Annotated in this window: 57 protein-coding genes and 1 pseudogene (1 of these 58 cut by a window edge); 27 read left to right on the top strand and 31 right to left on the bottom strand. The window is 71.3% G+C overall.

What is annotated here, in order from left to right; genetic code table 11:
- The first annotated feature begins 77 nt into the window (after nt 1–77).
- Together Aco03nite_RS54630 and dacB are read left to right on the top strand one after the other, a co-directional pair.
- Nucleotides 78–605, top strand: coding sequence for a D-alanyl-D-alanine carboxypeptidase (locus Aco03nite_RS54630; RefSeq protein WP_373872568.1), 528 nt, complete (start codon nt 78–80; stop codon nt 603–605).
- On the top strand, nt 550–1,722 hold the full coding sequence (gene dacB, locus Aco03nite_RS04170; RefSeq protein WP_275415815.1) for a D-alanyl-D-alanine carboxypeptidase/D-alanyl-D-alanine endopeptidase: 1,173 nt from the start codon (nt 550–552) through the stop codon (nt 1,720–1,722). Before Aco03nite_RS54630 ends, dacB begins: the two co-directional genes overlap by 56 nt.
- 15 nt (nt 1,723–1,737) lie before the next feature.
- Here the strand turns inward: dacB and Aco03nite_RS04175 are convergent, their stop codons facing one another.
- Nucleotides 1,738–2,256 carry a PadR family transcriptional regulator gene (locus Aco03nite_RS04175; protein ID WP_203793245.1) on the bottom strand — a complete coding sequence of 173 codons (519 nt, stop codon included), beginning with the start codon at nt 2,254–2,256 and terminating at the stop codon, nt 1,738–1,740.
- 49 nt (nt 2,257–2,305) lie between these two features.
- Here Aco03nite_RS04175 and Aco03nite_RS04180 point away from each other — a divergent pair, with 49 nt between their 5' ends.
- The gene (locus tag Aco03nite_RS04180; RefSeq protein ID WP_203793246.1) at nt 2,306–3,535 is read left to right on the top strand and encodes an MATE family efflux transporter; all 1,230 of its coding nucleotides are present in this window, start codon (nt 2,306–2,308) and stop codon (nt 3,533–3,535) included.
- On the opposite strand, the gene Aco03nite_RS04185 is transcribed toward Aco03nite_RS04180, so the two are convergent.
- The 9 genes from Aco03nite_RS04185 to Aco03nite_RS04225 all read right to left on the bottom strand — a co-directional run bounded on the left by Aco03nite_RS04185 (nt 3,532) and on the right by Aco03nite_RS04225 (nt 13,329).
- A complete protein-coding gene (locus Aco03nite_RS04185; RefSeq protein WP_203793247.1) occupies nt 3,532–4,185 on the bottom strand; it encodes an HNH endonuclease family protein in 654 nt (217 codons plus the stop codon). The two genes, Aco03nite_RS04180 and Aco03nite_RS04185, sit on opposite strands and share 4 nt — an antisense overlap.
- Before the next feature lie 298 nt (nt 4,186–4,483).
- Nucleotides 4,484–5,710, bottom strand: coding sequence for an ROK family protein (locus Aco03nite_RS04190; RefSeq protein ID WP_203793248.1), 1,227 nt, complete (start codon nt 5,708–5,710; stop codon nt 4,484–4,486).
- The gene (locus Aco03nite_RS04195; protein ID WP_203793249.1) at nt 5,707–6,501 is read right to left on the bottom strand and encodes a copper homeostasis protein CutC; all 795 of its coding nucleotides are present in this window, start codon (nt 6,499–6,501) and stop codon (nt 5,707–5,709) included. Before Aco03nite_RS04195 ends, Aco03nite_RS04190 begins: the two co-directional genes overlap by 4 nt.
- Nucleotides 6,498–7,931, bottom strand: coding sequence for a M81 family metallopeptidase (locus Aco03nite_RS04200; RefSeq protein WP_203793250.1), 1,434 nt, complete (start codon nt 7,929–7,931; stop codon nt 6,498–6,500). Before Aco03nite_RS04200 ends, Aco03nite_RS04195 begins: the two co-directional genes overlap by 4 nt.
- Nucleotides 7,928–8,761: a carbohydrate ABC transporter permease gene (locus Aco03nite_RS04205; protein ID WP_203793251.1), complete on the bottom strand. Its 834-nt coding sequence runs from the start codon at nt 8,759–8,761 to the stop codon at nt 7,928–7,930. The genes Aco03nite_RS04200 and Aco03nite_RS04205 overlap by 4 nt, the downstream gene beginning before the upstream one ends.
- Nucleotides 8,751–9,626, bottom strand: a complete 876-nt coding sequence (locus Aco03nite_RS04210) for a carbohydrate ABC transporter permease (protein WP_203793252.1) — start codon at nt 9,624–9,626, stop codon at nt 8,751–8,753. Before Aco03nite_RS04210 ends, Aco03nite_RS04205 begins: the two co-directional genes overlap by 11 nt.
- Nucleotides 9,623–10,930, bottom strand: a complete 1,308-nt coding sequence (locus tag Aco03nite_RS04215; protein WP_203793253.1) for an alpha-L-fucosidase — start codon at nt 10,928–10,930, stop codon at nt 9,623–9,625. The genes Aco03nite_RS04210 and Aco03nite_RS04215 overlap by 4 nt, the downstream gene beginning before the upstream one ends.
- Complete coding sequence (locus Aco03nite_RS04220) at nt 10,822–12,069, bottom strand: ABC transporter substrate-binding protein (protein WP_203793254.1); 1,248 nt, start codon at nt 12,067–12,069, stop codon at nt 10,822–10,824. Before Aco03nite_RS04220 ends, Aco03nite_RS04215 begins: the two co-directional genes overlap by 109 nt.
- 99 nt (nt 12,070–12,168) lie before the next feature.
- Nucleotides 12,169–13,329 (bottom strand): ROK family transcriptional regulator, encoded by a 1,161-nt coding sequence (locus tag Aco03nite_RS04225; RefSeq protein ID WP_203793255.1) that lies wholly within the window; start codon nt 13,327–13,329, stop codon nt 12,169–12,171.
- Between the two features lie 25 nt (nt 13,330–13,354).
- On the opposite strand from Aco03nite_RS04225, the gene Aco03nite_RS04230 reads away from it, so the two are divergent.
- Nucleotides 13,355–14,320 (top strand): aldo/keto reductase, encoded by a 966-nt coding sequence (locus tag Aco03nite_RS04230; protein WP_203793256.1) that lies wholly within the window; start codon nt 13,355–13,357, stop codon nt 14,318–14,320.
- Here the strand turns inward: Aco03nite_RS04230 and Aco03nite_RS04235 are convergent.
- The 5 genes from Aco03nite_RS04235 to Aco03nite_RS04255 form a co-directional block, all read right to left on the bottom strand.
- Nucleotides 14,317–14,595, bottom strand: a complete 279-nt coding sequence (locus Aco03nite_RS04235) for a hypothetical protein (RefSeq protein ID WP_203793257.1) — start codon at nt 14,593–14,595, stop codon at nt 14,317–14,319. The genes Aco03nite_RS04230 and Aco03nite_RS04235 overlap by 4 nt on opposite strands.
- On the bottom strand, nt 14,592–15,332 hold the full coding sequence (locus Aco03nite_RS04240; protein ID WP_203793258.1) for a hypothetical protein: 741 nt from the start codon (nt 15,330–15,332) through the stop codon (nt 14,592–14,594). The genes Aco03nite_RS04235 and Aco03nite_RS04240 overlap by 4 nt, the downstream gene beginning before the upstream one ends.
- Nucleotides 15,332–15,670 (bottom strand): hypothetical protein, encoded by a 339-nt coding sequence (locus tag Aco03nite_RS04245; protein ID WP_203793259.1) that lies wholly within the window; start codon nt 15,668–15,670, stop codon nt 15,332–15,334. The genes Aco03nite_RS04240 and Aco03nite_RS04245 overlap by 1 nt, the downstream gene beginning before the upstream one ends.
- Nucleotides 15,671–15,687: 17 nt before the next feature.
- Entirely contained in the window at nt 15,688–15,981 is a 294-nt protein-coding gene (locus Aco03nite_RS04250; RefSeq protein ID WP_203793260.1) for a hypothetical protein, read from the bottom strand.
- 90 nt (nt 15,982–16,071) lie between these two features.
- Nucleotides 16,072–16,548, bottom strand: coding sequence for a diguanylate cyclase domain-containing protein (locus tag Aco03nite_RS04255; RefSeq protein WP_203793261.1), 477 nt, complete (start codon nt 16,546–16,548; stop codon nt 16,072–16,074).
- 53 nt (nt 16,549–16,601) lie between these two features.
- Between Aco03nite_RS04255 and Aco03nite_RS04260 the strand changes: the two genes are divergently transcribed.
- Nucleotides 16,602–17,783 (top strand): acyl-CoA dehydrogenase family protein, encoded by a 1,182-nt coding sequence (locus Aco03nite_RS04260; RefSeq protein WP_203793262.1) that lies wholly within the window; start codon nt 16,602–16,604, stop codon nt 17,781–17,783.
- A gap of 109 nt (nt 17,784–17,892) precedes the next feature.
- Here Aco03nite_RS04260 and Aco03nite_RS04265 read toward each other — a convergent pair whose 3' ends face one another.
- The 11 genes from Aco03nite_RS04265 to Aco03nite_RS04315 form a co-directional block, all read right to left on the bottom strand.
- A complete protein-coding gene (locus Aco03nite_RS04265) occupies nt 17,893–18,549 on the bottom strand; it encodes a GNAT family N-acetyltransferase (RefSeq protein WP_203793263.1) in 657 nt (218 codons plus the stop codon).
- A 17-nt stretch (nt 18,550–18,566) separates the two neighbouring features.
- Entirely contained in the window at nt 18,567–21,674 is a 3,108-nt protein-coding gene (locus tag Aco03nite_RS04270; RefSeq protein ID WP_239144905.1) for a putative bifunctional diguanylate cyclase/phosphodiesterase, read from the bottom strand.
- Between the two features lie 93 nt (nt 21,675–21,767).
- A complete protein-coding gene (locus Aco03nite_RS04275) occupies nt 21,768–22,676 on the bottom strand; it encodes a 5'-3' exonuclease (protein ID WP_203793265.1) in 909 nt (302 codons plus the stop codon).
- Nucleotides 22,677–22,712: 36 nt separating this feature from the next.
- Complete coding sequence (locus tag Aco03nite_RS04280; protein ID WP_203793266.1) at nt 22,713–23,183, bottom strand: anthrone oxygenase family protein; 471 nt, start codon at nt 23,181–23,183, stop codon at nt 22,713–22,715.
- 102 nt (nt 23,184–23,285) lie between these two features.
- Entirely contained in the window at nt 23,286–24,416 is a 1,131-nt protein-coding gene (gene metK / locus Aco03nite_RS04285) for a methionine adenosyltransferase (RefSeq protein ID WP_203793267.1), read from the bottom strand.
- Between the two features lie 22 nt (nt 24,417–24,438).
- Nucleotides 24,439–25,932, bottom strand: coding sequence for a multicopper oxidase family protein (locus tag Aco03nite_RS04290; RefSeq protein ID WP_203793268.1), 1,494 nt, complete (start codon nt 25,930–25,932; stop codon nt 24,439–24,441).
- Nucleotides 25,929–26,711, bottom strand: coding sequence for a thioesterase II family protein (locus Aco03nite_RS04295; RefSeq protein WP_203793269.1), 783 nt, complete (start codon nt 26,709–26,711; stop codon nt 25,929–25,931). The genes Aco03nite_RS04290 and Aco03nite_RS04295 overlap by 4 nt, the downstream gene beginning before the upstream one ends.
- A gap of 10 nt (nt 26,712–26,721) precedes the next feature.
- Nucleotides 26,722–27,522 (bottom strand): alpha/beta fold hydrolase, encoded by an 801-nt coding sequence (locus tag Aco03nite_RS04300; protein WP_203793270.1) that lies wholly within the window; start codon nt 27,520–27,522, stop codon nt 26,722–26,724.
- A complete protein-coding gene (locus tag Aco03nite_RS04305; RefSeq protein WP_203793271.1) occupies nt 27,519–28,010 on the bottom strand; it encodes an SRPBCC family protein in 492 nt (163 codons plus the stop codon). The genes Aco03nite_RS04300 and Aco03nite_RS04305 overlap by 4 nt, the downstream gene beginning before the upstream one ends.
- Before the next feature lie 16 nt (nt 28,011–28,026).
- Nucleotides 28,027–29,529 carry a flavin-containing monooxygenase gene (locus Aco03nite_RS04310; RefSeq protein WP_203793272.1) on the bottom strand — a complete coding sequence of 501 codons (1,503 nt, stop codon included), beginning with the start codon at nt 29,527–29,529 and terminating at the stop codon, nt 28,027–28,029.
- 9 nt (nt 29,530–29,538) lie between these two features.
- Nucleotides 29,539–30,423, bottom strand: a complete 885-nt coding sequence (locus Aco03nite_RS04315) for a class I SAM-dependent methyltransferase (RefSeq protein WP_203793273.1) — start codon at nt 30,421–30,423, stop codon at nt 29,539–29,541.
- A 162-nt stretch (nt 30,424–30,585) separates the two neighbouring features.
- Between Aco03nite_RS04315 and Aco03nite_RS04320 the strand changes: the two genes are divergently transcribed.
- From Aco03nite_RS04320 to Aco03nite_RS04335, 4 genes are all read left to right on the top strand, one after another.
- A complete protein-coding gene (locus Aco03nite_RS04320) occupies nt 30,586–30,840 on the top strand; it encodes a hypothetical protein (RefSeq protein WP_092541252.1) in 255 nt (84 codons plus the stop codon).
- Nucleotides 30,841–30,842: 2 nt separating this feature from the next.
- Complete coding sequence (locus tag Aco03nite_RS04325; protein WP_203793274.1) at nt 30,843–31,829, top strand: 3-oxoacyl-ACP synthase III family protein; 987 nt, start codon at nt 30,843–30,845, stop codon at nt 31,827–31,829.
- Nucleotides 31,826–32,566 carry a 3-oxoacyl-ACP reductase family protein gene (locus Aco03nite_RS04330; RefSeq protein ID WP_203793275.1) on the top strand — a complete coding sequence of 247 codons (741 nt, stop codon included), beginning with the start codon at nt 31,826–31,828 and terminating at the stop codon, nt 32,564–32,566. Before Aco03nite_RS04325 ends, Aco03nite_RS04330 begins: the two co-directional genes overlap by 4 nt.
- Nucleotides 32,567–32,665: 99 nt before the next feature.
- The gene (locus Aco03nite_RS04335) at nt 32,666–33,817 is read left to right on the top strand and encodes an ATP-binding protein (protein WP_203793276.1); all 1,152 of its coding nucleotides are present in this window, start codon (nt 32,666–32,668) and stop codon (nt 33,815–33,817) included.
- Nucleotides 33,818–33,877: 60 nt separating this feature from the next.
- Here Aco03nite_RS04335 and Aco03nite_RS04340 read toward each other — a convergent pair whose 3' ends face one another.
- Nucleotides 33,878–37,228, bottom strand: coding sequence for an ATP-binding protein (locus Aco03nite_RS04340; RefSeq protein WP_203793277.1), 3,351 nt, complete (start codon nt 37,226–37,228; stop codon nt 33,878–33,880).
- A 268-nt stretch (nt 37,229–37,496) separates the two neighbouring features.
- Here Aco03nite_RS04340 and Aco03nite_RS04345 point away from each other — a divergent pair, with 268 nt between their 5' ends.
- The 14 genes from Aco03nite_RS04345 (at nt 37,497) to Aco03nite_RS04410 (ending at nt 49,395) form a co-directional block, all read left to right on the top strand.
- Nucleotides 37,497–38,720 carry an aminotransferase class I/II-fold pyridoxal phosphate-dependent enzyme gene (locus Aco03nite_RS04345; RefSeq protein ID WP_203793278.1) on the top strand — a complete coding sequence of 408 codons (1,224 nt, stop codon included), beginning with the start codon at nt 37,497–37,499 and terminating at the stop codon, nt 38,718–38,720.
- On the top strand, nt 38,717–39,946 hold the full coding sequence (locus tag Aco03nite_RS04350) for a beta-ketoacyl-[acyl-carrier-protein] synthase family protein (protein WP_203793279.1): 1,230 nt from the start codon (nt 38,717–38,719) through the stop codon (nt 39,944–39,946). The genes Aco03nite_RS04345 and Aco03nite_RS04350 overlap by 4 nt, the downstream gene beginning before the upstream one ends.
- Nucleotides 39,943–40,713: a MaoC family dehydratase gene (locus tag Aco03nite_RS04355; RefSeq protein WP_203793280.1), complete on the top strand. Its 771-nt coding sequence runs from the start codon at nt 39,943–39,945 to the stop codon at nt 40,711–40,713. The genes Aco03nite_RS04350 and Aco03nite_RS04355 overlap by 4 nt, the downstream gene beginning before the upstream one ends.
- A complete protein-coding gene (locus Aco03nite_RS04360) occupies nt 40,706–42,187 on the top strand; it encodes an AMP-binding protein (RefSeq protein ID WP_203793281.1) in 1,482 nt (493 codons plus the stop codon). The genes Aco03nite_RS04355 and Aco03nite_RS04360 overlap by 8 nt, the downstream gene beginning before the upstream one ends.
- The gene (locus Aco03nite_RS04365; protein WP_203793282.1) at nt 42,184–42,447 is read left to right on the top strand and encodes a phosphopantetheine-binding protein; all 264 of its coding nucleotides are present in this window, start codon (nt 42,184–42,186) and stop codon (nt 42,445–42,447) included. Before Aco03nite_RS04360 ends, Aco03nite_RS04365 begins: the two co-directional genes overlap by 4 nt.
- Nucleotides 42,448–42,451: 4 nt before the next feature.
- A complete protein-coding gene (locus Aco03nite_RS04370) occupies nt 42,452–43,447 on the top strand; it encodes a hypothetical protein (RefSeq protein WP_203793283.1) in 996 nt (331 codons plus the stop codon).
- Nucleotides 43,440–44,246, top strand: a complete 807-nt coding sequence (gene trpA, locus Aco03nite_RS04375) for a tryptophan synthase subunit alpha (protein WP_203793284.1) — start codon at nt 43,440–43,442, stop codon at nt 44,244–44,246. The genes Aco03nite_RS04370 and trpA overlap by 8 nt, the downstream gene beginning before the upstream one ends.
- Nucleotides 44,243–44,617, top strand: a complete 375-nt coding sequence (locus Aco03nite_RS04380) for an ectoine synthase (protein ID WP_203793285.1) — start codon at nt 44,243–44,245, stop codon at nt 44,615–44,617. Before trpA ends, Aco03nite_RS04380 begins: the two co-directional genes overlap by 4 nt.
- Before the next feature lie 21 nt (nt 44,618–44,638).
- Complete coding sequence (locus Aco03nite_RS04385; protein WP_203793286.1) at nt 44,639–45,778, top strand: acyl-CoA dehydrogenase family protein; 1,140 nt, start codon at nt 44,639–44,641, stop codon at nt 45,776–45,778.
- On the top strand, nt 45,775–46,470 hold the full coding sequence (locus Aco03nite_RS04390; protein ID WP_203793287.1) for a phosphoribosylanthranilate isomerase: 696 nt from the start codon (nt 45,775–45,777) through the stop codon (nt 46,468–46,470). The genes Aco03nite_RS04385 and Aco03nite_RS04390 overlap by 4 nt, the downstream gene beginning before the upstream one ends.
- Before the next feature lie 3 nt (nt 46,471–46,473).
- On the top strand, nt 46,474–47,160 hold the full coding sequence (locus tag Aco03nite_RS04395; RefSeq protein ID WP_203793288.1) for a beta/alpha barrel domain-containing protein: 687 nt from the start codon (nt 46,474–46,476) through the stop codon (nt 47,158–47,160).
- A gap of 130 nt (nt 47,161–47,290) precedes the next feature.
- A complete protein-coding gene (locus tag Aco03nite_RS04400) occupies nt 47,291–47,947 on the top strand; it encodes a hemerythrin domain-containing protein (protein ID WP_203793289.1) in 657 nt (218 codons plus the stop codon).
- Nucleotides 47,948–47,983: 36 nt separating this feature from the next.
- Entirely contained in the window at nt 47,984–48,787 is an 804-nt protein-coding gene (locus Aco03nite_RS04405) for an ATP-binding cassette domain-containing protein (protein WP_203793290.1), read from the top strand.
- Between the two features lie 23 nt (nt 48,788–48,810).
- Complete coding sequence (locus Aco03nite_RS04410) at nt 48,811–49,395, top strand: anthrone oxygenase family protein (protein ID WP_203793291.1); 585 nt, start codon at nt 48,811–48,813, stop codon at nt 49,393–49,395.
- Here the strand turns inward: Aco03nite_RS04410 and Aco03nite_RS04415 are convergent.
- Nucleotides 49,353–50,033, bottom strand: a complete 681-nt coding sequence (locus tag Aco03nite_RS04415) for a 4'-phosphopantetheinyl transferase family protein (protein WP_203793292.1) — start codon at nt 50,031–50,033, stop codon at nt 49,353–49,355. The two genes, Aco03nite_RS04410 and Aco03nite_RS04415, sit on opposite strands and share 43 nt — an antisense overlap.
- Complete coding sequence (locus Aco03nite_RS04420) at nt 50,030–50,515, bottom strand: anthrone oxygenase family protein (protein WP_203793293.1); 486 nt, start codon at nt 50,513–50,515, stop codon at nt 50,030–50,032. The genes Aco03nite_RS04415 and Aco03nite_RS04420 overlap by 4 nt, the downstream gene beginning before the upstream one ends.
- Before the next feature lie 136 nt (nt 50,516–50,651).
- Here Aco03nite_RS04420 and Aco03nite_RS04425 point away from each other — a divergent pair.
- Both Aco03nite_RS04425 and Aco03nite_RS04430 read left to right on the top strand, forming a co-directional pair.
- Nucleotides 50,652–51,575: pseudogene (locus Aco03nite_RS04425) on the top strand (AraC family transcriptional regulator); the annotation flags it as partial.
- 237 nt (nt 51,576–51,812) lie between these two features.
- Nucleotides 51,813–52,196 carry an HPF/RaiA family ribosome-associated protein gene (locus tag Aco03nite_RS04430; RefSeq protein WP_203793295.1) on the top strand — a complete coding sequence of 128 codons (384 nt, stop codon included), beginning with the start codon at nt 51,813–51,815 and terminating at the stop codon, nt 52,194–52,196.
- A 53-nt stretch (nt 52,197–52,249) separates the two neighbouring features.
- Here the strand turns inward: Aco03nite_RS04430 and Aco03nite_RS04435 are convergent, their stop codons facing one another.
- Together Aco03nite_RS04435 and Aco03nite_RS04440 are read right to left on the bottom strand one after the other, a co-directional pair.
- Nucleotides 52,250–52,813, bottom strand: a complete 564-nt coding sequence (locus tag Aco03nite_RS04435; RefSeq protein WP_203793296.1) for a hypothetical protein — start codon at nt 52,811–52,813, stop codon at nt 52,250–52,252.
- Nucleotides 52,806–53,447, bottom strand: coding sequence for a class I SAM-dependent methyltransferase (locus Aco03nite_RS04440; RefSeq protein WP_203793297.1), 642 nt, complete (start codon nt 53,445–53,447; stop codon nt 52,806–52,808). Before Aco03nite_RS04440 ends, Aco03nite_RS04435 begins: the two co-directional genes overlap by 8 nt.
- Before the next feature lie 75 nt (nt 53,448–53,522).
- Between Aco03nite_RS04440 and Aco03nite_RS04445 the strand changes: the two genes are divergently transcribed.
- Together Aco03nite_RS04445 and Aco03nite_RS04450 are read left to right on the top strand one after the other, a co-directional pair.
- Nucleotides 53,523–54,662 carry an acyl-CoA dehydrogenase family protein gene (locus tag Aco03nite_RS04445; protein WP_203793298.1) on the top strand — a complete coding sequence of 380 codons (1,140 nt, stop codon included), beginning with the start codon at nt 53,523–53,525 and terminating at the stop codon, nt 54,660–54,662.
- Nucleotides 54,663–54,695: 33 nt separating this feature from the next.
- On the top strand, nt 54,696–54,805 hold the 5' end (the start) of the coding sequence (locus Aco03nite_RS04450) for an Lrp/AsnC family transcriptional regulator (protein WP_203793299.1). It continues 346 nt past the right edge of the window; the window shows 110 of its 456 coding nt (coding positions 1–110); the start codon lies at nt 54,696–54,698; its stop codon lies off the right edge, out of view.

Raw genomic sequence — 54,805 nt, forward strand, 5'->3', positions numbered from 1 at the left:
CCGGGCGCGAACCGGCGTTCGCGAGGGCCAGGCACGAACCGGCGTTCGCGAGGGCCGGGCGTGAGTTGGCGTTCGTGATGGCCGAGCATGGGTCGCCGTTCGTGGGGGCCGGGTCTGAGGCGGTGTTCGCGCGAGCGAAGCACGAAGCTGCGCTTGCAGGGGCCGGGCGTGGGCCGAAACTTGCGGGGGTCGGGCGTGGGCCGACGTTCTCAGGAGTCGGGTGCGGGGCTGCGCTTGGGAGGGGCGGGCGTGGGCCGGGGTTCGCGGGAGCCGGGTGCGGGGCAGAGCCCACTGGGGCCGGGCGTGGGCCGGCGTCCGCGAGGGTTGGGCGTGGGCCGGGGTCTGTAAGGGCTGGGCTTGAAGCTGGGCTCGAGACTGGGCTTGGGGGTGCGCTGGATCGGGTTCTGGGGAGTGGGGGGCTTGCGGGGGCCACGGTTGCGGTGGATGTCCGGGACGCTGGGAGTGGGGGTGTCCTTTATCAGCGGAACCCTCGGCTTCGGGTGGTGCCTGCCTCCAATCAGAAGTTGTTCACCGCGGCTGCTGCTCTGGATGTTCTCGGGAGCGACTATCGGTTTCGGACTTTCGGTTCGGGTGTCTGGGGGTGATCTCTACCTGCAAGGGCGTGGGGATCCGACGATGACCTATCAGCGGTATGACCAGCTTGCCGGGCTTGTGGCCCGAGGTGGGACCACGCGGTTCGCCGGGCGGCTGATCGCTGACGACTCCTGGTTCGATCGGGTTCCGCTCGGGCTGGACTGGTCCTGGGAAGACGAGTCCTATGACTACACGGCTCCCGTCTCGGGGCTCACCTTCGCCGCTGGGCCGCGGTTCGGGACGGGGGCCGTAGAGATCCGGTACCGCGGGGTTGCCGGGCGGCGGCCCGTCGTCACCGTGTGGCCTCCTACGGACAGCGTGCGTGTGGTCAACCGGGCCGTCACCGGTGGGGCGGGGGACTCGGTCGACGCCGTTCGGGTGCACGGCACCGCCGACGTCACCGTGAGTGGTGCGGTGGCGGCGGGGCGCTCGGGGACGGCGATGGTGTCGGTGCCCGACCCCACGGCCACGGCTGCCGGTATCTTCCGCGCGGCGTTGCGGCGACACGGCGTGACCATTGACGGGCGTACCCGCAAAGGGGTGGTCCCCGCGGAGGCCCGCAACGTGGCCGCTCTCGTCTCGCCGCCGCTGTCCGAGATCGTTCGTCCATTTCTGAAGTTCTCCCACAACGGGCACGCCGAAATCCTGGTCAAAGCCATGTCCCGGGTCGCGGCCCCGGGAAAACCCGGCAGCTGGCCGACCGGTTTGGCGGCGGCTACCGCGGCGCTCGCGCGGCTCGGTGTCGACACCCGGCTGCTCACCATGGGTGACGGTTCCGGGTTGAGCCGGCGCAACTGGGTGACCGTCCGTCAGGTGACCACGCTGTTGCGGGCGGTGCGCGGACGGGCCTGGTTCCCGGCGTTCCGGACGGCCCTGCCGGTCGCCGGTGACCCGGATCCGATGGTCGGCGGCACGCTGCGTAACCGGATGCGGGGCACTCCGGCCGCGGGGGCCGTGCTGGCCAAGACCGGCACGCTGACCGGGGTGGACGCCCTCTCCGGCTACGTCACCGCCGCCGACGGCCGCGCGCTGGTCTTCGCGGTGATCATCAACGGGTCGGTCACCGGCGCCGCCGGGATCCTGGACCGCGTCGCCGTCACCCTGGCGTCGAGCGGGCCGGCCACCTGAAAGGGATCGAAAAGGTCAAAGTCCGGCGATGGTACGGGTGAGCCAGTCCCGTTCCGCCCGGCTGGTGGCCCGCGCGATCTCGAACATGCCCTGCCGGAACGGGTCGTCGACGTCGGCCGCGCGGAGTCGTTCGCCGCCCCGGCTGAAGAAGGTGGCGGGCGCGTCGAGGAACGCGAGCCGTCGCCGCAGCACCGCCGCCTGCTCGCCGGGTGACGGCAGGTGGCGCAGGAACGCGAGGACGGTGAACCACCGGTTCCGGTCGGTGATCTCCACCTCGGTCGGTTCGCGCAGCCGGCGCAGGAGTTCGGCCCGCCCGCCGTCGGTGAGGGACAGGGTCTGCCGGGGTGCCGCGGCGGCGCCGGGTTCGGTGCGCCGTTCGAGGAGCCCGGCCGTCTCCAGCCGGGTGATCGCGGGGTAGAGGGCGCCGTCGCTGACCGCCCGCACGTGCCCGGTGAGGGCGCGGATGCGTTCTTTCAGCTCATATCCGTGCAGCGGTTCCTCGTAGAGAAATCCCTGGATCGCCAGCGCCAGCATGCCGGTAGCCTATTGCCTCGATGAGAGGTACATCGAAAAGAGGTATACGGTGTTGCTGAAACTCGCCCTGCCCAACTACCTGGCCCTGCTCTCCGGGGTGATCGCCGGCGTCATCGACGTGGCCTGGATCGCCCGCCTCGGTTCCGCCCCGGCCGCCGCGGTCGCCGTCGCCACCAGCGTCGAGAACGTGCTGCTCGGACTGGTCCTGCTGATCCACGGCGGGCTGACGGTGGTGATCGCCGGACGATCCGGCGCCGCGGCGGCGACCGCGATCCGGGCCGGCTGGATCCTCTACGCCCTGCTCACCCCGGCCGTCGTCGCCGCCGGCCTGCTGCTGCGCGAACCACTCGCCGCTCTGCTGCTGCCCGACCCGCACGCGGCGGACCTGGCCGTCGACTTCCTGACGATCCTGTTCCCGGGACTCGTCGTGTTCTACGCGCAGTCGGTCGTCGACGGGATCTTCGCGGGCCACGGCGACACCCGCACCCCGATGCGCCTCGCCCTGACCGCCAACGGGCTGCTGCTGGTCCTCGACCCGATCCTGATCTACGGCGCCGGACTGGGCGTGACCGGCGCTGCCCTGGCCACCCTGATCGGCCGGACGATCGCGCTGCTCACCGGGCTGACCCTGCTGCGCCGGCGCGGACTCCGGGGCGCCGGCCCGGCGTCGGTGCGGGAGGTCGCGGCCGCCGGAACGCCGATCGCCGGGGACTTCCTGCTGCGCATGGGCGGGGCGCTGGCGGTGGTCGCGGTGGTCGGCCGGTTCGGGGTCACCCAGATCGCCGCGTACGGGATCGGCGTCAAAGTGTTGTACCTGGCCACGATGGGGTTCTACGCGTTACGCAACGCCACCACGATCCTGGCCGCGCGTACCGGCGGAGAAAGGGGCTTGGCACGCCGGGCAGTGACCGCCGCGCTCGTCGCCGGGACCGGATCCGCGCTGCTCTTCGCCATCCTGGCCGATCCGCTGATGCGACTGTTCACCACCGACCCGCCGGTCGTCGCGGCGGGCGTGAGCTTCCTGCGTGCCATCGGCGGTTACCTGGTGCCGATCGCGGTGGTGATCGTCCTCGGCGGATACCTGACCGGCACCGGCCGTGGCTCCCGGCTGATGATGATCACGCTCGCCGGGATGATCACGCAGACCGCCCTGGCCTGGCTTCTTTCACACCATTTCGGCCTGTACGGGGTGTGGCTGGCGATGGCCGCGGCAGCGCTGATCCAACTGGTGGCGGTACTCCCGGCCGCTCGGAGCAGCCGGGAATACGCCGCGTACTAGCTGCTGCAGGTGTTGAGGGACGTCTGCAGGGCGGTCTTCTCGGACGACTGGAGGTTCAGCGCCCAGTAGTACTTCACCGCGATCCACATCTTGGCGTACGTGCACCGGTACGAGGTGACCGACGGCTGCCACGTCGACGGGTCCTGGTCGCTCTTCGACTGGTTCACGTTGTCGGTGACCGCGATCAGCTGCGGGCGGGTCAGGTCGTTGGCGAAACTCTGCCGCTTGCTGGTGGTCCAGGCGCTGGCGCCGGAACGCCACGCCTCGGCCAGCGGCACCACGTGATCGATGTCGACGTCACTGGCGGCGGTCCAGGTCGCACCGTCGTACGGCGAGTACCAGGAACCGGAGGTGGCGGCACATGCCGAACTCGTCACCACGTTCGTCCCGTCCCGCTTCAGGACGGTCTCGCGGGTGTTGCAGGTCCCGCTGATGGTGATCCAGTGCGGGAAGAGATCGCGGTCGTACGTTCCGGCGTTGGCCTCGGCGGCCACCGTCAGCGAGTTCAGGTACGTCTGGGCGGTCGCCTTCGACGGGATGCCGGTCGGCGCGGCCTGGGCCGGGGAAGCCAGCAGGCCGAGCGCGAGAACACCGGCGGAGAGCCCGGCCACGAGAGCGCGGGGAGTGAGGGATCGGGGGAAGAGGCGCATCAACGGCTCCTTGTAGGTCGTCCGATTCGGACATCACAGATCTACGGGAATCGAACGTCTCAAGATGATGATCGCCGTGAATTTCTCGTGTCCGAACAAACAAGAACAAACCCACGCCGGAAACAGCCCGTTCACAACCCGGCGGGGCGGCGTTCCGGCTGCGAATGGACGACGGAACGCCTGGTCGGCGCGGGGAGAAAGGGGCGCCGGGCCAGGGGCGGCGGAGTGCTGGGCCTGAGGAGGGCAAAGGAGTGAGAGGCGGCGGGGCGGCGGGCCAGGGGAATGGCGCGGGTGAGGGTCAGTGGGATGTCGGGGTCGCGGCGTGGGCGGCCAGGACCGCGCCCCAGGCTCCGGCCCAGATGCCGAGTTCGGCCGGGACGATCGGGGGGAGCTGGTGGAAGGTCGCGTTCTGGGCGGTCTTGCGCACCACCGGGTCGAGGATCCAGGTGCGGGATTCGGCCAGGCCACCGCCGATCACGATCAGGCCCGGGTCGATGAGGGCGACGATCCCGAGCAGGCTGTGACTCAGGGTGGTGGTCACCTCGTCGAGCAGGGTGATAGCCGCCGGGTCACCCGCGGACGCGGCCTCGACCACCGCCCGGGCGCCCTCGGCACTCGTCTCAACCACCGCCCGGGCACCCTGGGTGCCCGCCTCGACCACGGCCTGGGCGCCTTCGGCATTCGCCTCGACCACGGCATGGGCGTCCTCGGTGCCCGTCCTGGCAGCGGCTGGGGCGCTTTCGGCTCTCGACGAGGAGTCGGGACCTGGGCCGGGAGCGGTGGCATCAAGGCTGGGGGCGGTGGTGGGTGGGGAAGTGGTGGTGGGTGGGGAGGGGCGGGCGGCTCGGGACTCGGACCAGCGGGTGGCCAGTTGGGTGCCGCCGATGGCGGATTCCAGGCAACCCCGTTGGCCGCAGCTGCACAGGCGGCCCTGGCCGGAGGCCATGTGGCCCACCTCGCCGGCCGCGCCGTGGGCGCCGCGGCGTAGTTCGCCGTCGACTATGTGGGCGCCGGCGATTCCGGTTCCCAGGGCCAGGACGAACAGGTCGTCACTTTCCCGGCCCGCGCCCAGGGCCGCCTCGGCGGCGGCGGCCGCGTTGCCGTCGTGGACTGCCACCGCGGGGATGCCGAGGGCGGCGGAGAGTTCGTGGGCCGGGTTCAGGCCGGTCAGCCAGGGGACGTTGGTGCTGGCCAGAACGGTTCCGGTGGTCTCGTCGAGGAGTCCGGGCACGGTGGTGCCGAGGGCCACGGGACGGTCCGGGCCGAGGAAGACGCGGATCGACGCTGCCAGGGCGGGAAGGCTGCGCGGGGTGACGATGCGATGCGACCGGACCAGGGCGAACCCGTCCCCGTCCACGCGTGCCAGGAGCAGTTTGCTGGACGTTCCGCCGTAGTCGATACCGAGCAGCGTCCGGCCGGCCACCGGATCAGGGCCGGCCGAGGACCGCGTTGTCCGTTGGTGGCCGGCGTGCGGTGGGGCCGGGAGGTCGTGGGTGCCGGGGGCCGAGTGGCCGAGGGGGGTCATGGGCGGGATCCGGCTGTTCGTAGGGCCTCGATCAGCCGTAGGGCGGTCCGCTCGTCGGTGGTCTCGCGGCCCGCGTCCGGGCCGGTGGCGGCGCTGCCCAGGGTCAGGGTGCCGCTGTCCGGGACGACCGTCTTGGCGGAGGCGTGCACGGCCGGGACACCGGTGGCCAGCAGGGCCGGGATCAGGGCGGGGCTGACACCGCCGCCGGCCTGGATCTCCACCCGGCCGGACGCGGCGGTCACCAGGTGGCGCAGGCCGGGCAGGCCGTCGGCGACCACGGTCGGGCACCCGGCGGTCAGGATCCGGCGGACACCCAGGCCGATCAGCTCCTCGATGCCCCGGATCGGGTCGGCCAGCAGGTCGAACGCGCGATGGAAGGTGACCTCGGCACCGTCGGCGGCGGCCACCACCCGGTCCACCAGCGCCGAGTCGATGTGGCCGTCACGCAGACCACCGATCACCACCCCGGCGGCGCCCGCCGCGACGGCGTGCCGCACGTCGCGGACCGTGGTGGCGACCTCGGCCGGCGTGTACTCGAACCCGCCCGGCCGCGGCCTGACCAGGACGTGCACCGGCACGCCACCCGGCCGGGTGGCGGTGGCAGCGTCAGGAAGACGGACGTCGGAGGAGGAAGAAGGGGAACGGGCGGCGACGGCGGCTTCGATCAGGCCCAGGGACGGCGTCACACCACCCAGCGGGAGGGCGCTGCACAGTTCGAGGCGGTCGGCGGCCAGGCGGTTGGCGACGTCGATGCCGTGCTCGTCCTGGACGGCCAGTTCGAAAGTGGTCATGACAGCATCGTCGCCGTCAGGTCGGGGGTTGCGGGGAAAACGTCGAACGGGAACATCGGGCGGTTGATCCGGTGGTGGCCGAGGCGCTCCAGGTCCTGGTCCACCGGGCCGGGGGTCAGGGCCAGGGTCCAGCCGGTCGCGATGTCGTACAGGGTGGGCTCCAGGTATCCGATCTTGGTGATGATGATGTCGGCGGCGGCCGGATCCAGGCCGATCGCCGAGAAGTCGCCGGTCCGGTGGTACGCCTTGCGGAACTCGGTGACGATCACGTGCAGCCCACCCACCTTGATCACCGCGATGCGCCCGGCGTCGGGATCGCCGTGATGCAGCCCGTGCAGGACCCCGGTGATCTGCACCGGTCCGCTGACCCGGGAGTCGACCCGGGCCCCGGCGGTCACCGACACCGCGTCGCCGACCCGGTGACCGAAGAGCACCTCGACGGCAGCCTCGTCGAAAATCGACGCCACGTAGACGACATGCCCGGCAAAGCGATCGGAGGACGCGAGCAACCGGTGCAACACCCAGGTGACGTCCCCACTACCACCCGCGCCCGGATTGTCCCCCGAGTCGCTGATCAGATACGGACGGGTGGACGAGGCGAGCGCCCGGGATATCGCCTCGTCGAGAGTCCCCGGCGGCCCGACGAAATCGAACGAGGCCCGCGCGGACCACAACCGCCGGGCCAGCTCGGACGCCGAGGCGGCGACCACCTCCGGCGAGTCCCCGGTGACGATCACGGTGGCATGGCACCGCGGCTCGTCCGCCCAGGCGTACCCGATCCAGATCGACGCGTCGGTGACGCCCGCCCTGGCCTCGACCGCCGACAGCGACCCGTAGAGGCTCCTCGCGGGTTCGACCCGCGTCGAGGTCTTCTCACCCGGCAGCAGGATCGGCACCCGCACCCAGGCCCGATGCGGGCGCTTGCCGGAGGCGAGGTACGCGACCAGGTTGCGGGCGGCGCGTTCGCGGGTCTCCCCGGCGTCCTCGTGCGGCGCGAGCCGGTAGCAGGTGGGCAGTTCGACGGCGCGGGCGAACCGTTCCGACACGTTGCCGTGCAGGTCCATCGGGGCGGAGACCAGCACGTCCGGCCCGATCACGGCGCGGATCGCGGTGATCAGGTCACCCTCGGCGTCGTCCATGCCGTCGACGCTCATCGCCCCGTGGATGTCGAAGTACAGCCCGTCGATCGGCCCGGCGTTTCGTAGCCCGTCCAGGATGCGCTGCTTGAAGTCGTCGTACACCTCGCGCAGCACTTTCCCGCCGGGGATGGACCGGGCGTGGAGGATCCCGATCCACTCGGCCGCCGGGTCCAGGAAGTCGTATCGCGACAGGACCGCTGATCCGGAGAGAACGGAGAAGTCCCGGTAACCGGCCCGATGAGCGGCGTACGCGCTGGATTCGATGTGCATTCCGGCGATCGCGATTCTCATCGTCCCCCCAGGCCTGACGTGGCGATTCCCTTGACCAGATGTCGTTGCAGTGCGATCACCAGGATCGTCGTCGGGATCATCGAGATCACCGAGGCGGCCATCTGCAGATCCCACCGGGTGCCGGTCTGGCTGGAGAAGCTCGCCAGCCCGATCGGCAGGGTGCCGAGTGTGGCGTAGTCGTTGACCGCGATCAGTGGCCACAGATAGCTGTTCCAGTAGTTCAGGAAGGTGAAGACGGCCAGCACCGCGAGCGCCGGCCCGGCCAACGGCAGCACGATCCGGGTGAACGCGCGGACCGGCCCGGCGCCGTCCACCCGGGCCGCTTCCTCCAGTTCGTAGGGAATGCCCCGGAAGAACTGCCGCATCAGGAACGTGCCGAACGCGGTGAACGCCCACGGAAAGATCAGCGCCGGGTACGAGTCGACCCAGCCGAACCACTGCATCACCACGAACATCGGGATGACCAGCACCTCCTGCGGCACCATCAGGGTGCCGAGGAACAGCACGAACACCACGTCCCGCCCGCGCCAGCGCAGCCGGGCGAACGCGTAACCGGCGGTCGCCGACACGAACAACACCACCAGCACACCGGCTGAGGACACCAGAAAGGAATTGATGATGTACGTGGTGAACGGTGCGAACGTGAAGACCTCGGCGAAATTGCCCCACCGCACCTCGGAACCGATCAGTGCCGGCGGCGCGAGCAGCACCTCGCGGGACGGTTTCAGCGCCGAGAAGAAGGCGTACACCAAAGGGGTGATGAATAGGAGAGCGGCGACCACCGCCGTGCCGTGCGCGACGAACGATCGCCACCGGCCGCTAGTGCTCATAATGCACCCACCTCCGCTGCGCCCGGAACTGCAGCGCGGTGATGCCGATGATCAAAACGAACAGCAGCCACGCGGCGGCCGAGGCCAGTCCCAGGTCCTGGAACTTGAATCCGGTGTCGTAGATGAACATGACCAGCGGAATGGTGCTGTTGCCCGGTCCACCACCGGTGAGCAGTTGCGGCTGGGCGAAGACCTGCAGCGATCCGATGATCGTCATGACCGCGGCGAAGAAGATCGCCGGGGAGATCAGCGGCAGCGTCACCCGCCACAGCAGGTGCCGGCCCTGCGCGCCGTCCATCCGGGCCGCCTCCAGCACCGACGTGGGCAGCTGTTCCAGCGCGGCGGTCAGGACCAGCATGTTATAGCCCATGCCGGCCCACACGCTCATCACGACGATCGCGATCATCGCCCAGTTCCGGTCGGCCAGGAAACTCGGCAGGGTGATCCCGAACCACTCGCCGGCCAGGCCGTTGAGCAGGCCTTCCGGTTGCAGCACCAGCTTCCAGACCAGCGCGTTCGCGACCATCGGGGTGACCACCGGGATGAAGAACAGCACCCGGAAGACGGCCCGGCCGCGCAGCCGCGGGCCCAGCAGCAGGGCCAGGACCAGGGCTACGGTCAGGTTGGCCGGCACGTAGAGGACCGTGAAGAGGATCGAATTGCGCAGCGCCGGCCAGAAATCCGGTGACTCGGTGAGCAGCGTCCGGTAATTGCCCAGGCCGGTGAACTCGCGATCGCCGAAGATCGGCCAGTCGAACAGGCTCATGATCACGGCCAGTGCGACCGGCAGCGCGGTGAACACGCTCAGACCGGCCAGCGCGGGACTGATGAAACCGAGCGCGTGCCAGCGTTCCCGGTTTTTCATAGGTACAGCTCGATGACGGGTAGCGCCACATCCGGTTTCCGCACCGGGAGGCTGAGGGTCAGCGTGCCCGGCTCCGGGGCGGCCGGATTCAGGTTGAACGCCTGCTGACCAGCGGGGATCTCGGAGAAGCGGATCTCCGAGCCGTCGTTCAGCAGCCTGGCGAACCGCACCCTGCCCGCGAGCCCCGGCAGGTGCAACAGGCCGAACGGCCAGTCGAAAAGATGGGCATAAAGACGATCACCCCGTTGCGTGTACGTCACACCCGACGGTGCCGTGAACTCCGGCGGGCCGGCGCCGTGGATCGCGGGGGAGTGCCGGCGCATCCACTCGCCGACCTCCGCCAACAGTGCCGCGTCCGTCGGAGCGATCTCGCCGCGACCGGTCGGGCCCACGTTGAGCAGCAGGTTTCCACCGAGAGCCACGGAGCCCGCCAGCATGCGTACGAGCAGATCGGCGGTTTTGACGTTGAGGTTGTCACGGTGATAACCCCAGCTGCCGTTGACGGTCTGGCACGCCTCCCAGAGCCCGGGAAACGGACGGACCGGCTGATACTGCTCGGGGGTGACCAGGTCGCCGGGGATGCCGAGCCGGTCGTTGACGATCATGCCGGGCTGGAGTTCGCGGCACATCGCCATCAGGGTCTCCGCGTCCCAGTCCCCGGGGGTCGTGCCACCACTGCCGGGCTCGTCGGTGAAGTCGAAGAACAGGTAGTCGATCTGCCCGTATGCGGTGAGCAGTTCTTTTACTTGCGCGTGAAGGTAAGGCCGGTAGGCACCGATGTCCCTTTTTTCGGAATTTTTGCGCATCGGGTGGTGCTTGTCGATCGGATAATCCGGGTGATGCCAGTCGAGCAGCGAATAGTAGAGGCCGACCTTGAGCCCCTCTTCCCTCATCGCGGCGACGTATTCCGCGACCAGATCCCGCGACGATTTGAAATCAGTAGTCGCGGTATCCCACAGGCAGAAACCCTCGTGATGCTTGGCGGTCAGAACGGCATACCGCTGACCCGCCTCCTTGGCCGCTCTCGCGATCGCTCGGGCATCGAACAGATCCGGGTCGAAGAACTCGGCATACCGGGCGTATTCAGCAGCCGGAATCTCCTCGTAGTTCTGCACCCATTCGTGCCGGGCCGCCACGCTGTACAACCCGAAGTGCACGAACAGCCCGAACCGATCGTGCGCGAACCACTCCGCCGTCATTTGCCGAACTTCGTCTGCAGGTTGCCGAGCGCGTCCGCCATCGATCCCTGGCCGGTGTAGACGGTGACCAGTTCGTTCGGCATCGCGGTGGCGACCTGGGTCCATTCGGCGGTGACCCGCTGCGCCGAGGCGCCCTGGAACCCGGCCCGGAAAGCCGCGGTCAGCATCTCCCGTTTGCCGTCCGGCAGCGACGCGAAATAGCCCTCCTGGCTGCCGGTCTGCGCCGGATGGTTGCCCTGCTTCGCGATCAGATCCTCGCCCGCCCTACCGGCCAGCGCGCCGAGCACCTTGAGCGCGGCGTCCTTGTCCTCGCAGTTCTTGGCGATGCCGTAGCCGGAGCCGAGCGCCACCCCGAACGGCCCGGCAGTGCCGGACGGCAGCCGGACCGCGCCACCGTCGAACGGCAGTTCGTCGGCGGTGTAGGTGGCGGCCTGCCAGGTCCCGTCGATGATCATCGCGGCTTTTCCGTTCTGGAACTGGGTGACCTCCCAGCCGGTCTCCGACGCCGACGGCACCGCCTCGGACACCTTCTGCCCGGTGACCAGATCGCCGTACCAGGTGGCGGCGTCCACGAACGCCGGATCGGTCAGCGCCAGTTTTCCGCTCTCGTTGACAGGCTGCTTTCCGGCCCGGGCCATCGGCAGCGACAACCACTGGAATTCGTCGAGCGAGACGGCGAAGCCCTTGACCCCGGTCTTCTCGGTGATCGTCTTCGCGGCGGTCTCGAAGTCCGCGATGGTCCAGCTGTTGGTGGGCGGCGTGACTCCGGCCTTCGTGAACAGATCGGCGTTGTAGAAAAGGAACATGGTCGCCGTGTCGTACGGCAATCCGTAGAGCTTTCCGTCGTTCTCCATCACACTCAGCGCGCCCGGGTTGTAGTCGGCCCGGGAGATCCCCATGGTGGTCAGATCGGCGTCGGTGAGCGGCTCGAACGCGGCGGTGTAGTCGGTGAGGCGCTGCCCGTTCATGGCGGTGACGCAGGCGAGTTTGCCGGAGGCCATGTTGGCGTTCAGTTTGGTGAAGAAATCGGCCCACGGGGCGGTCCGCAGCTCGATGGTGATGTCCGCACCGACGGCGGCCTGCGCGACGGCCATCTGCTCTTTCAGTTTCTGCTCGGACTCGGTGTCGCCGGACCACATGTTCCAGACGACTGTGGTCTTTCCGTCCGAGGAGCCGCCGGACGAGCAGGCGCCGACGCCGAGAGTCATCACGAGTGCGGTGAGAGCCGATCCCCATTTACGCATGGCCATCCCTCTTCCAACGGTCCTTCGTGGACGAGGAGATCGTAAGCGCGTAACAGGTATTGCTACAAGAATCGAAGTTAGTTCGATTCTTGTATTCGATTATCGAAGTAAGCGGACCTTCTCGTCGATCTGCTGCGGATCCAGCAGCTCGTCGATCACCAGGGCGGCCACACCCCGCGCCCCGATGTCCGGCCCGGCCGACGACGCCCCGATCTCCAGCCCCTCCGTCGACACCGGCAGGCACTGGTCGTAGACGGCCGACCGCACCGCCGCCACGAACACGTCACTCGACGACAGGCTCCCGGCCAGCACCAGCCGCTCCGGGTTGAAGAACCCGACGAGCGTCGCCAGCACCACCCCGGTCCGCTGCCCCGCCTCCCGCAGCAGCCGCGACGCCAGCGGATGCGCGTCCCGGGCCAGCCGCACCACGTCCGCCACGTCCGACACCGCCTCGCCGGCCGCCTGCAACGCCAGCACCATCGACCGGCCGCCGGCCACCGTGTCCAGGCACCCGGTCCGCCCGCACGAACATAGCCCGCCGTCGTCGGTGACCCGGGTGTGGCTGACGTCCCCGGCGATCCCGCGCGAGCCCCGGTGCAGCGTGCCGGAGGCGATGATCCCGGTGCCGATGCTCGCCCCCACCTTCACCAGGATCAGATGCGCGGCGGTACGCCCGGTCGCCACGAACTCGCCCACCGCCATCGCGTTCGCGTCGTTCTCGGTCCGCACCGGCACCCCGGAGATCCCGGCCAGGATCGCCGCCGGATCCACCCCGTTCCAGCCCGGCATCCGCGACGGCGACACCACCCGCCGGTCCACCGTCCGCACCGGCCCCGGCACCGCCAGCCCGATCCCGGCCAGCTCCCGCCCCGGATTCATCGCACTGAGCTGCTGAAACACCGTCCGCAACACCGACTCCGGGGAGATCCCGATGTCCACCACGATGTCCCGCCCGGAAACCCGCGTGCCCGCCAGGTCGTACACCCGCAGGGTCGCGTGCCGGGCGCCCAGATCAACACCGGCGATCAACCGGTTGTCGTACGCCAGACCGAGCCGCCGTGGCCGCCGCCCGCCCTGCGACGGGCCCTGACCCGACTCGGTCAGATAGCCGTGCCGGATCAGCTCGTCGATCCGCAGCGCCACCGTGGACGGCGCCAGCCCGGTCAGCCGGGACAGCTCCGCACGGGACGCCGCCCGCCCGTCCCGGACCAGGGAGAAGATGCCGCCGGCGGAGGTCAGATCGGCATGGGGCGCACGCATGGGGCACAACGATAGGGTGCGGGACATGGAATATGTGCGGCTGGGCGGGACAGGACTCAAGGTCTCCCGGATCTGTCTCGGGATGATGACCTACGGTTCGACGACGTGGCGGGACTGGGTGATCGACGAGCAGGCCGCCACCCCGATCGTGCGGCAGGCCGTCGACCAGGGCATCACCTTCTTCGATACGGCCGACATGTACTCGGTCGGTGCCAGCGAGGAGATCACCGGGCGGCTCCTGCGGTCCCACTTCGCGAACCGCGACGACTACGTGCTCGCGACCAAGGTCTTCTTCCCGATGGCCGGCGGCCCCAACGACGGCGGCCTGTCCCGCAAACACATCATGGCCTCGATCGACGCGTCGCTGCGCCGGCTCGGCACCGACCACGTCGACCTCTACCAGATCCACCGCTTCGACCGGGCCACCCCGATCGAGGAGACCATGGAGGCGCTGCACGACGTGGTGAAGGCCGGCAAGGCCCGCTACATCGGCGCGTCGAGCATGTACACGTGGCAGTTCGCGAAGATGCAGTACACCGCTGCACTCAACGGCTGGACGAGGTTCGTGTCGATGCAGCCGCAGTACAACCTCACCTACCGCGAGGAGGAACGGGAGATGCTGCCGTTCTGCCTCGACTCCGGCGTCGGCGTCATCCCGTGGAGCCCGCTGGCCCGCGGCGTCCTGGCCCGGGGCCGCGCCGCCGAGTCGGTCCGCGCGAAGACCGACCAGATGATGGCCCGCCTGTCCAACGAGGAGGACTTCGCCGTCGCCGACGTGGTAGCCGACGTGGCCAAGTCCCGCGACACGTCCCCGGCCCGGGTCGCCCTGTCCTGGCTGCTCTCGAAGCAGGCCGTGACCGCCCCCATCATCGGAGCCTCCAAGCAGTCCCACATCGACGACGCGGTGGCCGCGGTCGACCTGAAACTCACCGACGCCGAGATCGCCACGCTGGAGGCCCCGTACCGCCCGCACAACGTAATCGGTTTCTAGAACGCCCGGTCCGGTTCCTGGTCCAGCCGCCGGATGACGGCCTCCGCCCGGAGAGCCTGCTCGTCGCGTTCCCCGGGGCCCGGGACCGAGCACCACCGGCGGTAGGCATCCACCACATCCGCGGTCGCCTCGGCGTACGCCGCCGAGGCGACCGCTTCGGTCAGCCCGACCCGGCCTCCCAGAACGTCACCCGCCAGTTCCCGAAGCCGGGGATCGTCTGCTTCACGCTGAAGGTGCAGGAGCAACCGCTCGACGATCTGCTCACGTCCGTTCATCGCGCTTCTCCGGGATGTGCGTACGGGGCGCCCGGTAACTGCTCGACCATGACGTTGACGTCCGCGGCAGCCGATTGAATCGTTCCTGAGATACCGTTCACCAGCGCTGATGCTGTCGCGATGAGTTTCCGCGCGTCGTTGGTGAGTTCGATGATCCGATGCGCCTCGTATGCTGCGATGGCCCAGCCGGTGACGAATCCGACACCGGTCTCGATCGCCGCTGTCCCGGCGGAGGCCGCGATCACGGCGATCGCCGCGCTGTCCATCAGGTCCTTGAGGATCCCGGACACGCCCTCCTGAAGTCGATAGGTGCCTTCGGCGGCCGTCTCGTAGGCTTCCGCGAGTCGCATCAGTGGTCCGTACTGCTCGCTGAGGGCTGATCCCAGATCGCTGAAGTACACAAAAGCAGCGTCGGCGGCGTTTCCGTCCCAGTCGCCGTCCAACTCCAGATTGCCTTTGGTGACGTTGCTGCCGATGTCCTGAAATGCCGCAGCCAGGTTGCGCAGGGCTCCGGCGGATCGCCACACCGATTCCCAGTCACCGCTCAGTGCCATCGCGGCGTCGCCGAAAACATCCTGGCCTGTCGTCTGTTTGACCAGCTCGTTGATCATGTGTGAGAGGCTCAGCCAGTCCAGTGCCACAGTGATGTTGCTGAACGGCTGCCCGAGGATGTCGGTGCTGTGTGGTTCGGGAGTCATCAGTCGCTGCGCGGGCTCGGCGAAATCGCTGTACGGCATCAGACGACACCCGCGATCGGTCGTTGCACCTCGGGGTAAGCCGCATCCAGATCGGCGGCGGCCTGCTGAGTCTCCTCCTGGTAGGCGGTGGAGGCGGCGCTGACACCACCGCGGGAACCGTCGAGGAGAGCCGACACCTTCGTCAGCATCGCGGCCAGCCGCTGTTGAACCGCGATGTGTTCGTAGACGAGCGGGTTGATGATCCCGCCCTCGACGGGCGAGATCTCCGGTATCCACTGGCCGGCGTAGCGCTGACAGGTCTGGGAGTCCTCTTGAGCCCTGCTCAGTAGTGCGGCGTAGCCGTCGAGGCCGGGTGGATGTACTCGTAGCGTGGACATCGAGCCTCCCCGTCAGGTCAGGAGATCAGGGCGTTGATGCCGTACAGCGCTGTGTCGCCGAGCAGGACCAGGGCGCACGCCGTGGCCAGTCGGATGGAGGCAGCCCGTGGGACTCGGGTGGTCATGCTCAGAACGGCGAACACGACGCCGGCCAGGTTGATCGGTGCGCCGACGAGCACCGGCACCCAGGCGTTGCCGGCCTCGCTGCCGGAAGCCACCAGGGCCATCCCGCCGATCGGCGCGATCGCGAAGAATATCGCGGCGAGACCGATGTACCAGCGCATCTGATCGGTCGGGTCGTCCAGGCTCACGTGTCCTCCAACGACTGAGGCAGTCGACGGAGAGTATCGACCTGACACGATATCTGGTTCAATGCTGTCAGACTTGCGACTTTGCGCTGATCAGGCTGCCCGGCCGGTCTCCGAGGGAGCAGGTGGGGCGTCCTGCCAGATGGCCCAGCGGGTGTCGGGGCCCTGGGATTTCGCCTTCTGCATGGCCCGGGTGGCTCGGTCCAGCAAGGCGTCGTGGGACAGGCCGGCCGGTGGGGTCGCTGCCACGCCGATCGCCGCGGCCAGGGTCACCAGGCGGCCGTCGAGCAGGATCGGGCCCAGGGACGCGGCCAATCGGCCGGCCACCTCGTACGCCGCGTCCGGGGTGTTGATCTCGGGCAGGAGCAGCGCGAACCCGGAGGCGGAGAGCCGGACCTGGTGGGACGACGGCGGCGCGCAGCGGCGCAGCACCTGCGTGAACGCGGCGCGGAGACGGGCGTCGACGTCGCCGTTCAGGTCGACTACGACGATCGCTGTCGGGGAGCGGCGTGCGGACCTGGTGAAACGGGTCCGGAGGCAGCGCGTTCGGAGGGGGTCGGCAAGCCACACGAGGCTGTTGATCGGGTGTCCGGCGGGCTAGTTGAGGAACATAGGATCGGCGGATGGCCGTACCGCAGAACCACGACGCGGCGATCAGCGTCGCCCATCAGCTCGCCGACCTGCTCGAAGCGGGGGCGATCCAGCGTGACCGGGACGGGGCCGACGTCGTCCCGCACGAGGCGGTGGGGGCGCTCGACGCGTCGGGGCTGCTCGGGATCACCGTCTCCGCAGACGATGGTGGGCCGGGGCTGGGGCCCCGCACCCTGGCTGAGGTGACCCGGATTCTGGCCATGGCGGATCCGGCGATCGCTCAGATTCCGCAGGGGCATTTCCTGATGGTCGACGCGATCACCGTGCACGGTGGGGCCGAGGCCCGGAAGCGGATCCTCGGGGACGTGCTGGCCGGCAGACGGCTGGGGAACGGGCTTGCCGAGCGCGGTGGGAGACACGCGCAGGACTTGCGGACGCGGATCACCGAGGGCCGGCTGGACGGCGTCAAGTACTATACGACGGGTGCCCTGACCAGCGCCTGGATCGCGGTCAGCGCGCTCGACGAGGACGGCCGGGTGGTCCTCGCCGTGGTGCCGCGGGACGCGGACGGGATCACCGTCGACACCGACTGGGACATGATCGGGCAGCGGGCGACCATCTCCGGCACCGCCACGTTCACCGGGGTTCCGGTCGAGCCGGGGCTGCGGATCGACTGGTCGAGCGCCTTCGAGGTGCCGCAGCAGCTCGGCGCGCGGGCTCAGCTGGTGCACACCGCGATCGAGGTGGGCATCGCCGGCGCCGCGCTGCGCGACGCCCGCCGCTACCTGCGTGACAAGGCCCGGCCGTCGACCGAGGCGGTGCGCCGGGGCGCCACGGTGGCCACCGACGATCCGCACGTCAGGCATCGGTACGGGCGTCTCGCCACCCGGGTCCGCGCTGCTGAGGCACTGCTCGACGGGTCCGCGCGTACCCAGGCGGAAGTGGGGTTGATCCCGGCCGACGCGGACGCGGCGGCGCGTGGCTCACTCGCGGTGGCCGCGGCGAAGGCGTTCGGCACCGAGGTCGCGCTGGAGGTGTCGTCGGAGCTGTTCACCCTGTGCGGCACCAGCTCGGCGGCCGCGAAGTACGACCTGGACCGGCACTGGCGCAACGCGCGCACGCACAGCGTGCACGACCCGGTCGACTACAAATACGCCCACATCGCCGCGTTCGAACTGGCCGGCGAACAACCCCCCAACCACGGACAACTTTGACGTACGCCTACCGGAACGGTCCCGTGGCCACCCGCGAGGTGGTCCCGGGACCGGGTGTCCCCGCGACCGCCGGGCCGATGGCGATGGTCCGGCTTCAAGAAAACCGGGCTCAGATCCGGTACGCCCCGAACACGACGTCGGCGTTGTGGGTGAACCCGAGCCGCCCGTACAACCGGATGGCGTTGTCGTTGTCGTGCACCGCGTGCAGGAACGGCAGCTCGCCGCGGGCCAGGATGCCGGACGCCACCGCCAGGGTGAGCCGGGCGGCGAGCCCCTTGCCACGCCACTCCGGGTCGGTGCAGACGGCGCTCACCTCGGTCCACCCGGGCATCCGGAACCGCTCGCCGGCCATCGCGACCAGCTTGCCGCCGGAGTCGCGGATGCCGAGGTAACGCCCCAGGTCGACGGTGCGCTTGAGGAACGGGCCGGGCTTGGCGCGGGCCACCAGCTCCAGCATCTCGGGCACGTCCTTCTCGGTGAGGACGACCGTGTCCGGGTCGTCCACCCCGGACATGCTCTGGCCGATCATCTGGACTCCGGGTGTCACCGACTCCGTCCGCCACCCGGCGAGCGGGATGACGGACGGGCCGGTGACGATCGCGAAGTCGGTGATGGTGGCCAGGTCCCGCCAGGCGGACGGGTCGGCCGGGTCACTGAGGGCGGCGAACGGGGCGATCTCGGGCAGGTATCGGGCGGCGTTGCCCGCGGCCTCGGCGAAACACGCCTGCGGCCCGGAGAGGGCGGCCCACACGGGGTTGGTCAGCACACCCTGGACACTGCCCGTTACCGGCCGTCAGCGCCAGTAGATATCGGTCGAACCACTCGGCCGTTCGTCTGTCGGGTTTCGTCACGGTCGGTGGCGGGATACGGCTCGTACTGCTCGGCCATGGCCGGCACGTCGCCGGGCCACAGCGGCTTGGCGAAGTGGTATCCCTGCCCGTACCGGCAGCCCATCGCGTCCAGAGCCGCCCGCTGGCCGGCCTCCTCGATACCCTCGGCCACCACGGCCAGGTCGAGGTTGTGCGACAGGGTGACGATCGCGTCGACGAGCGCGTGCTGCTGACGGCTGTGCAGGATGTCGTCGATGAACGACTTGTCCAGCTTCAGCACGTCGACCGGCATCTGCCGCAGGTAGCTCAGCGACGAGTAACCCGTACCGAAGTCGTCGATCGCGATCCGCACACCGATCTCGCGCAGCGCCTTCAACTCGGCGAGCACCCGGTCGGCGTCCTTGAGCACCAGGCTCTCGGTGATCTCCAGCAGCAGCCACTCCGGCCGGGCGCCACTCGCGGCCAGCGCGTCGCGCACCTGATCGGCGAAACCGGCGGCCCGGAACTGGCGTACCGACACGTTGACACTGACGTACCGCAGCGTGGTGTCCAGGTGTTCGGTCTTCCACTGCGCGAACTGGCGCAGCGCCTCCCGCAGCACCCAGTTGCCGATGCCGACGATCGCGCCGCTCTCCTCGGCCGCCTCCACGAAGTGGTACGGGCCGAGCAGCCCGCGCACCGGGTGCTGCCAGCGGACCAGCGCCTCCACGCCGGTGATCTTCTGGTCGATCAGCTCCACGATCGGCTGGAACTGGAGCACGAACTGCTCCTGCTCGATCGCCTCGTACAGCGCCGTGCGCATCTCCAGGCGCTGCATCATCGCGGTGTGCAGGTCGCTCTGGTACCGCTGCCAGCCACCCTTGCCGTTGCCCTTGGCCAGGTAGAGCGCCAGGTCGGCGTGCCGCAGCAGCTCGGTGGCGTTGCCGGCGTCCCGGTTGGTGGCGACCCCGACACTGGACCGGGCGCTGACCACGTGCGTGCCACCGGTGCCGTCCGGCACCTCGACCGGTCCGGCCAGAGCCTCCACCAGCGCGGCGGCCACCCGCTCGGCGGCGTCCACCGAGTCGCTCTGCTCGACCAGGACGGCGAACTCGTCGCCACCCATCCGGGCCGCGGTGCTGCCGGCACCGATGATCTCGGTGATCCGCTCCGCCACGTGCAGCAGCAGCTGGTCGCCGACCGCGTGCCCGAGGGTGTCGTTGACCTCCTTGAAGTCGTCCAGGTCGACGAAGAGCACACCCAGGGTGGCGCCGTCGCGCTGCGCCACGCTGAACGCCTGCTCCAGCCGGTCCCGGAACAGCACCCGGTTGGCCAGCCCGGTCAGCGCGTCGTGGAACGCCTGGTGGGTCAGGTCCTTCTCCAGGCCACGCCGCTCGGTCACGTCCCGCAACGTCATGACCAGCCCGGCCACCGTCGGGTCGGCCCGTAGGTCGCGCAGATCGCACTCGATCTCCACGGTACGGCCGCCGGTCCGGACCGCGGTCAGCTCGATGTCGTCCATGTCGCCGGCCCCGGCACGCACCCGCGCCAGAACCTCGCGCAGCGCCGAGTGCGAACTCTCGGCGATCAACGAGGACAGCTCGGTGCCGGTGGGGTCGGTCCCGAACAGCGGCTCCGCGGACGGGGTCGCGTACCGGATGGTGCCGTTGGGGTTGACGATGAAGATCACGTCGGCGGCGCTCTGGATCAGCGTCCGGAACCAGGCCTCACCCTCGGCGCGGCTGACCTCGGCGGTCAGCGCGATCCGCTCCAGGACCACGACGATCTGCTGTCCCAGAGCCTCGAACGCCGGGGTCAGCAGGCGCAGCACCCGGTCCGGGGCGCCGATCGCCAGCCGCAGTGCCCGATCGCCGGACAACGCGTGGGTGGCGTACAGGACGTTCAGGTAGCCGCCGGACCGCAGGCCCTCCGGCAGCTGGGAAGTGGGGATCACGCGGATCGCCGACTCGACCGAACCGTGCGCCTGCACGGGCTCCGGGAGGTGCAGGTGGAAGGCCTGGCCGGGCGGCATCAGACGGGCCACGCCGGCCTCGACCGCCTTGAACACCTCACGCTCGGTGCTGGCGGCGAACAGACCCGCGCTGGCCTCGCGCAGCGCCCGCTCCAGGCTGCTGGCCTGCCGCTGCGACCGGGCCAGGTCCGCGACCCGGACCAGGACCATCAGGAACATGGTCGCCGCGGCGGCCGCGATCACCGGGGCGTCGACCACGCCACCGCGCTCGATCTCCACCTCCCGGCCCTGCATGTACTCCAGGGCCAGGACGGCCGGCGCGGTCAGGGCGGCCGAACTCAGCCAGAACAGCCGCTGGCTGTCGATGCCGGTGTCGACGCCGGTGACCGGCTCGGACAGCTCCCGCATCTCCGGGCGCAGTGCGGCGAAACCCATCGCCGAGTAGAAGACGACCCAGCCCAGGTCGACCGGGCCACCCAGGTTCCAGGCCTGGCTCAGCTGCGACTGGCCGTAGAAGACGTCGGACACCAGCAGGCCGACCAGCGCCACCCCGAGTGGGCCGACCGCGCCCAGGTTCTTGCCCGAGCCGGTGAACATCCGCAGGATCACGGCCAGCACCAGCACGTCACCGAGCGGGTAGCCGATCGAGACCAGCTTCTCGATCATCGACAGGTGGTCGGCCCGGGTGAACGGGGCGATCCAGTACACCCAGGCCAGCAGGCCCAGGCCGACCGTCGGCACCAGCGCGTCCAGCAGCGCCGCCCGGTTCGCGCCGCCGCCGTTACGGGCCCGCACCAGCATCAGCAGGCCGGCCGTCAGCAGCGGGTAGACCGCCAGGTAGAAGAAGTCCGCCAGGCCCGGGAAACCGGGCTGGCCACCCCGCGCCAGCACCAGGTTGTACCAGCTGTCACCGGTGGTGAAACACGCGATGCCCAGGCTGATCAGAACCCACGGCAGTTTGCGGCGGGGCTTGTGCATCCACACCCCGGCAAGCACCGCGAGTGCGGCGGAATATCCCAGGGCCGCCCAGCTGTACAGGTGGGCGTCCGGGAAGGCGTAGTAGACGCTGGTGATGACCAGCGTCCACACGCCGAAGCACGCGCGAACCACTCGCGTCGACAATGCGTACTCCGTTCGCCGGGCGGACTGACTCCGGGTGGCTGAATCGGTACCACCGCCGACGAACTGAGCAGTTGTGACCCGCTACACCGCCATGGCGTCGACGAGCCGCCGGGCGGACCCCGCCAGGTTCCACCGTTCGGCCAGGGCCAGCAGGGTCTCGGCGTCCTTCGGGGCGTCCGGCAGCACCGGGTCGAACTCCGGCAACGGGACGTCCAGCGCCACCTTGCACACCGGCAGGGCACGGGCCAGGTAGTCGCGGGAGGCGTCCAGTTTCGTCCGGACACCCGGCGCGAACCCGGCGTCCGGGTCGTCCAGCGCGGCCAGGATCTGCTCGACCCCGCCGTACCGCTCGATCAGGCGGGCCGCGGTCTTCTCACCCACCCCGGCCACCCCCGGCAGGCCGTCACTGGCGTCGCCGCGCATCGCCGCGAAATCCGCGTACCAGCGGGCCTCTACCCCGTACTTGGCCATCACCAGCGCCTCGTCGGCGTCCTCCAGCTTCGCCACGCCACGCCCGCAGTACAGCAACCTGGTCCGCCGGGCGTCGTCGACCAGCTGGAACAGGTCACGGTCACCGGAGACCACCTCGACCGGGGCCGGCTGGGTCGCGGCGAGCGTGCCCAGCACGTCGTCGGCCTCGAACCCGCTCACCCCGAACGCCGGGATGCCGATCGCGGTCAGCACCTCCAGCAGCACCGGCACCTGCTTCTCCAGCGACGCCGGCACCTCCTCGACGTCGCCGTGCGCCACCCGGTGCTGCTTGTACGACGGGACCAGTTTCACCCGCCAGTCCGGGCGCCAGTCCGCGTCCAGCGCGCAGACCAGCCGGTCCGGCCGCCGGGTGCGGATCAACTGGGCCAGCATGTCCAGAAAGCCGCGGATCGCGTTGACCGGCTCACCGGCCTCGGTCCGGGCCGCCTTCTCCGGAATCCCGTGGAAGGCGCGGAAGTACAGGCTGGGTGCGTCAACTGCCAGCAGTGGTCGGCTCACCGTCGCTACTTTAGTGCGCGGTGGTGCGGGGTGGGGTCAGGGCTTGTGGTGCAGGGCCCGGGCCAGGCAGGCGAAGGCGGCGGTGGTGATCGCGGTGCGGCCCAGGTTCGCGGTGGACCAGCGTTTCTCGAAGGCCGAGCGGGAACCGCCCGCGTCCAGGCGGCGGTTCAGTGGGACGTGGTACCGGGAGGTCAGCGCCAGGACCGCGCCGTAGCCGATGGTTCCGGCCAGGGCCCAGCCGGCCGCCTTGCGGTTGCCGGCCCGCCAGTGCAGGACGGCGGCGGTGGCCGGCAGGGCCAGGGAGCCGACGTAGGTGGCGGCGAAGACCGGGTTCTCGATGGCCCTGTTGATGTGGCGCATCGAGGACACGAACGTCTCGTCGTCGGCTTTCGCCAGCCCCGGCATGACGGCGACGTCGAACGCGTAGAACAGGCCGGCCATCAGCCCGGTCGACACGGTCGCGGCTCCGAGGGCGGCGTCGGCTCGGCGGTCCGTGGTTGCGGACATGGTGACCTCCCGGTGATCGTGATGTCGAAAAGAGTCAAGCACGTATGTATTCGCCCGATCCATACGTGAGAGCGTCAGGCGGATACGCGGGCGTCCAAACCGTCACTCGGCCAGACGGCGCAGGTCCGCGGCGCGGCCGGTGTCCTCCCACGTGAAGTCACGACCGAAATGTCCGTAGGCGGCGGTGCGCTGGTAGATCGGCCGCAGCAGGTCCAGGTCCCGGATGATCGCGGCGGGCCGCAGGTCGAAGACCTCACGAACGGCCTTCTCGATACGTTCGGCGGGCACGTTCTCGGTGCCGAAGGTCTCCACGAACAGGCTGACCGGCTCCGCCCGGCCGATCGCGTAGGCGACCTGCACCTCGCACCGTTCGGCGAGGCCGGCCGCCACCACGTTCTTGGCGACCCATCTCATCGCGTACGCCGCCGAACGGTCCACCTTCGACGGGTCCTTGCCGGAGAACGCGCCGCCACCGTGCCGGGCGTAACCCCCGTAGGTGTCGACGATGATCTTCCGGCCGGTCAGTCCGGCGTCGCCCATCGGCCCGCCGATCTCGAACCGCCCGGTCGGGTTGACCAGCAGCCGGTAGCCGTCGGTGTCCAGCCCGGTCAGTTCCGGGGTGAGCACGTGCTCCCGGATGTCCGGGTTGAGCAGCCCGTCGAGGGAGATGCCCGGCGCGTGCTGGGACGAGACGACGACCGTGTCGAGGCGTACCGGACGATGTCCGTCGTACTCGATGGTGACCTGGGTCTTGCCGTCCGGCCGCAGGTAGGGGACCGTGCCGTCCTTGCGGACCGCGGTCAGCCGCCGGGCGAGGCGGTGCGCGAGGGCGATCGGCAGCGGCATCAGCTCGGGCGTCTCCGAGCAGGCGAAGCCGAACATCATCCCCTGGTCACCGGCCCCCTCGGCGTCGACGCCGAGCGCGATGTCCGGTGACTGCCCGCCGATCGACACGCTGACCCCGCAGGACGCGCCGTCGAAACCCTTCTGCGACGAGTCGTAGCCGATCTCCAGGACGGTGTCCCGGACGATCTTCGGGATGTCGGCGTACGCCCGGGTGGTGACCTCCCCGGCCACGTGCACCTGACCGGTGGTGATCAGGGTTTCCACCGCGACCCGGCTGCGCGGGTCCTCGGTGAGCAGGGCGTCCAGGATCCCGTCACTGATCTGGTCGGCGATCTTGTCGGGGTGACCTTCGGTGACCGACTCGGAGGTGAACAGGCGACGTGCCATGGCGGGCTCTCCCGGGCTCTCGTTACTGGTGGTGGCGGATGGCGGCGTACTTCTCGCGGCCGGGAGCGACGACCAGGAACTGGCCCATCATCCCCTCGACCTCGTGCCGCAGGACGTGGCAGTGGTACATGTACGGGGTGTTCTCGTCGGCGTTGCCGGAGAACTCGACGAGCAGCCGGAAACGGACGCCCATCGGCAGGTTGATCGTGTCCTTCCAGCCGGCCAGCTCGGCCGGCGGCGGATCACCGTCCACGTCGAGCACCCGGAAACGCTGACCGTGCAGGTGGAAGATGTGCGGCATCAGGTGTGTGCTGTGGACCGTCCAGATCTCCCTGGTGCCGGCGACCGCCACCAGGTCGGTGCGGTGCATGTCCATGCTCTTGTCGTTGATGGTGCGCTGGTAGAACTCGAACGACCGTTCGTGGGCGGCGCCGGTCGGATCCGGTGGCGGCAGATCGGACAGCACCGGCGGCAGCGGCGGGCTCGGTGTCAGGGTGGCCGCGGCCCGCAGCTCCAGCACGTCGAACGAGTCCATGCCGCCTTCGAAGCGCCGGACCAGGAGGTTCTCGCCGGGTGACGGAGCCAGACTGCGTAGCGTCAGGCGTTCACCGGGCCGTACCGGCACCACGATGTCGGCGCGTTCCCCGGCCGCGAGCCGGATCCGGGTGCGCGCCACCGGCGCCGCGAGCAGGCCTCCGTCGGTGCTGATCACCTGGAACCCGCGGTCGCCGGCCTCATGATCACTGACGAGGCCGAATTCGTACGGCCGCCCGGCCGAGCCGTTGAGCAGCCGCAGCCGGACCAGACTGGTACGGACCTCGCGGTACGGGCCGATCACGCCGTTGACCAGCAGCGTGTCGCCGAGCACGCCGATGTCGCTGCTGAAGTCGGGCCGGGTCCGGAACTGTCCGCGCCTGTCGAACTCCCGGTCCTGCACGATCACCGGCAGGTCGTCGACGCCGTACTCGTGGGGGAGTCCCGCGGTCCGCGGATCGTCGTCGTCGATCAGGAACATCCCGGCCAGCCCGCGCATCACCTGGTCCTCGGTGTGCCCGTCCGGGTGCGGGTGGTACCAGAGGGTGGCCGCCGGCTGGTCGACGGTCCACCGCATGTCGGCGGTGCGGCCGGCCCGGATCGGCCGGTGCGGGCCGCCGTCCACCGCAGCCGGCAGGATCGCGCCGTGCCAGTGGACGGTGCTGTCCTGCTCCAGGTCGTTGCGGACCCGGACCCGGATCCGCTCGCCCCGTTTCACCCGCAGCGTCGGCCCCAGGTAGGTGCCGTTGTACCCGGCCGTGCGGGTCCCGCCGTGACCGAAGTCGGTCACCCCGCCGGCGGCGGTCAGGTCGAAGGTCCGGAACCCGTCCACCACCGTCGACGGCGCGAGCGGCGGGATCGCCAGCTTCCGGTCGAAGGCCACCCGCCCGACCGTCGACAGTGGCGGCCGGTCCGTGTACCAGACGGCGGCGCCGGCCAGCAGCGCCAGGACCAGCCAGATCTTCCACAGCCGGCGTTTCACGGGATCCCGGCCGGCAGCAGATCGGCGGCGGCCAGATCCGCGCGGATCGCGGCCGTCACCGCGGCCGGCGCGTCCCGGTGGTAGAAGTGGTCGCCGTCGAACATCCGCAGCCGGAACGGCCCGGTGGTGGACTCCCGCCACCGGGCCACCTGCTCCTCGGTGGCCACCGGGTCCTGCCGGCCGTGGTAGGCGACCACCGGGCAGGACAGCCCCGGCTCCGGCCCGGTCCGGTACGTCTCGGTCAGCCCGTAGTCGGCCCGCAACATCGGCACGAACGACTCCAGCAGCCGGCGCCGCAGCCCGGTGCCGGCCGCGGTGCCGCCGAGCGCGATCAGGTGGTCGAGGAACTGTTCGGTCGGCAGCAGGTGCAGCGACGACTGCCGGGACTGCTGCGGGGCCTGCCGTCCGGAGGCGAGCAGCACCGCCGGCCCGGGGCGACCTTCCACGATCAACTGCTTGGCCGTCTCGTACGCCAGCAGAGAGCCCAGACTGTGGCCGAAGAAGGCGTACGGCCGGTCCAGGTACGGGGCCAGCGCCGCGCTCAGTTCCCGGACCAGCGGGCCGAGCCGGGTCCGGGGCTCCTCCCGCAGCCGGGACTCGCGGCCGGGCAGCACGATCGGGCAGACCTGCACGTCCGGGCCGAGTGCCTCGCGCCACGGGAGGAAGAACCGGGCCCCGCCGCCGGCGTGCGCGAAACAGAACAGCCGGACGGCGTCACCGGCGGGCGCCGCCCCGGAGATCCAGCGGCCCGGCGCCGCCGGGTTGTCAGCACTCGGCACCACGGTCTCCTCAGGCCAGTCCGGTGACGGCGCGGACCAGGTGATCCGGGCTCTCCAGCGGCAGCAGGTGCCCGGCGCCGGGGATCTTCTCGAACCGGCCCCGCGGCAGGGTGCGGGACAGTTCCTCGCCGTACGAGCAGGAAATGATCTTGTCGTTCTCCCCGGCCAGGACCACGGCCGGCACGGTGACCGTGGCCAGCCCGGGACGCAGGTCCATCCCGCAGGAGATCCGGAAGAACTCGCGGCGCACCGCCGGTTCGACACTCGCGAACAGTTCCCGGTTCAGCTCGGCGATCGACCGGCCGGCGTCCGGCCCGAGCATCCCGCCGAGCATCCTGCGGCCCAGTGCGGGCCGGCGCAGCGCCCAGGAGAACACCGGGTTGCCCATCATCCGCAGCTCACCGGCCGGGGTGTCCTGGCCGTACGCCGCGGTGCCGGCCAGCACCAGGCCACCGAGCCGGCGCTGATCGGCCGCCGCGTACGCCAGCGCGGTGTAGCCGCCGCCGGAGTGCCCGACGAGGATCGGATCCTCGGCGCCGAACCGGTCCAGCACCTGGCCCAGGTCGGCGCGCAGCCGGTCGAGACTGACGCCGTCCCGGCCGGTCGAGGAGCCGCCGTGCCCGCGCAGGTCGAAACTGACCACCCGGTAGCCCAGCACGGCGAGCGGGGTGGCGACCGTGTCCCAGACCGACCGGGCCCCGCCCCAGCCGTGCACCAGCACCACCGTGCGGCCGGAACCCCCGGTGACGGAGGTGGCCAGCCGGGCGCCGTCGTCGGTCTGCAGCCGCTCGGCGGTGCCGATGCCGGTCACCGGCCGCTCCGGACCACGCTCGGGGTGCTGCCGAGCAGCGACGCCAGCTTCGCGAACGCGGCGGAGGTCGCCTTGGCGTGCTCGGCGCCGATGTCGGCCAGCTTGGCCAGCTGCTTGACGAAGCCGTTCGGGCGGGCCGCGAACCGCATCGACAGCAGGGTGCCGCCGTCCGGAAGCGGCTCGACCAGGAATTCGCTGGTGCCGAGGAATGCCCCGGAGACGTACTCGCCGGCCAGCCGGCGGCCCGGTTCGACGGCCACGGTCCGCGAGGTGAACCGCAGCTTCGGGCCGCCCTTGTCGACACCCTTGGTGTGTACGGTCACCACGGTCTCGCCGCCGGCCTGCTCGGGCGGTGTCGTGCCGGGCTGGAAGGTGTTGGCCGGCACCCAGAAGGCACGGGCGCCGTTGAGCTCCGCGATCAGCGCCGCCCAGACCTGGTCCGGATCGGCGTCGAGCACCGCTTCGTTGATGATGTCGTAGCTGGTCATCTCACACTCCTGCGGTTCAGCGGGTGGGTTCGAGCAGTCGCTCGGTGCCCGCGGAGGTGGCGATCTGATAGGAGGCCAGGTCGAACCGGCGGGTGTTGCGCCGGAAACGCCAGGTGTAGGTGGGGAAGATCGACGAGTTCCGGCCGGTGGCGTCGACGTACCAGTTCCTGCATCCGCCGGAGTTCCACACCGTGCCGTCCAGGGCGCCGTCCAGCCAGGTGTTGTACTCCTGCTGGGCCTCGGGGCGGACCTCGACACTCGCCAGGTCACGGTCCTTCATCTGGGCGAGGGCGTCGATCACGTACGCCAGCTGGGCCTCGATCATCACGGTCTGCGACGAGTGGCCGAGCGTGGTGTTCGGGCCGAGCAGCATGAACAGGTTCGGGAACCCGGCCACCGTGGTGCCCCGGTAACCGGTCATCCCGTCGCTCCACGCCGTGCTGAGCGAGACGCCGTCCCGGCCGTGGATCAGTTTCGCGACCGGCCGGTCGGTGGCCCGGAAGCCGGTGCCCATGATGATCGCGTCGACCTGGCGTTCCTGCCCGTCGGTGGTGACGATCGAGTCCGGGCCGATCTTCGCGATGCCGTCCGTGACGACCTCGACGTTCGGCTCCTGGATGGCCTGGTACCAGTTGTTGGAGAACAGCAGCCGCTTGCAGCCGACCGAGTAGTCCGGGGTCAGCTTCGCCCGCAGGACCGGATCGGTGACCTGCTTCTGCAGGTTCTTCTCGGCCATGCCCTTGATGGTCTTGTCGGCGCGGGCCGGGTCGGACATCAGGAACGCGACGATCTCGCGGCCCCACATGTTGAAGTTGCGCCGGAAGTTCTGGTACGTGGGCATGTTCCGGCGGCGCTTGCGCTGGGCCGGGGTGATCACCAGGTCCGGTTTCGGGGCCACCCACGGCGCGGTCCGCTGGTAGAGGTCGACGTGGCCGGCCACCTTCTGGACCTCCGGCACGAACTGGATCGCCGAGGCGCCGGTGCCGACCACCGCGACCCGCTTGCCCTCGAGCGGGAAGTCGTGGTTCCAGTTCGACGAGTGGAAGACCTCGCCGGTGAACGAGTCCAGGCCGGGCAGGTCCGGGATCTTCGGGTCGCTCAGGTAACCGGTGCCGGTGACCAGCACCCGCGCGGTGTAGTCGCCCTGGCTGGTGGCGATGTGCCAGCGCCGGGTCAGCCGGTCCCAGCGGGCGCCGGTCAGCGCGTGCCCGAACCGCAGGTGCGGGTGCAGCTCGAACCTGTCGACGCAGTCGCGCAGGTAGTCCAGCACCTCCTCCTGCTTGGCGAAGGTGGACTTCCAGTCCGGGTTCTGGGCGAAGGAGTACGAGTAGAGCAGCGCCATCACGTCACAGGCGCAGCCCGGGTAGGTGTTGTCCCGCCAGGTCCCGCCGATCGCGGCGGCCCGCTCGAAGACGAGGAAGTCCTCCTCGCCCTCCTGCTTGAGCCGGATCGCCATGCCGAGCCCGGAGAACCCGGTGCCGATGATCGCGACTCGCAGATGCCTGATCGTCTCGCTCATGACGGCTCCTCAGCCCCGGCGCCGCAGCACGATGCGGAAGTTGTTGAAGTACTTGTCCTCGAGGGTGTAGGCGAAGATGTCCAGGTAGCGCTCGAAGCGGCGGACCACGTCCTCGCCGTCCAGGGCGACCGCCTCGTCCCGCCGTTCGGCCAGCTGCTCCAGCCACACCCGGCAGGCGATGCTGAACGACTCCCGCTCGTTGCGGATCTCCACCACGTCGAACAGCCCCTCCATCGCGGAGGTCAGCTCGCTCAGGTGCGGGATGTGGCAGCCGGCGAACTCCTCCCGCTGCAGGAACTTCAGGTCGGCCAGCAGGGCCCGGTTCAGCGGCAGGGCCTCGGCGGTCATCGCGTGCAGCACAAAACCGGCGTCCGGACGCAGCAGCGAGTGCACCTTGGTGAAGAAATCCTGGTAGCGCCGGGTCCGCTCACGGGGCGACAGACTCGAGTGGACGAAGTGTTCGATCGCGTTGATGCAGAAGGCCGCGTCGTACGGCGTCTCGGTGGTGTGGTCCTCCCAGCTCTCCACCTTGATGTCGATCTTGTCGTTGCCGATCGCCCGGACGAACTCCTGCTGGGTGCGGCTCAGGGTCACGCCGACACCACGCCCGACACCGTGCACGGTGGTGGCCCGGTCCAGCATGGTGCCCCAGCCGGAGCCGATGTCCAGCACACTGTCCGCCCCGGCGGCGCCGGCCAGCTCGACGAAGGCGTCCAGCTTGCGCATCTGCGCCTCGTCGTGCACGGCGCGCTGGTCCTCGCCGTCGTTCCAGTAGCCGCCGGAATACATCATCGCCGGGCCGAGGATGATCCGGTACAGCTCGTTGCTGATCTCGTAGTGGTGGCGGATCGCGTCCACCTCGGGGTTCAGCGCCGGTGTCTCGACTGCCGTCATGGCGGGTCCTCTCTGGTCGTCTGCACGGGCCGTCTGAGGTAAACCGCCCGGCGCAAGCCCGGCGCAACACGGTGTTCTTGCGCCTCTGTTGCGCCTGGCCCGTTAGCTGCTGACCGGGCAAGCACACCGCGTTGTCCCGACGAACGAGGAGGAACGATTCCGATGGAGATCCCCACCGTTGAGGACCTGGCCACCCAGCTCCAGGCCGTCTCCGGCGCCAAGGTCGTCGACGCGGACGCGGCGCTGCAGCGAATCGCCGACGTCGACTCGCTGGACCTGATGGAGTGGCTGTACGGCTTCCAGGAGCAGTACCCGCACATCCCGGCGGACGAGTCGCTGTTCAAGGACATGGACGAGACCACCACCCTGCGGACCGTGCACGGCCGGATCCTGGCGCTCGTCCCGCAGCAGGTCTAGGCGTGAGCGGCTTCGCACTCACCGGCTGGGGCATGGCCGTACCGGATCAGGTACGCACCAGCGTGGAACTGGCCGATCATTTCGGTGTCGACGAGGACTGGATCGTCAGCCGCTGCGGTATCCGGGAGCGGCGGATCGTCGCTCCCGGCGAGACCACCGCGAGTCTCGCCGTGCTGGCCGGCCGGCGGGCGCTGGAGAAGGCCGGCCTGACCGGCGCCGACATCGCCCACCTGATCGTGGCGACCGCGACGCCCGAGCAGCCGTCCCCGGCCACCTCGGCGTTCGTCCACCACGAACTGGACATCGCGGGCAGCGCCCACGACGTGAACGCCGAGTGCTCGGGTTTCGTCTACGGCCTGATGACCGCGGCGGCCTGGATGGCGCTCGACCCGCGCCCGGTCCTGGTGATCGGCTCGGACACCCACTCGCTCACCGTCGACCCCGACGACCGGGATCTCAGCATCCTGGTCGGGGACGGCGCCGGCGCGGTGGTGCTGACCCCGACCCCGGCCACCTGGCTGCGGTCCTGGAACCTGGGCGCCGACGGGGCCTGCACCGGCAGTCTCAAGGTGCCGGCCGGCGGCAGCCGGATGCCGACCACCGAGCAGACGGTCCGGGACGGGCTGCACTTCGCCCGGATCAAGGGCAACGAGATCTACCTGAACGCGGTCCGGTTCTCGGTGCGCTCGATCCGGGAGACCCTCGCCTCGGGCAAACGGGAGGCCGGCGAGATCGACCACTTCGTGCCGCACCAGGCGAACATCCGGATCATCAACTCGATCATGTCGCACACCGGGCTGCCGCCCGAGCGCCTGATCACCAACCTGGAGCGGTTCGGCAACACCGCGTCGGCGTCGGTGCCGATCGCCCTGACCGAGGCCCTGGACGCCGGCCGGATCAGCGACGGCGACCGGGTGCTGCTGGCCGGCTTCGGCGCCGGCATGACCTGGGGCTCGATGCTCCTCGACTGGGGTGGGGTCACGAGATGAGCGACAACCGGCCGGAATCCCCGGTCGCCCTGGTCACCGGCGCGTCCGGTGGCCTGGGCCAGGCCCTGGCCATGGAGCTGGACGCGCTCGGCTGCCGGGTGGCGATCCACTACAACCGGTCCGAACAGGACGCCCTGGCCCTGCGCGGCAAACTGCAGAACGACGCCACGGTGGTCACCGGCGACGTCGGCTCCTGGGACGCGGTGCAGGCCATGCACCAGCAGATCAGCGACCGGCTCGGCCCGGTCGACGTGCTGGTGAACAACGCCGCGGTCCGGATCGACCAGTTGATGGCGATGCAGGTGGTCGAGGACTGGACCCGGGTGATCCAGACCAACCTGATCGGCACCTTCCACACCAGCCGGGTGAGCGTGCCCGGCATGCTGCGCCGCCGCTGGGGACGCATCGTCAACATCGTGTCCCCGTCCGGGCTGATCGCCTCGCCCGGCCAGACCGCCTACTCGGCGTCGAAGGCCGGCGTCATCGGGTTCACCAGGACACTCGCCGCCGAATGCGGCCGCCGCGGTGTCACGGTCAACGCGCTGTCACCCGGGTTCATGCTGACCAACATGACCAGCAACCTGTCCGAGCAGGTGGTCGACGGCATGCGGACCAAATCGCCGGTACCCGGTTTCGTCTCGCCCGAGGAGGTGGCCCGTAGCCTCGGGTTCATCCTGGGCAGCGATTATCTCACCGGCCAGGTGATCAGCATCGACGGTGGCATCTCCACCACCTAGGAGCCCGCCGCGGCCCGTTCGACCCCCGCGGCGGGCCGCGGCGACCATCGATCGATGCTAATTTTCCTGACAGCTGCTGCGGCACTGACGGAGGCTTGCTTGACCGGCGTCTGCGTTTCCTCGACCACCTTCCTGTCCGAACTCGGCCCGTCCGGCGACACCCTGGAATGCGAGCGGGTCCAGGAGATCGTCTCCGGCCACGGTGGCGCGGTCCAGGCGGCCACCGGTTGCGGCCCGGCGCCCGGCCGCCGGGGTGCGCGGATCGAGGCCGAGTTCGCCAGCGCGTACGACGCGGCCCGCGCCGCCGTCGAGGTCGTCACCGCGGTGCCCGGGCGGCACAGCCGGGAGGCGCCGCGGATCGTGCTGTCCGGGCCGGAACCCGGCCGGCGCGCGCCCGCCGACCACTGGCTGCCGTCCCGGGCGCTGGAGATCGCCGATCCGGGCCAGATCCTGGTCACCGCGCCGACCGCCGTGGTCGTCGGCCCCGGCCTGCCCGGCTCCACGGTCCTGGTCCACCGCGGCCACCTGCCGGCCGGCGACGGCCGGGAGACCCAGCGGCTGTACGAACTGCGCCTCGCCGCCGACGACAGGCAGGCCAACCTGGACTGGGCCCGCCGGGCCGTGGACGGATCCGCCATCGTGCTGGACCTGTCCGGGCTCACCGCCACCTGGCGGCAGGCCGCCGCCGGTGACGCCCGGCTGATCCTGCTCTCCGGCCCGCGCGAGTCGCACCGCGGCGCGGTCGCCGCCGAGGTGGCGTTACGGCTGCACAGCGCCGGTGCGCAGGTGCTCTACGGAAGCTGGCAGGACGGCACGCCGCCGCTCGGTGGCGCGTTCCTGGAGGCCCTCGGCGTCTACGCCGGCGGGGTGAGCGCCGAGCGGCTGCGCGCCGAACTACGCGGCTGTGTCGCGGCGGTGGGCGGCCTGCTGCCCGAGGTGGCCGCCCGGCTGGGCGGGCGCCGCGACCACCCGGAGGCCCCGCACGTGGTGCGGGCCGGCGACGTCGTCGAGCACTGGCTCCGCGCGATCGCCTGCCGCCGGCCGACCCTGCTGGTGCTCGACGACGCCCATCTGGCCGACCCGGCCGGGCTGCGGCAGCTGTGCGACGTCTGGTACGCCTGCCGCCGCAGCCCGCTGATGATCCTGGTGTCCGCGATGGAGGACGGGCGCAAGCCCGGTTCGGCCGCCGGCCGGGTCATCGAGCTGGCCGCCGCCACCGACCCGAAGTCCTTCACCCACCTCCGCCTCTGACCGTCCCACCCGTGCGGCCCGGCACGCCGCGGTCCGGTCCGGACCGCGGCTCACCACGAGTCAGGCGCTGACGGCCAGCTCCGGGCGGCGCAGGCTCACCGTGGCCAGCGTCTGTGCCGCCTCGCGGCGGAACGCTTCGGCGTGCCGGCGGTCGGTGGGCCGCCCCCGCCCGTCCAGCGCCCGGGCCATCGACCCCTGCGCGAGGGCGATCCACGGCTTGGCGCCCCGCTCGGTGAGCTGGGCGAGGGCCACCGTCAGGTGCCGTTCGGCGGCCGGCCAGTCGCCACCGAGCACCGCCAGCCGGCCCAGATGCAACGAGACCGGGCCGACGAAGCTGCGGTAGCCGACGCCGCACTGGTGACTGGCGTACGGCGCGAGCAGCGCCCGGGTCGCCTCGGCGGTGCGCGGGTCGCCGAGTTCGACCGCGCCCATCGCCAGGATCCCCAGCACGTGCAGCAGGTCGTCCCCCTCGGGCAGCGGCAGCGCCCCGGTGGCCAGCGCCCGGATGGTCAGGTGCGGCATGCCGCGTTCGCCGCCGACGATGGTGGTGAGCGAGTGCTCGACCGCCGCGAGTCCGCGGGCGAAGCTGTCGTCCCAGGTCGGCCAGCAGCCGGCCCGGAGCCAGCGGGCGATCAGCAGCTGCCGGGCGGCCATCGTGCCGGGCGCCGGGTCCACCCCGGGGATCGGCGTGGCCAGTGGGCGCACCATCCGGGCCGCGGCCATCGCGTCGACGAACCGGCCCTGCCGTACCGCCTCGGCCACCAGGTGCTCGCCGAACAGGGCCGCCCCGGCCGCGGTGCCGCCACCGAGCCGGGTGGCCTGCCCCAGCGCGGCGAGGGCGGCCGACCGGGCCGGTTCCTCGCCGGCCAGGTCGGCGGCCATCGCGACGTGGTGGGCGGCCACCAGCTGGGCGGCCGGGTCCTCGACCGCGATCGCCACGTCCAGCATCTCCTGCCCCAGCCGGTGCCGCCGGTCCCGGTGATCGGGGCCGGTCAGCTCGCCGAGGACCAGGCCCATCGCGGTCAGCGCGGTGTCGGCGGCCGCCCGGTCGGGGACCAGGGCGCCGAGCCGGACGCCGCGGGCCAGCAGCCTGCCGTACAGCACCGGGTCGAGTTCGTCGGCCTCCTTGCGCATCAGCGAGTCGAGCAGGGCGAGGACCTCGCTGAGCAGCTGGGGCCGGGTCCGCACCACCTCGGACAGGCCGAGCACCGCGCGGGCGGCCATCGCGACGTGCCCGCGGTGCAGGGACCGGATGGCGCCGTCGAGCAGGTTCTGCTCGCCGTTGTCGCCGGCCTCGAGCTGGGCGAGACCGAGATTGATCAGCGCTTCGGCGAACAGGTCGGGTTCTCCCGGCGGCACGTGCCCGAGGGCCTGGTGGTGCAGCCGGACGGCCTCCTCGGCGGCGCCCTGCCCGGCCACCTCGGCGGCCGCCCGCCACCCCCAGCGGACCGCCCGGGAGTCCCCGGTGGGCGCCGCGCCCAGGGCGCGGTGATGGGCCAGTTGGGTGCTGTACCCGGCGAGCCCGCCGGGGCGGTGGCCCTCGATCGCGTCGGCCAGCAGGGTGTGCAGGTGGCTGCGGTGGGCCGGGGCGGCGGACCGGTACACCGCACGCCGCAGCACGTCCTGGGTGAACCGGTACACCCGGCCCCGGTGCCCCGGCCGGGTGTCCGGCGCCTCGGCGACCCACCCGTGCGCGCCGGCCTCGGTCAGCGCGCCGAACGCCTGCGCCTGGCTCAGCCCGGCGGCCCCGGCGACCAGGTCGAGTTCGAAGACCGGCCCGGCCGCGGCGGCGTGGCGCAACAGGTCCCGGGTCGCCGGGGCGAGTCGCCCGAGCTGGCTGGCGGCGAACTCCAGCAGGGCCGGCGGCAGGTCGTCGGCGCGGCCGCCGCGGGGCCGGCGCAGCAGCTCCAGCAGCAGGTATGGATTGCCCGCGGTGTCCGCGGCGAGCTGCTTCGGAGTGGGCAGCCCGGCGGTGTCCGGCGCGGCGTCGTACAGCAGCCGGCGTATCTCGGCATCGGTCAGCCCGCCCAGGGCGACCCGGCGCAGCACCCCGTTGACGTCGGCGTCGCTGAACGCCTGCAGGAACCGGGAGGTGACCGGGGAGGGCGTCCCGGCGGTGCCGAGCACCAGCAGCGGGAGCGCGCGCTCCTCGCAGAGCAGCCTGCCGAACAGCGCCATCGAGGCGCGGTCGATCGCCTCCATGTTCTCCAGCAGGAGCAGCACCGGCTGGTCCCGGCTGATCTCGCTGAACACGTCGACGATGGCGGAGGCGAGGGCGGCCCGGTGCAGCGGCCCGGGCCGGTTCGCCACCGACACCACGTCCAGCGCCACCCGGGCGGCCGCGGTCAGGCCGGGGACGCCACCGTCCGGCGCGCCCGACACCAGGGCGCTGAGCGCGTCCACGTACGGCTGGTAGGGCACCGTACTGCCGGAGTGGCAACGTCCGAAAATGACCATCGCGCCGTTGCGTGCCATCCGCTTCGCCGCCTCACCGAGGAAACGGCTCTTCCCGATGCCGGCCGGCCCTTCCACCAGGACGACCCGGGCCTGCCCGCGGACCGCCGCCGCCCAGGACTCCTCGACGTCCGCCAGCTCGGCGGCCCGGCCGACGAACGGCACCCGTTCGCTGATCCGCCCGGACGGTTCCGGACGGGACGGCGTGCCACCGGAGCCGAGCAGTTCGACGTACGCGGCCTGGGTCTCCGGCGCCGGGTCGACCCCGAGCTCGTCGGCGAGCACCCGCCGCAGCCGGTGGTAGGCGCCGAGGGCTTCGGCCCGGTTGCCGGCGGCGGCGTGCGCGGTCATCCGGCACCGGTGAGCGCTCTCCCGGAGCGGAGCCTCGCGGACCGCTTCGTCCGCGAGCCGCAACGCGTCGCGGGAGTCGCCGAGCGCGGCGGCGGCGAGGCTGGCCGTCTCCAGGCCGGAGACGAGCAGGCCGTGCAGCCGTTCCCGGACCGAACTGACCCATTCACCCTCGTGCCCGGGAAGGAACGGGCTGCTCAGGCAGCTGATGGCGAGCCCGGCGGCGTGCCGGGCCTCGGGATGGGCCCCGCCGGCGAACGCCCGGTCCGCCTCCCGGATGGCCTCCTCGGCGCGCTCCAGGTCGACGGTGACGCCGGGTGGGAGCCGCAGCAGGTAGCGCCCGCCCTGGGCGACCACCGGCGGCGTCTCGTCGCAGCCGCCGTCGCTGACGAACGCCCGGACCCGGCTGACCACGCTGCGCAGCGCGGAGGCCCAGGTGTCCGGCAGCCCGTCCGGCCACACCGTGTCGGCGAGCTGGTCCCGGCTGGTGCCGCTGGACCGTTCCACGATGAGCCTGGCGAACGCCACCTGCGCCTGGGCGCTGGCGAGTTGCCGGGGCGCCGCGCCGAGCGTCTCGATCATCACGGTGCCGACCAGTTTGATCATCATTCGAGTCCCCGTTTCGACATGATCAAATCCCACTTTCCCGCGACGGCACGGCATTCCCCGGTGAATGTCCGTCCAAAGGGGAGAGATGCACAGAACGGCATGATCGCGTTCTGAAGCGGAGGATAGTCATCAGTTATCGACAACGGTCAAGGTCGCCGTGAAAACCACTGGTTAAATTTGAACAACCGGCACGCTCGGCGCCCCGTGTTGCGCCCGGCTTGCGCTTCTCCCCGTAAAACTTCGCCAGACCCAAGCGGAGGAGAAGCAGATGACCGTGTCCGAGGGATGGCAGCGCCTCGAGCCGAAGCTGAACGCCATCCGGACCAGGCTGAGCGCACTCGAGTACGAGCCCGATCGCCGGCACAGCTTCCTGCCGTTCACCCACGAGCAGGACAGCCCGTACGTCGACTTCGAGGGCTCGCGCTACCTGATGATGTCCGGCTACAGCTACCTCGGCCTGGCCGGCGACCCGCGGGTCAAGGCCGCGGCCAAGGCGGCTGTCGACCAGTACGGCACCGGCGCCCACGGCGTGCGCGCCCTGGCCGGATCCCTGCCCCTGCACGAGGAGCTGGAGACCGCGGTCGCCCGGACGATGGGCCGCGAGGCCGCCATGGTGTTCGGCTCCGGCTACGCGGCGAACGTCGGCACCGTCGGCGCCCTGGTCGGGCCGGGCGACACCGTCCTGATCGACAAGCTCGACCACGCCAGCATCGTGGACGGCTGCCAGCTCAGCGGCGCCACCGTCACCCGGTTCCGGCACAACGACCCGGAGCACCTGGACCGGCGGCTCGCCGACGCCAAGGGCACCGGCCTGAAGCTGGTCATCGTGGACAGCGTCTACTCGATGGACGGCGATGTCGCGCCGCTGCCCGAGCTGCGCGCGGTCTGTGACGCACACGGCGCGCTGCTGATGGTCGACGAGGCGCACGCCCTCGGCGTCATCGGCGCTACCGGCCGCGGCATCGAGGAACACTTCGGCGGCCGGGCCCTGGTCGACGTGAAGCTCGGCACCCTCTCCAAGGCGGTGCCCGCCACCGGCGGCTGGGTGGCCGGCCCGCAGGCGCTCATCGACCACCTGCGGTTCAACGCCCGGCCGTTCCTGTTCTCCGCGGCGCTGGCCCCGGCCCAGGCCGGCGCGGCCCTGGAGACGCTGCGCATCCTGGACGCCGAACCGCACCGGGTCACCCACATCCAGCGCGAGTCGGCCCGGCTGCGGGAGACGCTGAACAAGGCCGGCATCGACACCGGCACCAGCGAGACCGCCGTCATCCCGATCATCGCGGGCTCCGACGAGAAGGCGTACGACCTGGCCACCGCCTGCCGCAAGGCCGGCGTGATCGGTCTGCCGGTGGTCTCCCCGGCGGTGCCGAACACCCAGGCCCGGCTCCGGATCGCGGTCACCGCCCGGCACTCGGCGCAGGACCTCGACGTGGCCGCCGCGGGCTTCCTGGAGGCCGCCCACGCGGTCGACCTGATCCCGAGCCTTCCGTGAGCGTCGCCGCCGACGTGGTCGTCACCGGGATGGGCGTGGTCAGCCCGGCCGGCTGCGACCTCGCCGGGTTCTGGCCGGCGCTGCTGGCCGGGCGTTCGCTGGCCGCGCCGGTGACCACTTTCGACACCAGCCGGCACAAGGCCCGGATCGGCTGTCAGGTGGCCGGCTTCGAGCAGCACGAGCACCTGGGCGCGAAGGAGGCCCGGCGGATGGACCCGTTCGCCAGGTACGCCCTCGCCGCGGCCCTCAGCGCGCACACCCACGCCGGGGCCCCCACGGTGGACGTCACCCGTACCGCCGTGGTGGTCGGCAACGCCGTCGGCGGGCGGACCGTCAGCGATCAGGAGAGCCGCAACCACGACGTGCACGGCCCGGCCCGGGTCAACCCGCTGATGCCGCTGATGACGATGCCGAACGCCGCCGCCGCGCTGATCTCGATGCGGCTGGGCTGGCGGGGACCGGCGACCACGATCGCGAACACCTGCGCCAGCGGGGCGGACGCGATCGGGCACGCCGCGCTGCTGCTGCGCACCGGGCAGGCCGACATCGTGCTGGCCGGTGGCGCCGAGGCCACGCTGACCCCGGTCACCATGGCCGCGTTCGGCAACCTCGGCGCGGTCTCCGCACGCAACGACGACCCGGCCGCCGCGGCCCGCCCGTTCGACGTGGACCGGGACGGGTTCGTGATGGGCGAGGGCGCGGCCTTCGTGGTGCTGGAGCGCCGGGCCGACGCCGCCGCCCGCGGGGCCACCGCGCACGCGGTGGTCAGCGGGTACGCCTCCGGATCGGACGCCTACCACCTGTCCATGCCGCGGGCCGGCGGGGACGGCGCGGCCGCGGTGATGACCGCCGCGATCACCGCCGCCGGGCTGCGGCCGGACGACATCCGGCACGTCAACGCGCACGGCACCGCGACCCCGCACAACGACCGGGCCGAGGCCCGCGCCCTGCACACCGTGTTCGGCGCGGACCAGCCGCCGGTCACCTCGCTCAAGGGCACCATCGGCCACCTGATCGGCGCGGCCGGCGCGGTGGAGTTCGTCGCCACCGTGCTCGCGCTGCGGCACGGCCTGGTGCCCCCGACCGCCAATCACCAGAAGACGGAGCCTGGAATGGATCTCGACGTGGTCGCCGGAGCGGCGCGGGTGGTACCCGCCGGACCGGCGCTGAGCAACTCGTTCGGGTTCGGCGGGCACAACGCCGCGCTCGTGGTGAGCCCCGCATGAGCGCGCTTGTCGCCTACCGTGCTGCGGTCCGGGCGCCGATCGGGCCGGCCGCCGTGCCCGGGCCGTCGCCGGTGCACCCCTTCGTGCTGTCCACCACCGAGTTCGAACAGACCACCCGGCGGATCGGCGGGACCGGCGCCCAGGTGCACGTCAGCCAGGAGTTCGCGGTGCACCGGCTGCTGCGCGAGGGCGAGACGGCGAGCACCGGGCTGGAGGTCGTCGGCGCCCGCAAGGAGGGCCGCGGGGTCCGGCTGGGGCTGCGCGCCGAGGTCCGCGGCGACGGCGGCGACCCGGTCTGCGCGATGGTCACCACGGTCCTGCTGACCGGCGCCACCGCCCCGGAGCCGTTCGGCGCGATGCCGCCGCTCACCGCGCCGGCCGGTTCCGGCCCCGGCGAACCGGTCACCCGGACCGTGACGCTGACCAGGGCGGACATCGCCCGGTACGCGGAGGCGTCCGGCGACCTCAACCCGATCCACCTGGACGACGAGGCGGCCCGCGCCGCCGGGTTCGATCGCGTGATCGCCCACGGCATGAACGTGGTGGCCCTGGTCACCGAGCTCGCCGCCGACCTGTTCGCGGCCGGCGACCCGGCCCGGGTCCGCGCGGTGGGCTGCCGGTTCTCCGCGCCGGTCCACCCGGACGAGCCGGTCGAGGTCACCTTCCGGCCGGACACCGCCGGCACGGTGGTGGCGTTCACCTGCGCGACCCCGCGCGGGATCGCGCTCAAGGGCGGCTGGGTCACCCTGGGAGCCGGCGATGACTGACCCGTCACCCCGGCCGGACGTTCCGGCGGTGGCCGCCGCGTTCCTGGAGCACGCCCGGCGTGACCCGGGCGCGCCGGCGCTGGCCTGGGCGGACCGGGAGATCTCCTACGGCGAACTCGCCGCCCTGGCCGCCGGGCAGCGGCCCCTACTGGACCGGCTCGGGCCGGACGAACCGGTCGGTGTCCTGGCCGCCAAGTCGCCGGGCGCCCTGGCGCTGGTCCTGGCCTGCCTGCTCACCGGGCGGCGCTTCCTGCTGCCGTCGCCGTCGCTGGCCGCGGAGACCCTGGACACCCTGTTCGACCAGGCCGGCTGCCGGACGATCGTGCGCGAGGAGGACCTGCTGCCGCCCGCCGGCGAGGTCACCTGGCCGGCGGTCGACCCGGACTCCATCGGCTTCATGCTGACCACCTCCGGGTCGACCGGGCTGCCGAAGATCGTGCCGCTGCCGCACCGGGCCGTCGACGCGTTCGCCGCCTGGGCGGCCGGGACCTTCCGGATCGGGCCGGGCCGGTCGGTGTTCAGCTACGCGCCGCTCAACTTCGACCTGTGCCTGCTCGACGTGTGGACCACCCTGGCGTACGGCGGCCGGGTGGTGCTCGCCGACACCGCCCGCGCGGCGCACGGCGGATACCTGGCGGACCTGCTGCGCCGGTACCCGGTGGACGTGATCCAGGGCGTGCCGATGCTGTACAACCTGTTGCTGGACTCCGGGGCGATCGGTTTCGCCGGGGTGTCGCACGTGCTCGTCACCGGGGACGTGATCGGCGCGGACACCCTCGCCGCGCTGCCCTGGCTGTTCCCCGGCGCGCGCCTGCACAACGTGTACGGCTGCACCGAGACCAACGACAGCCTGATCGCCGAACTGGAGCCCGGGCGGTCCGGTCCGGCGCCGCTCGGCGTGCCGCTGCCCGGCGTGGACGTGCTGCTCCTGGACTCCGGCGGGCAGCCGGTCGACGGCCCCGGAACCGGCGAGCTGTACGTCACCACCCCCTTCCAGAGCGGCGGTTACCTGGACGCGGCCCGCAGCGCCGGGAAGTTCACCGGGCACCCGCTCGGGTCCGACGACCGGCAGTGGTTCCGCAGCGGCGACCTGGTCCGGCGGGACTCCGGCGGCTCGCTGGCCCTGATCGGCCGGACCGACTTCCAGATCAAGATCCGCGGTACGGCGATCAACACCGCCGAGGTCGAGTCGGTGCTCCGTGAGTGCGACGGGGTGCTGGACGCGGCCGTGCTGACCTCTACCGACCCGGTGGCCGGCCGTCAACTGGCCGCGGTGCTGACCCGGGTGCCGGGCAGCGCCGTCAACAGCCTGACGGTGCGCCTGCACTGCGCCGCCCACCTGCCCAAGGCCGCCGTCCCGTCGACTCTGCGGATCGTGGACGTCCCGCTGCCCCGGACCTCCACCGGGAAGCTGGACCGCTCCGCAGCCGAAGAACTGCTGACCCCCGAACCGATTCCCGGAAGGACGTCATGACAAACATCGACACGATTCGGCAGTTCGTTCTCGAGGAGTTCCTCCCGGACGTGCCCGCCGACCAGCTGGCGAACGACCTGGACCTGATGGAGAGCGGTGTCGTCGACAGCCTGGGCGTGCTCAAGCTGATCGCCTGGGTGGAGGACCGCTTCGAGGTGGTCGTCGACGACACCGAGCTGAACCCGGACAACTTCCGGTCGGTGCTGGCCATCGACGCCTTCGTCACCCGCGCCGCCGTCTCCGCGGTCGGGGGGCGTTAGCACCGTGCACCCCACCGTCGAGCTGTTGTTGCAGCGCCGTGCCGAGGTGAGCCGCGAGTCGTGGGACGCCCTCTGGGACGCGCTGCGGGACCGGAGCCTGGACCGCGACGACGCGCTGGCCCTGCTGGGTTCGCTGGCCGGCGCGCTGCCCGGCCCGGTGTCGTCGGCCGCGCTGCTGGAGTCGTTCGCCGGCCGCCGCGCCACCGGGCCGGAACGGCGGCCCGGCACGGTCAACGTGGTGGGCACCGGCGGTGGACCGGCGACCTTCAACATCTCCACCGCCGCCGCCTTCACCGCGGCGGCGATCGGGGTGCCGGTGGTGAAGTCGGGCTCCCGGGCGTACACCGGCGTGCTCGGGTCGATCGACCTGCTGGAGCGCCTCGGCATCCGGCCGGCCGGCTCGTACCCGCAGATCGAGGACTCTCTCGACCGGTTCGGGCTGGCCTTCGCCGGTGGCTTCGTCTACCCGGCCGAGCTGACCCGGCTGGCCCGCCTGATCCTGCCCGCCGGGCTGCGGCCGTTCGGCCGGTTCCTCAACACGCTGGGCCCGTTCCTGGCCGAGCTGCCGGTCACCGCCCAGGTCACCGGCGTCTCCGACCCGGCCGTGCTGCCGCTGCTGCGCGACCTCGCGGCCACCGTGCCGGACCGGCGGATCTGGCTGTCCACCAACGACGCCGGGGCCGACGAGCTGCTGCCGTTCGCGGTGAACACCGTCGACACGAACTCCGGGACGGTGCCGGCGCTCCCGGCGCCGTCCGGGGGCACCCTCGCCGACCTCCGCCCGGGCACCGGCCCGGCCGGTGCGGCGGCCCGATTCCTGGAGGTCGTCGCCGGGTCCGCCGGGGACGTCGCGACCCGGACGGTGGCGTTCAACGCGGCGGCGCTCGCCCTGGCCGGCGGGCACGCCACCGCCTGGGAACCGGCGGTCGCCGAGGCCGGGAAGGCGCTGCGCGAGGGCGCGGTCCTGGCCCTGGTCATGCGGATGCGCACCGATGGCTGACTTCTTCGCGGGCGGTCCCGGGCTGGCCCTGTTCCTGAACGCCGGTGACCCGCCGCTGGACGTGCTGCGGGACGCGGTCCTCGCCCTGGACGAGGCCGGGCTCGCCTGCCTGGAGCTGGCCGTGCCGTTCCCCGGTTCGGTCACCGACGGGCCGGTGATCAGGCGGTCGGCGGAGCGGGCGCTGCGCGCGGGTGTCGACCTGGACGCGGTGCTGGACTTCGTCGCCGGCATCCGGCCGCGGCTGCGGACCACCCGGATCGCGCTGCTGGCCGACTGGAGCCACAGCCTGAAGGGGCATCCGCTGCCGGACATGCTCGACCGGATCGCCGGGTCCGGCGCCGACGGTGTGCTGCTGCACGCGCTGCCGCCCCGGCTGCGGCAGTCGTACCACGCGTCGGCGCGGGCGGCCGGACTGCCCGTCGTCACCACCTGTTACCACGGCACCTCCCGTCCCGAGGTGCTGGCCGAGGCGGCCGCGGAAGCCACCGCGTACGTCTACCTCGTCGCCCGTTACGGCCGCAGCGGCACCGCGCCCGCAGCCGGATACGGCGACCTGAACGTGTCCGTCGCAGCGTTGCGCACGGGTACCCGGGCACCGATCGCCGTCGGCTTCGGTGTCCGGAACAGCCAGGACGTGGCGGCCGTACGCGCCACCGGGGCCGACGGCGTGATCGTCGGCAGCGCCGGTGTCGCCCGGGTCGAAACGGCTCTGGCCGAGGGCCGGGACGTCGTACCCGTACTGCGGGAACTCGTCCTGGACCTTGATCCCCTCCACCATCGGAACAGGAGTCTCACGTGATCATCAGGAACCTGGAGAACGTCAAGACCGTCGAGTGGGGCAACGGCGTCAGCCGCCGTTTCCTGCTGGAGAACGACCGGATCGGTTACAGCATCACCGACACGGTGGTCCGGGCCGGCACGAAGTCGCTGCTGGAGTACCGCAACCACATGGAGTCCTGCTACTGCATCGCGGGCTCCGGCGAGGTCGTCGACATGCAGGGCAACTCGCACCCGATCGTCCCGGGCACGCTCTACGCCCTCGACCAGCACGACGCGCACTACCTGGTGGCGAGCCCGCACGAGGATCTCCGCCTGGTCTGCGTGTTCACCCCCGCGCTGCGGGGCGACGAGGTGCACGACCTCGACGGCAGCAGCTCCAGCCACTACTGACGCACACACCCCGGGGTCATCATGATCGAATGGAACGACGACCAGGTCGCTCTCCGCGACGGCCTGGGCCGCTGGAACGACGCCCTCAGCTCCGGTCACGTCGAAGGTGACGCGGCCGGGACGTTCGACTGGGACAAGTGGAAGCTGATCCGGGACACCGGAGTCCTGGGCCTGCCGTTCGGCACCGACTGGAACGGCCTGGACCAGGACCTGCTCACCACCATGTACGTCCTGGAAGGTCTCGGCGAGGGCTGCCGGGACGGTGGCCTGAGCTTCTCGGCGACCACCAGCATGGCCAGCGTCGGCGTTCCCCTGCAGAAGTTCGGCCGCCCGGAACTGCGCGACAGGCACCTGCCGCGGATCTGTTCCGGCGAGTCGATCGGAGCCCACGCCATCACCGAGGCGGACGGTGGCTCCGACGCGCTGAAGATGCGAACCCGGGCCGAACGCGACGGCGACGATTTTGTCCTCACCGGCGCCAAGACGTTCGTGAGCAACGGCCCGATCGCAGATCTGATCATGGTTTACGCCCGCTCCCACCCCGGTGGTGGTGCTCTGGGGGTGACCGCGTTCCTGGTGGAACGGGACACTCCCGGCCTGAGCGTGGGCGGTCCCTTCCACAAGATGGGACTGCGCACGTCGCCGCTGAGCGAGATCTTCCTGGACGGCTGCCGCGTCCCGGCCGCCAACGTGGTCGGCCGGATCGGCGGCGGCTTCATGGTCCTGGACCACGTGATGAAACGGGAGATCCTGTTCACCTTCATCGTCCAGGTGGGCGAGATGGCCCATCGCCTCCAACGGTGTGTCGGGTACGCCCGCACCCGCATGCAGTTCGGTAGGCCGATCGGCGCCAACCAGTCGATCTCCAACAAGATCGTGGACATGAAGGTCCGCCTGGAGACCGCCCGCAAGTGGCTCTACGACACCGCCGAGAAGCTCGAGCGCGGCCAGGACGTCACCGCCGACATCGCGATCGCGAAGCTGCTCACCAGTCAGGCCAACGTCGCCTCCGGCCTGGACGCGGTGCAGATCTTCGGCGGCAACGGCTACATGGCCGAGTACGGCCTGGAGAAGGATCTGCGCAACGCCGTCGGCGCGACCATCTACTCCGGTACCAACGAGATCCAGTACAACCGCATCGCTGCGACGCTGGGGCTATGAGCACCGGCCGGCAGGGTGCCCTGCTCAAAGTGTGCGGCGCGACCTCGGCCGCCGAGGTGCGGCTGCTCGCGGCCTCCGGCGCCGACTACGTCGGGCTCTGGTACGGCGTGTCCGGCGGCCCGGCCGACCTGTCCCTGGACCGGCTCGTGGAGCTGGCCGGGGTGGCCCGCGACGCCGGGATCAACCCGGTGCTCGTCACCTTCCTCGGCGCCGTCGACGCCCTGCATCAGGCGCTCACGCTCTCCGGGATCCGGCACCTGCAACTGCACGCCTACCAGACGCCGGGGGCGGTCGCCGCGCTGCGCCGCGCCCATCCCGGCCTGTCCGTCCTCAAGGTGCTGCACCTACGGGACGGGCAGTGCCTGGAGGACCGGTTCATCGGCGCCTACCAGCGGGCCGGGACCAGCATGTTCCTGCTCGACAAGACCACCGCGACCGGGCGGGTCGGCAGCACCGGCCACCGGCTGGACCCGGCCGAGGTGCGCGCCCTGATGCCGCGCCTGGACGTCCCGTTCCTGCTGGCCGGGGGAGTGTCCGCGGACAGTGGCGGCTACCACGACCTGATCGGTGGCCCCAGCCTGCACGGTGTCGACGTCGACACCGGCGCCCGCGACACCCTCGGCGGCTTCGACCCCGGGCTGATCGGTGCGATCGCCCGGGCCTGGCAAACCGTTCCCGAGCCGCTGAGGTGACCCTTGTCCGGATTCCTGTCCACGCTGCTGACCGCCGACCTCCCGCTGATCATGGAGATCAAGCCGCGTGATCCGGACGGCACCGATCTGCTCGGCGGCCGCAGCGCGGCGGAGGTGGTGGACACCTACGAGGCGGCCGGCGCGCCCTGCCTCTCGGTGGTCACCGGGCACTGGTTCGGCGGGTCACCGGACCTGCTGCGCGAGGTGACCCGGCGGACCACCCGGCCGGTCCTGCAGAAGGACTTCGTCACCCGGCGGGACCAGCTGGCCACCGCCCGGGACCTGGGCGCGTCGGCGGTCCTGCTGACCGCCGGCCTGCTGCCCGCCGCGGTGCTGGCCCGGATGGTGACCGCCGCGCTCTCCGCGGGCCTGACGCCGTTCGTCGAGGTCACCACCGAGCGGGAGATCGCCGCGGTGCCGCACGCCGCCGAGTGCGTGCTGGCGGTCAACAACAAGGACATCAAGATCCGCGAGCGGGGTACGGCGGAACTCACCCGTAGCACCGCCCTGTTGCCGGCTCTACGGGCCGCCGGGACGCTCTGCCCGGTGAGCGCCAGCGGCATCCACGACGCGGCGGTCGCCGCCGACCTGCTCGGACAGGGCTTCGCCGGGCTGCTGATCGGCACCTCACTGCTGCGCAGCACCGATGTCACGGCGTGGGCCGCCGACGTCCGGAACCGGTACCGCTGAGACGCTGACGCATCTCCCTGAGCCCGACGACTATGGACCGTCCAGCTCTCGCTGGTTGTAATGGTCACATGACGCTCGGCGTTCCCACCTGGCCGTTCGAGCAGCCGTCGCCGCATCGAAGGAGTCGCTCGTGCGCCCAGCCATGTCCAGTGAGAACGGTGTCCACTCGCTACCGGAGCACCTGCGGGCCTTCGCGCTGATGCACGTCGGCATGCGCCGCGACGCCCAGCGGCTGGTGGACGCCGCCCCGAACGCCACCCCGGGCACCCACTCCGGCCTCAACTCCTGGTGGCGGCAACTGCACGACGTCATCGACTGGCACCACCACAGCGAGGACGAGGTGCTCTGGCCGTCGCTGCGGGCCCTGGTGCCGGAGTTCGACGCCATCGAACGGGAGATGCTGCACGACCACTCCGCCCTGGAGGAGTCGATGGCCCAGGTCTCGGCGAACATGCGCCGGTCCACCGGGCTGACCGCGCTGGCCCCCGCCGCACACCGCTTCCACCAGATCCTGGTGGACCACCTGCGGCACGAGGAGGCGGCGATCTTCCCGGTGCTGGCCGGGCACCTGACCGTCGCCCAGTACCTCTCGATCGAACAGCGGATCATCGGCTCCGCGCCGCCGCGGGTCATGTCGTACCTGCAGCCCTGGATGTTCGACGACGCCGACCCGGCGGTGATCAGGCAGGTCGGCGCGGGCATCCCGACCCCGTTGCGGCTGCTCGGCAACACCGTCCTGAAGATGCGCTACCAGCGGACCGTCGACCCGGTGCTGGCCCTGATCTGACCTGTCCGACCCACTTCTTCCTCGACTGGGGGCACCATGTCGCTGGACACCACCCTGGACGTACCGCCGGGTCCGGGCGGCGCCCGCCGCCACATCCCACCCGACACCGCCGGGAGCATCCGCTGGCACACCACCGGGTTGTCCGCCCGGGGATCGGGCGGCGCGCAAGCGGACGCCCGGGAACGTGTCGTCCGCTGCCGCGGTCTGTCCTACCGCGCCGAAGGGCAGGCCGTCGTCGACGGAGTGTCCTTCGACATCCACGCCGGCGAGGCGTTCGGCCTGTTCGGGTCGGACGCGCCGGCCCGCTCGGCGATCGTCGCCATGGTGTGCGGCCTGCTCGAATCCGGCACCGGATCGGTCCACCTGCTCGGCACCCCGGTCGAGCGGATCGAACCCGCGGACCTGCCCGCCACCGTCGGTTACGTGGCCCGCAGCTCGGTCCTGCTCAGCTCCGGGACGATCGGCGAGAACCTGTCCCTGTGGGCCCGGATCGGCGACCTGCCGGACAGCGAACACCAGCTGCGCATCGCCGGCGCGCTGGCCCAGGTCGGCCTCACCACCCGCCGCGACGACCCGGTGGCCCGCTGCACCACCGGCACCCTGCGCGAACTCAGCGTCGCGGTGGCCCTGCTGCACCGGCCGCGGGTGCTGGTCCTCGACGAACCGGGCACCGGGCTGACCCCACGCGGCCGGACCCGGCTCGGCGCCACCCTGGCCGGACTGCGCGACAGCGGCGTCGCCCTGCTCTGCTCCGGGGCCGCGGCCTCGGACTTCCCCGGGCTCTGCCGGTCGGCGGCCCGCCTCGAGAACGGCCTGCTCACCCTCGACCCGGCCGCCTGAGAAACACTTTCGGAAAGGGCGTCATGTCCAGCAACCCTCCCTATGCGGTGCCCTACCCGGCCGTACCGCGGCAGGCTCGTCCCGGCCCACGGGGAACCCGGCGGGTGACCGCCACCCTGATCGCGTCGACGGTCTGCATGGGCCTGATGGCCGGGATCTTCTTCGCCTTCACCGTCTCGGTCATGCCCGGCCTCGCGGTGAGCGACGACCTGACCTTCGTCACGGCGATGCAGCACATCAACGACAAGATCGAGAACGGGCTGTTCGGCCTGGTCTTCGTCGGCGCCTTCGCCTTCCCGGTGGCCGCCGCCGTCCAGCTGTTCCGCCGCGGGCGGTGGGCCGCCGCGATCTGGACCGCCGCGGCGGCCTTCGCCTACCTGCTGGTGCTCGGCCTGACCATGGCGGTGGAGATCCCGCTCAACGAGACCCTGGCGGCGGCCGGTGATCCGAGCCGGATCAGCGACCTGGCCCGGGTCCGCGGCGACTTCGAGCACACCTGGGTGCCGGTGAACGATCTGCGGACCTTCTTCAACCTGGCCGGCCTGGCGCTGCTGGCGCCGGCCCTCTACCTGCACGGCAAGGCGTCGGCCGCTTCCTCGCGCGGCTGAGCCGCGATCGCGGCCAGCAGGAGTCCGTCGTGCACACTCCACCGACCGCCGGGCAGCACCGGGTCACCCGGCTGCCCGGCGACCGGCACCGCGGTGAAACCACCCTCCGGATCCAGGGTCACCACCACGTCCCGGAAGCCGAGCCAGCGACCGGTGAGCGGGAACCACGCCTTGTAGAAGGCCTCCTTCACACCGAACAGGACCTTCTCCCAGGGCACCTCCGCCCGTACGACGGACAACCGCGCCAGATCCTCCCGCTCCTGACCGGAACTGATCAGACCGAGCACCCCGTTCGGGAGCGGGCCGGCCGGCTCCGCGTCGATACCCAGCGACGCGGCCACCGACGTCGGCGCCACCACCGCGGCCCGGAAACCCCGGCAATGGGTCAGGCTGCCCGCCACGCCCTCGGGCCAGACCGGCGCACCGCCCGGCCCCCGCACGATCGGCATCGGCGGGTGCCCCAGTTCGGCCAGGGCTTGCCGGGCGCACCTCCGGACGGTGGCGAACTCGCTCCGCCGGGCCGGCGTGGCACCCACGATCAGCTCCTGCTCGGCGGGGAAGAGCGGGGCCGGCGCGTCGTCGTCGAAGGCGACGGCGCACCGGATCCCGGGCGGGAGCAGATCCTCCAGGAGGGTCACAGCTGTCCGTGCTGGATCAGCGCCCAGACCACCGCGACGAACGCGCCGGTGTTGGTCAGGGTGCGCAGGTGGTGGGCCCGCACCCAGGGGCCGAAGAACGCGTCCCGCACCCGCTTCGGGTCGGTCACGCCCCGGGCCGGCCCGGCCGCGGCCAGCCGGTTGTTCAGCGGGATGTTCACCCCGAAGGTGATCACCAGGGTCGCGACGTACAGCAGCAGCCCGATCGCCAGCGGGATCCACACCGACGGGTGGCCGGCCGAGAACTGCTGGAACGTGGCCACCCCGGTGGCGATCAGCGAGCCGACGAACAGCAGGCCGAACACCGGGTTCTGGATGGACACGTTGATCCGCTGCATGACGTCGATGACCGTCTTGTCGTCGGTCCCGCGCAGCGCCGGCATGACGGAGCCCGCGAACCCGTAGAACAGGCCGGCCATCAACCCGAGCGAGACGGCGGCGATGAACAGGATCGTGGTCGTCATGTGCCGGGACACCTTTCCGAAAGTCATCTGGTCGGATCCATTCAATCGGATCCGGGCTGGACTCAACATGGTCAAGAGGCTCTCCGACATGTTTCATCGTCTAGCTGCCGGCACCTGTAGCCGATACGCTGCCACTATGGACACCCTGACCGGCCTGCTGGACGAACCGCGTGCCCGGGGTGCCTTCCTGCTCCGGTCCGTCCTCGACCCGCCGTGGTGCCTGAGCATCCGGGACGAGGCGCCCCTCTCCCTGGTCACACCGGTCCGCGGCACCGCCTGGATCACCCCGCGCGACGGCGGCCCGGTGCGCATCGACCCCGGCGACGTCGCCGTCATCCGCGGCCCCGACCACTACACCGTCGCCGACGACCCCGGCACCCCGGTGCAGATCGTCATCCACCCCGGCCAGCGGTGCACCACCATCGACGGCGCCGACCAGAGCGAGGTGATGGACCTCGGCGTCCGCACCTGGGGCGACAGCCTGGACAGCCGGACCGTCATGATCAGCGGCACCTACCAGCTGCACAGCGAGATCAGCACCCGGCTGCTGCGTGCCCTGCCCACCCTGCTGGTGCGCCCCGCCGCCGACGGCGACGACACCCTGGTCACCCTGCTCGGTCAGGAGATGAGCCGCACCGGCCCGGCCCAGGAGCTCGTCCTCGACCGGATCCTCGACCTGCTGCTCATCTCGGTCCTGCGCAGCTGGCTCGCCTCCTCCGACACCAGCGTGCCCGGCTGGCACCACGCCCAGAGCGACCAGGTCGTCGGCCCCGCCCTGCGGATGCTGCACGAGGAGCCCGCCCACCAGTGGACGGTGGCGTCCCTGGCCACCCGGGCCGGCGTGTCCCGGGCCTCGCTGGCCCGCCGGTTCACCGACCTGGTCGGCGAGCCCCCGATGACCTACCTGACCCGGTGGCGTCTCACCCTCGCCGCCGACATGCTGCGCCGCGGCGACGCGACCATCGGCACGGTGGCCCGGCACGTGGGGTACGGGAGCGCGTTCGCGCTGAGTGCCGCCTTCAAACGGGAACGCGGGGTGAGCCCGCAGGAGTACCGGCGGCTCGCCGACGGGCACCCCCGCCGCCCGCAGGAGAGCCCGTTCGCACCTCTGCAGCCGGACGGGCAGCCCCGGGTGGTCTGGCTCGGCGCGCCGGCGGCGCCGTCGGTCCCCGCCGCCCCGGTCCCGGTCGCCTGACCACCCGTCCGCGCGGGCGGCAGTGGTGAGGGTCGATCTCGATTCGTTCTGGTCGGGTTGGGTATGGGATCTCTGACCGTTTCGCCGGACAGAGGAGATCAGATGAGCGCCGTCGCCAACCCGGCCACCGTCGCGGAGTGCCTGCGGATGGGGGCCGGATTCTCGCAGGGGGACCGCAACTGGATCGAGGAGCTGCTCGGCACCCTGGACACCCGGCTCGCGTCGTTCCACGAGGACTCCACCGCACTGGAGATCTCGGTCAAGGACCGCACCGCGCCCGGCCAGAAGGTGACCCTGGAGGCGTTCCTCAGTGGCGGCGACAAGATCGTCACCACCTCGTCCCTGGAGGACCTGCACGCGGCCGTCATGGATTGCCGCGACGACCTGCGGCGCCGGCTGAACGACGCCAAGACCCGGCAGGAGCCCCGCCACAACCGGCACCTGCGTGACGTGCCGCAGCCGGACCCGGCCGACCTGACCATCTGAGCCGACCACCGGCGGGGCCCCGGGGTAGGGCCGGGGTTCCGCCGGGTGGCCGTCTACCCGCCCGGCCAGATCTCCACGTCGTCGCCGTCGCCGTCGCCGTCGCCGCCGTCGCCGTCGCCGTCGCCGTCGCCGTCGCCGTCGCCGTCGCCGTCGTTGCCGTCGCCGTCGCCGTCGCCGCCGTCGCCGCCGTCGCCGTCGCCGTCGCCGCCGTCGCCGCCGTTGCCGTCGCCGTCGCCGTCGCCGCCGTCGCCGTCGCCGTCGCCGCCGTTGCCGTTGCCGTCGCCGTCGCCGTCGCCGGAGGAGCCGGGGGAGCCGGGCAGGGGCGTTCCGGACCGGCGGCACAGCTCGGCCACCGCCTCGGTGAAGCCCTCCGCGTCGCTGTGGATCTCGAAGAACTCGCCCCAGGTCAGGTCGATCGTCATCTCCGGGGCCGGTTCGTCGTCCGGCACCCAGGCGATCATTCTCAGCCGGACGACGGAGACCTCGTCCCAGGGCACCTCGTACGCGCTCTCGCCGCCCTCCTGCATGACCTTGCCGAAGACGGAGACCCGGGGCGCACTCACGTACGTCACGGTGATCCCGTCGTCGGTGACCACGATCCGCGTCCGGTCAGACATCCGCGCTCCCTGGTTTGCGCACCAGCAGCTGCAGGGCCTCCGCGCTGTTCCGGTTCATGGTCGCCACCGTGACCCGGCGCTCCGTCACCACCGCGTACCCGGGAAAGAGCCCTCGCAGGTGCTCCGCCGCATGATGGCGGCACACCGCGCCGTCCCCGGTGGTGAACACCCCGTACGGGGAGCCGCCGGCGTACCGCCGCAGGTTGCGCTCGTCGGACTGCAGCAGCAGGTCACTGAGGTGGACGAGCCCGCCGGGCGCCAGCACCCGGTCCAGTTCGGTCACCAGCGCCCGCTGGTCCCGGTCGGCCGGCACGCAGGTGAGCACGGCGAACAGCACGGCCACGTCGACGCTCCCGGAAGCCGCCGCCAGCCGTGGCGGGTCCGCCTGGACACGCAGATCGAGCCCGGGCCGGGCCGCTCGTCCCCGCTCGATCAGCGCGGCGGACACGTCCACCCCGGTGATCCGCCCGAACCCGGCGTCGGCGAGTTGCCCGGCGATCCGCCCGTACCCGCACCCGTAGTCGAGGATCCGCGAGTCCCGGCTGATCCCTTCCAGCCACGAGAGATCCATCGGGTGGGTGAACTCCTTGGCCGCGCCGATCGTGTTCCAGTAGTGCCGGGCAGGTTCTTCCATGCGGCAACACGGTAGTCCTGCCCGGCGACCGGCCGTGTCACCCACAATCCGATGAACGATCGTTAGGCTGAGGTCATGAGCGTTGACCGACTGCTTCCCACCCCTGAAGCACACGACCTGCTCGACCTGACCGCCGAGCTCGCCACCCGTGAGCTGGCCGGCAAGGTCGACGACTTCGAGGCGCGCGGCGAGTTCCCCCGTGAGGTGCTGCGGACCCTGGGCCGGGCCGGGCTGCTCGGGCTGCCCTATCCGGAGGCCGACGGCGGCGCCGCCCAGCCGTACGAGGTGTATGTCCAGGTCCTGGAGATCCTGGCGGGCACCTGGCTGGGCATCGCCGAGGCGGTCAGCGTGCACACCCTGTCGTGTTTCCCGGTGGCCGGGTTCGGCACGCCGGAGCAGCGCAAGATGCTGCCCGACATGGTGGGCGGCGAGCTGCTGGGGGCCTACGCGCTCTCCGAACCGCAGGGCGGCAGCGACGCGGCGGGCCTGACCACCCGCGCGGTCGCCGACGGTGACGACTACGTGCTCAACGGGACGAAGGCGTGGATCACCCACGGCGGACGAGCGGACTTCTACAACATCTTCTGCCGTACGGGTGGGGACGGCGCCCGGGGCATCTCGTGCGTGCTGGCCGACGCGTCGACGCCGGGCCTGCTGCCCCAGGCGCCGGAGCGGCTGATGGGCCTGCGGTCGTCGGCGCCGGCGCAGATCGTCCTCGAGGACGCCCGGGTGCCGAGAGATCGCCTGGTCGGGGTGGAGAACGAGGGTTTCGCCATCGCGATGAAGGCGCTCGACGCGGGCCGTCTCGGGATCGCCGCGTGCGCGGTGGGGCTGGCGCAGGCGGCTGTCGACTACGCCACCGGGTACGCGAAGGAGCGTGAGCAGTTCGGCAAGCCGATCGCGTCGTTCCAGGGCCTCGGTTTCATGCTCGCCGACATGGCCACCCAGGTGTCCGCGGCCCGCGCGCTGCTGCTGAACGCGTCCCGGCTGAAGGACCACGGCCGTCCGTTCACGATCGAGGCGGCGAAGGCGAAACTGTTCGCCACCGACATGGCGATGCGGGTGACCACCGACGCGGTGCAGGTGCTCGGGGGGTACGGCTACTCCGCCGACCATCCGGTGGAGCGCTGGTTCCGGGAGGCGAAGGTGCTGCAGATCGTGGAGGGCACGAACCAGATCCAGCGGCTGGTGATCGCCCGGTCGATGACGAAGTGAGGTGCGGCGGCCCGGGTGCAGTAATCTGGCGCGGTGGAAGAGATCGACCAGGCTGTCGTGTCGGCCCTGACCGCGGACGGCCGGTTGTCGTACACCGACTTGGCCGAGCGGGTGGGCCTGAGCGTCTCCGCGGTGCATCAGCG

The sequence above is a fragment of the Actinoplanes couchii genome (assembly GCF_016862075.1).
GTDB classification, from domain to species: domain Bacteria; phylum Actinomycetota; class Actinomycetes; order Mycobacteriales; family Micromonosporaceae; genus Actinoplanes; species Actinoplanes couchii.

What these genes read in the sequence shown, in the direction of transcription:
- Aco03nite_RS54630 (WP_373872568.1), top strand. Translation starts at nt 78, where the DNA reads ATGGCCGAGCATGGGTCGCCGTTCGTGGGGGCCGGGTCTGAGGCGGTG.
- dacB (WP_275415815.1), top strand. Translation starts at nt 550, where the DNA reads ATGTTCTCGGGAGCGACTATCGGTTTCGGACTTTCGGTTCGGGTGTCT.
- Aco03nite_RS04175 (WP_203793245.1), bottom strand. Translation starts at nt 2,256, where the DNA reads ATGCTGGCGCTGGCGATCCAGGGATTTCTCTACGAGGAACCGCTGCAC.
- Aco03nite_RS04185 (WP_203793247.1), bottom strand. Translation starts at nt 4,185, where the DNA reads ATGCGCCTCTTCCCCCGATCCCTCACTCCCCGCGCTCTCGTGGCCGGG.
- Aco03nite_RS04190 (WP_203793248.1), bottom strand. Translation starts at nt 5,710, where the DNA reads ATGACCCCCCTCGGCCACTCGGCCCCCGGCACCCACGACCTCCCGGCC.
- Aco03nite_RS04195 (WP_203793249.1), bottom strand. Translation starts at nt 6,501, where the DNA reads ATGACCACTTTCGAACTGGCCGTCCAGGACGAGCACGGCATCGACGTC.
- Aco03nite_RS04200 (WP_203793250.1), bottom strand. Translation starts at nt 7,931, where the DNA reads ATGAGAATCGCGATCGCCGGAATGCACATCGAATCCAGCGCGTACGCC.
- Aco03nite_RS04205 (WP_203793251.1), bottom strand. Translation starts at nt 8,761, where the DNA reads ATGAGCACTAGCGGCCGGTGGCGATCGTTCGTCGCGCACGGCACGGCG.
- Aco03nite_RS04210 (WP_203793252.1), bottom strand. Translation starts at nt 9,626, where the DNA reads ATGAAAAACCGGGAACGCTGGCACGCGCTCGGTTTCATCAGTCCCGCG.
- Aco03nite_RS04215 (WP_203793253.1), bottom strand. Translation starts at nt 10,930, where the DNA reads ATGGACCCAGGTCGCCACCGCGATGCCGAACGAACTGGTCACCGTCTA.
- Aco03nite_RS04220 (WP_203793254.1), bottom strand. Translation starts at nt 12,069, where the DNA reads ATGCGTAAATGGGGATCGGCTCTCACCGCACTCGTGATGACTCTCGGC.
- Aco03nite_RS04225 (WP_203793255.1), bottom strand. Translation starts at nt 13,329, where the DNA reads ATGCGTGCGCCCCATGCCGATCTGACCTCCGCCGGCGGCATCTTCTCC.
- Aco03nite_RS04230 (WP_203793256.1), top strand. Translation starts at nt 13,355, where the DNA reads ATGGAATATGTGCGGCTGGGCGGGACAGGACTCAAGGTCTCCCGGATC.
- Aco03nite_RS04235 (WP_203793257.1), bottom strand. Translation starts at nt 14,595, where the DNA reads ATGAACGGACGTGAGCAGATCGTCGAGCGGTTGCTCCTGCACCTTCAG.
- Aco03nite_RS04240 (WP_203793258.1), bottom strand. Translation starts at nt 15,332, where the DNA reads ATGCCGTACAGCGATTTCGCCGAGCCCGCGCAGCGACTGATGACTCCC.
- Aco03nite_RS04245 (WP_203793259.1), bottom strand. Translation starts at nt 15,670, where the DNA reads ATGTCCACGCTACGAGTACATCCACCCGGCCTCGACGGCTACGCCGCA.
- Aco03nite_RS04260 (WP_203793262.1), top strand. Translation starts at nt 16,602, where the DNA reads ATGGCCGTACCGCAGAACCACGACGCGGCGATCAGCGTCGCCCATCAG.
- Aco03nite_RS04280 (WP_203793266.1), bottom strand. Translation starts at nt 23,183, where the DNA reads ATGTCCGCAACCACGGACCGCCGAGCCGACGCCGCCCTCGGAGCCGCG.
- metK (WP_203793267.1), bottom strand. Translation starts at nt 24,416, where the DNA reads ATGGCACGTCGCCTGTTCACCTCCGAGTCGGTCACCGAAGGTCACCCC.
- Aco03nite_RS04305 (WP_203793271.1), bottom strand. Translation starts at nt 28,010, where the DNA reads ATGACCAGCTACGACATCATCAACGAAGCGGTGCTCGACGCCGATCCG.
- Aco03nite_RS04310 (WP_203793272.1), bottom strand. Translation starts at nt 29,529, where the DNA reads ATGAGCGAGACGATCAGGCATCTGCGAGTCGCGATCATCGGCACCGGG.
- Aco03nite_RS04315 (WP_203793273.1), bottom strand. Translation starts at nt 30,423, where the DNA reads ATGACGGCAGTCGAGACACCGGCGCTGAACCCCGAGGTGGACGCGATC.
- Aco03nite_RS04320 (WP_092541252.1), top strand. Translation starts at nt 30,586, where the DNA reads ATGGAGATCCCCACCGTTGAGGACCTGGCCACCCAGCTCCAGGCCGTC.
- Aco03nite_RS04330 (WP_203793275.1), top strand. Translation starts at nt 31,826, where the DNA reads ATGAGCGACAACCGGCCGGAATCCCCGGTCGCCCTGGTCACCGGCGCG.
- Aco03nite_RS04340 (WP_203793277.1), bottom strand. Translation starts at nt 37,228, where the DNA reads ATGATGATCAAACTGGTCGGCACCGTGATGATCGAGACGCTCGGCGCG.
- Aco03nite_RS04345 (WP_203793278.1), top strand. Translation starts at nt 37,497, where the DNA reads ATGACCGTGTCCGAGGGATGGCAGCGCCTCGAGCCGAAGCTGAACGCC.
- Aco03nite_RS04355 (WP_203793280.1), top strand. Translation starts at nt 39,943, where the DNA reads ATGAGCGCGCTTGTCGCCTACCGTGCTGCGGTCCGGGCGCCGATCGGG.
- Aco03nite_RS04360 (WP_203793281.1), top strand. Translation starts at nt 40,706, where the DNA reads ATGACTGACCCGTCACCCCGGCCGGACGTTCCGGCGGTGGCCGCCGCG.
- Aco03nite_RS04365 (WP_203793282.1), top strand. Translation starts at nt 42,184, where the DNA reads ATGACAAACATCGACACGATTCGGCAGTTCGTTCTCGAGGAGTTCCTC.
- trpA (WP_203793284.1), top strand. Translation starts at nt 43,440, where the DNA reads ATGGCTGACTTCTTCGCGGGCGGTCCCGGGCTGGCCCTGTTCCTGAAC.
- Aco03nite_RS04385 (WP_203793286.1), top strand. Translation starts at nt 44,639, where the DNA reads ATGATCGAATGGAACGACGACCAGGTCGCTCTCCGCGACGGCCTGGGC.
- Aco03nite_RS04390 (WP_203793287.1), top strand. Translation starts at nt 45,775, where the DNA reads ATGAGCACCGGCCGGCAGGGTGCCCTGCTCAAAGTGTGCGGCGCGACC.
- Aco03nite_RS04405 (WP_203793290.1), top strand. Translation starts at nt 47,984, where the DNA reads ATGTCGCTGGACACCACCCTGGACGTACCGCCGGGTCCGGGCGGCGCC.
- Aco03nite_RS04410 (WP_203793291.1), top strand. Translation starts at nt 48,811, where the DNA reads ATGTCCAGCAACCCTCCCTATGCGGTGCCCTACCCGGCCGTACCGCGG.
- Aco03nite_RS04420 (WP_203793293.1), bottom strand. Translation starts at nt 50,515, where the DNA reads ATGACGACCACGATCCTGTTCATCGCCGCCGTCTCGCTCGGGTTGATG.
- Aco03nite_RS04430 (WP_203793295.1), top strand. Translation starts at nt 51,813, where the DNA reads ATGAGCGCCGTCGCCAACCCGGCCACCGTCGCGGAGTGCCTGCGGATG.
- Aco03nite_RS04435 (WP_203793296.1), bottom strand. Translation starts at nt 52,813, where the DNA reads ATGTCTGACCGGACGCGGATCGTGGTCACCGACGACGGGATCACCGTG.
- Aco03nite_RS04440 (WP_203793297.1), bottom strand. Translation starts at nt 53,447, where the DNA reads ATGGAAGAACCTGCCCGGCACTACTGGAACACGATCGGCGCGGCCAAG.
- Aco03nite_RS04445 (WP_203793298.1), top strand. Translation starts at nt 53,523, where the DNA reads ATGAGCGTTGACCGACTGCTTCCCACCCCTGAAGCACACGACCTGCTC.